This is a genomic window from Hydrocarboniphaga sp., from assembly GCF_028291725.1.
Lineage (GTDB): Bacteria > Pseudomonadota > Gammaproteobacteria > Nevskiales > Nevskiaceae > Hydrocarboniphaga.
Map to the genome: position 1 here is coordinate 1 of NZ_JAQGNT010000076.1, position 40,912 is coordinate 40,912.

The window sequence follows — 40,912 nt, forward strand, 5'->3', positions numbered from 1 at the left end:
TGGCGGTAGCAAGTACGGCGTCGCTCGATCCACATCCACAAACCGCTGCGCCATCGCTTCGTCCTAGGTCCGTTTCTATCGACATTGCTCAGGCAAAATTAAGGCCGATAATCCGACAGGCTCCTAGAAAACGAAGTCGGTGGCGACGCTGAATACGTTGACCGTCTGGCCGGGCTCAAAACCCGGCTGAATGTTCCCCAGCCGTCCGTTTGCGTCCGAGTCCAGTAACACACGCTCGTACTGAAGTTTGAGGCTCGCATTGGCCATGAAGTCCCAGCGTATGCCGACGGACAGGCTTTTTTGCGCAAACGCGAAGTATTTGATAACGCCGTTGAGGCCGCTGTTGAGTGCCGCCGCCGTTGCTGCCTGCTCGGCCGTCAGACCCTCGGTGGAAAGGCCGGGCTCGGAAATCGTCTCGGCCCGGAGTCGTGCCAGTGTCAGATACGGCGTGAACTTGCCGAAACGATAGCCGCCGCTCACATACCAGGCCCGGGTATCGGAAACGACGCCCGAACTTTGATTGGCGGCCCATTCGGCCATCAGCAGCCAGTCGCCGGGGTCGATGCTGAGGCTGAGACTGAGCACGGAATATGGAAAATCGCTCGGTTGATACCGGTCGCGAAGGGCGAGTGCCTGCGCGGTGCCGAAGTCCTCAAGACCGTCAAATACCGGATCGACAGAGGGACTGTGAAGGTCGACCTGAATCGACGAATAGCCGATCCTGAAAGTGCCCGGACCGATCTCCAGCGTGTTGCTCGCCTCGAAGAACTGTCGTGCATCGATCCCGCCGCCGCCCGGTAATTTCAAGTGGGTTCGACCGTAGGCCACATTCACCAAGTCCGTTCCCCTGGAAAACTGGAAACGGTAGCTGGCGCCGACCCCGTCCATGTTGGTGACGGGAAGCACGCCGTAGACTTCCTGCGGCGGCCGGATCCAGGGATAGGTGTAGCCGACCAGGCGGGCGTCGGACAACAGGAAGGGCCCGGCCACGGTGCGGCCCGCGCGGACGCTGAAATCCGGCGTGAACTGGTATTTGACGTTGGCCCATTCGATCTGCGGTGTATACGTGCCGTCGTAGCGATACTGGGAAACGAGCTGCACGACCGCGGACAGCTGATCGCCGTGGTGCGCGTCCAGTTGCACGCCGAGTTTGCTGTCGACGCCCGCTGCCCACGAGCCGCTGTAGCCGGCGCCGTCAGGCTGAAAAAAATTGCCGACGAAGTCGGCATCCTCGGCGTCGGAATGAACCAGGCCGAGCGTGCCGAAGCCGTGCAGCGAAAACATCGGCGCGTCGGCATCGCCGGCGCGAACGCCCGCAGCATGCAGCGCCGCTGCCAGCAGCGCGATGGAGGTCAGCTTGTGCGATGCGTTCGATGCTCTCATTGGGGCTCGGATCGGTCGTGGCTACGGCGAGAGCAACACTTTCACATTGCCGTCCACCAGGCTCGGCTCGATGTAGCCGATCGCATTGGGATTCTCGACGATGAGCTGTTTTACTGCGGAGCTGCCCGACAGTTCCCGCGGCGGCCGGCCTCTGCCGGTGAAGATGATCTTCGACCAATGTGCCTTGATCTGGGCCGGGGACTTGCCGGCGAACTTCAGATAGAACTCGTTGCGCGCCGCCGCGCCTTCGACTTGATCGATCGGCACCGCCAGGCTGCCGTCCGGGAAGCGGTTCGCCTTGCCCAGAAAAATATCGACGACCTGGTTTTTGCTGAGCGCGGTCACCGGGCTTCTGGCCGAGACCACCGCCACGACATCGGCCTCAGCCAACCCGGCGCTCAAAGCCAGCATCAGCCCGACGACGATCGGTCCGGTGCGGCTCGCACACTGGCAGCTTCGGGGCACGATCGATCTCATCGGAATACGAAATCAATGGTGAGGCTGAACACGTTGACGTCACCACCGATGCCGATCCTGCGCGAGCATGCATGCTACCAAGACCTGCTGGACATGGGTCGGGCGCAGCGGCGGGTGGCGGAGGCGGAGGCGGAGTGTCCGGGCGGTGAGATGGCCCGGACGGTGGGCTCTGCTGGCGCCGCTGCTGTGCGCTGCAAGCGGCGGGTCGCGACCCCAAGGGCACTACCTTAAAAGTGTGGAACAGTCGCCGTAGCCCGGGTGAAACCCGGGATGATGGCTGGCGGCACAAGCCCCGGGTTTCACCCGGGCTACGCATTCCGCGGGCTTTTTGCTACACGCTGCCAACTAGACAAGAACTATGGGGGCGGCCGGGATGAGCCTCAGCCGGTGACGGCTTGGCTATACTGCGCGCCCTGCCTCCCCTTGCGTCCTCGATGACCCTCGGCCACTTGCTGCGCGGTTCCAGCTTTGCCGTTCTGCTCCTGCTGTCGGCTTGCGGCAGCAGCGACAGCGGCGGCGGCCTGCTCGACAACGACCCCGGCACGACGACGCCGACACTGACCCTCACCGGCCCGGACAGCGTCGCCTCCGGCACCAGCCAGTCGTACACCGTCACCGCGCTCGATGCCGCCGGCGACCCGGTGACCGGCGTCAGCATCACGCTGTCGGCCAGCCTGGGCACGCTGTCGCGCACCACCACGGCCACCACGACCAATTCCCTGGGCCAGTTGTACTTCACGCTGTCGGCCACCACGACCAGCTCCAGCGGCACGGTCACCGCGGTCACCGGCACGTCTTCGGTCATCGCCTCCGGCACCGTCGGCGGCGAAGCCCTGTCGGCGACCAAGGCGGTGGCGATGACCCCGACGGTGTTCCAGTTCACGGCGCCGCTCGCGGCGGCCAAGCTCGCGGTCAACACCGTGCAGCCGCTGGTGCTGCAATGGGCCGCGGACGGCGTCGCGGTCAGCGCGCCGGTCACGTTCACTGCCACGCTCGGCACGCTGATCGATGCGGCCGGTAATGCCGGAAGTTCGCTGACGGTGACCACCGACAGCAGCGGCTTCGCGCGCCTGCAGATCACATCGAGCACCTCCGGAGCCGAGACCGTGACGGCGGTCAGTGACACCGCGGAGTTCAGCGCGACGCGGGCCTTTGCCTACGTCGGCGAGCCCGCCGCGTTCACGTTCGCGGTGTCCAGCCCGATCAGCGCCACCAGCGCCACCAGCGGCGCCAGCACGATTTCGGTCAAGGTTTCGGATGCCTCCACCAATACCGTGGCCGGCGCCACGGTGGCCTTCGCGATCTCCAGCGCGCCGTCCGCCGGCACGCTGTCGCCGAGCACCGCGACCACCAATGCCTCCGGCATCGCCACCGCGATCTACCGGGCCAACGGCGGCGCCGGCACGGCCTTGATCAACATTACGGTCGGCTCGCTGCCGGTGCAGACCGCCACCATCAAGATCAATCCATGACGGGTGCCGCGTGTCGACGGCCGTGAACATCTTCCTGGTAGGCCCGATGGGTGCCGGCAAGACCACGGTCGGTAAGCGCCTGGCCGAAACCCGCGGCATGGAGTTCATCGACAGCGACAACGAGATCGAGCTGCGTACCGGCGTCGACATTCCGTTGATTTTCGAAAAGGAAGGCGAGGAAGGTTTTCGCAAGCGCGAGAAGCAGGTGATCGCCGAACTCGCGCAGCGCAGCCACGTGGTGCTCGCGACGGGCGGCGGCGCGGTGCTCGACTCCGAAAATCGCCAGTGGCTGGCGGCGCGCGGCATGGTCGTCTACCTGTACGCCAGCGTCGACCAGCAGCTGCAGCGCACCGCGCGTACCGATCACCGGCCGCTGCTGCAGAACGTGCCGGATCGCCGGCAGACATTGCAGGCACTGTTCGACGTCCGCGATCCGCTGTACCGCGAGATTGCCGACCTGGTCATCCACACCGACGGCCGCAACGCGCGCGTGCTGGCGCGCGAAATCGAAGATCATATAGACCGCCCCGCAACCGCTCTCTAGGAAGGTCTGCCTAATCTACTGCGTTTGCTCGCTACGATTAACCAGACCTTCCTGTTCCCACCCGTCCCGATCGCTTGAACAACACCCGCATCCTCAAAGTCGAGCTTGGCGCTCGCAGCTATCCGATCCGCATCGGCAAGGGCATCGCCGCCGGCGAAGCCGCGTTCCCGGAAGCGCAGGGCCGGCAGCTGCGCGTGGTCACCGACAGCAACGTCGCGCCTATCCATCTGGATCCGCTGCTGGCTGCGCTGCACCTGGGCCGCGAGCAGGTGTTCGTGCTGCAGGCCGGCGAAACCCGGAAGACCTGGGATTCCGCCGGGGAGGTGCTCGACTGGCTGCTCGCATCGAAGCTGTCGCGCGACGGCTGCCTGATCGCGCTCGGCGGCGGTGTCGTCGGCGATCTGGCCGGCTTCTGCGCAGCGATCTATCAGCGCGGCATCGATTTCATCCAGGTGCCGACCACGCTGCTGGCCCAGGTGGATTCCTCGGTCGGCGGCAAGACCGGCGTCAATCACGCGCGCGGCAAGAATCTGATCGGCGCCTTCCACCAGCCGCTGGCGGTGATCGCCGACACTAACAGCCTGGCCACGCTGCCCAAGCGCGAGCTGCTGTCCGGCCTGGCCGAAGTGATCAAGTACGGCATGCTCGCCGACAGCCTGCTGTTCGAATGGCTGGAGAACAATCTCGACCGCATCCTGGCACTCGAGCCGAACGCGCTGGCCGAGATCATCGAGCGCTGCTGCGCGATCAAGGCGCGTATCGTTGGGCTGGACGAGCGCGAAACCGGCGGCGGCCCGCGCGCGCTGCTGAATCTCGGGCACACCTTCGGTCATGCGATCGAAACCCACACCGGCTACACCCAGTGGCTACATGGCGAGGCGATCGCAACCGGCTTGTGCCTGGCTGCGGAACTGTCGGCACGGCATGGCTGGATCACCGACACGGTGGTGGCGCGCTGCGTCGCGCTGATCGCCCGCGCCGGCTTGCCGACGCGGCCGCCGGCCGGCATGCTGCCCGCGGACTTCCGCAATCTGATGGGCCTGGACAAGAAGGTTCAGAACGGCAAGCTGCGCCTGATTCTGCTGCGCGGGCTTGGCGATGCGATCCTGACGTCGGACTTCGACGCCGAACTGCTGGCCGAGACGCTGAGCCAGGCCTGTGCGTAATGCGTAGGTTGGGGTGAGCGCAGCGAACCCCAACAGACTGCCGCGCCAATGTTGGGGTTCGCTGCGCTCACCCCAACCTACGCGCTACGACACTAGAATGCGTGCATGAACCTTGCGCCCTATGCCGCTCTGGAAGCTCATTCCCGCGGACGCCATCACGACGAGCCCGGCCCGAGCAATCGCAGCGCCTACATGCGCGATCGCGATCGCATCATTCATAGCGCCGCGTTCCGCCGGCTCGAATACAAGACCCAGGTTTTCGTCAATCATGAAGGCGATCTGTTCCGCACGCGGCTGACGCATAGCCTGGAAGTCGCGCAGCTGGCGCGGACCATGGCGCGCTCGCTGTCGCTGCACGAAGATCTATGCGAGGCGATTTCGCTGGCGCACGATCTCGGCCACACCCCGTTCGGGCATGCCGGCCAGGACGCGCTCAATGATTGCATGCGCCCCTACGGCGGCTTCGAACACAACGCCCAATCGCTCAGAGTGGTCGACGAACTTGAAGACAAGTACGCAAGTTTTCGCGGGCTGAACCTGAGTTTCGAAACGCGCGAAGGTATCCTCAAGCATTGCAGCCAAGCGCGTGCACGCGAACTCGGCGACGTCGGCCGGCGCTTCATCGAGCGCCAGCAGCCGAGCCTGGAGGCGCAGCTCGCCAATCTCGCCGACGAGATCGCCTACAACAATCACGATATCGATGACGGCCTGCGCGCCGGCCTGCTGACGATCGAGCAGTTGCGCGGCGTGCCGCTGTTCCGCCGTCATCACGAGCAGGTGCTGCAGACCTATGGCCCGCTGCGTTCCAAGCAGGAGCGCCACGAAACCATCCGCCGTGTGATGAGCACTTTCGTCGAGGATCTGACTTCGACCAGCCACGCGCGGATCGTCGCCGCCGGCGTCAGGCATATCGACGAAGTGCGTATGCAGAGCGCGCCGCTGATCAGTTACAGCGAGCAGCTCAGTGCCGAGAACCTGGAGCTGAAGCGTTTCCTGCGCGAGCAGCTGTATCACCATCACCAGGTTTACCGGGTGATGACCAAGGCCAAGCGCGTGGTGCGCGATCTGTTCATCGCGCTGTACGACGACGTGCGGCTGATGCCGCCGGAATTCTTCGACGCAGCCAGGACACTCGAACAGCAGCACGGCGATATCGGCCGCGCCCGCGCGGTCGCGGACTATGTGGCCGGCATGACCGACCGCTACGCGCTGGACGAGCACGAGCGCCTGTTCGACCCGCGCCGGCTGCGTTAAGAGGATTGACAGGGCGGATACGCCCGACTGGCGGCCTGAATCTTGAATGCCCAATCGGCGATACTGCGGCGCGGACATACGCAGAAAATCCGTACCGAGCGGTAACAAAACCGGCAGTGCGGATGGGCAGGGGACACCATGAGCTCGACGACGGACAACGATCCGATGCGCGCTCGGAACGCGGTCACAGGTCGACAAATATGAGCACGATGAATGAAAAGCGACTGACGCCTGAGCAGCTGCAAAGCCTGACCGGCTATCGCCCGCTCAGGACGGTATCCAAGATTCTGCTGTTCTTCGCGCTGCTCGCAGCGGTGACTGCGCTCGCCTGGCAATCGGAATCCGATATCACCGACTGGGCCGCCTACGCCGCGGCCGGCTATCTGTGGATGAGCATCGTCACCTTCATGCACGAGGCGACGCACAACACCTTGTTTGCGGCGAAGTGGCAGAACTGGGCGTTCGGCATCGTCACGATGATCCCGCTGATGGTGTCCTTCGTCGCGTTCAAGGAAGACCATCTCGAGCATCACCGCTACAACCGCTCGCCCAAAGATCCGGACGCGTTTACGATGGGTAAGCGCGGCGTGCTCGATTTCATCGCGTTTTACGCGTACATCGCGGTCGGTGGTCTGCTGACCTTCCTGCATTTCAACCTGATCTACCCGATCAAGTATTTCACCGCCAGACAGTGGGCGATCCATCTCGGCGAAGCGGTGCTGAAGATCGCCTGCGTCTGGGCGCTGGTGGCCTGGGCCAAACAGCACGACATGCTCGGCCCGGTGCTCGAAGTCTGGCTGGCGCCGGTGTTCGTCTTCTCGTTGCTGAACTCGATGCGCTTTATCGCCGAGCACTACGAGACACCCTGGGATCAGGGCAAGCTCGCCGGCACGCGTACCGTCACGTCGAACCGCGTGCACAGTTTTTTCTGGAACAACATCAACTGGCACATCGGCCATCACCTGTATCCGCGCGTGCCGGCCTACAACCTGGTGCAGCTGCACGCGATGATCGCGCCGGAGATCGCCGCTTCCGGCGCGATTGTCGACAAGAGCTATTCGAAAGTGTTTCTGAACGCGCTGCTGCGCGGCCCCGAGTCGAAAGAGCGGCTCGACCAGGCGCTGCTGCAGCGTAGCGAGCGGCTGGAACTCACCCAGCCGGTGTAGGTCGGCAAGCCCGTTGCCGACGGCTAGGGTCGATGCGTAATCGCTATCCCCGTCTGGAACGGTAGGAGCGGACCTTGTCCGCGATTGAGGCTGCACCGACACATTCGCGGACAAGGTCCGCTCCTACAGTTGGGTAGCCACCGCCGAGACGCATTGCTGTAACGCATCCGCGGCAGACTCTCATCGACGAGTTTGTATTCTCAGGGATAGAGGGAGCATTGCGATGGGACGTCTGCGCGCCTTGGTTTTGTTGTCGGTTCTGCTCATGGATGCGGCGCAGGCCGCGCCTCTTGGTGTCGTGATCTCCGAGTTCCGCACGCGAGGGCCCGGCGGCGCCAGCGACGAATTCGTCGAGTTGCACAACGTCGGCGCCAGTTCCGTCGATATCTCCGGATGGAAGCTCAACGGCTGCCAGAGCGGCACGCCGGGCACCGAGAGCACGCGCGTCACCATCGCCTCCGGCGTCAGCCTGCCGGCCGGTGGGCGTTATCTGCTCGCCAACAGCGCCAGCGCCTACAGCGCCGGCGTGCCCGGCGACCAGACCTATGGCACCGGCATCTCCGATTTCACGTCCACCGCCTACGCAGGCCTCGCGCTGCGCGATGCGGCCAACGGCCTGCAGGACGGTGTCGGCGCCCCGCTGAGCCCTTGCCGCGAAGGCAGCGCCGGCATCGTTACCTCGGCGACCACGCCGACCGATCAGCTGAGCCGCCACCGGCTCGCTGGCGAGTCGCAGGACAGCGGCGACAACGCCGCCGATTTCGGTCCCGACGCGGCCGCGACGCCGACTGCGCTCGGCAGCACGCCGCCGCCGGCCTGCACCAATGTCGGCATCGGCATCCCGGCTATCCAGGGTCGCGGCCACGTATCGGGCTACAACGGCCTGTGCGTCTCGCAGGTTCCCGGCGTGGTCACGCAGCGCAGCTCCAACGGCTTCTACCTGCAGGACCCGGTCGGCGATGGCGACGAGGCCACGTCCGACGGCATCTTCGTCTTTACCTCGTCCGCGCCGGCGGCGTCGATTACGGTCGGCTCGCAGGTACTGGTCGACGGCACGGTTTCGGAATTCCGCGCCGGCAGCACGTTCACCGCCACCAACTGCGCCTCGTCCTCGGCGGCCTGCAATCTGACCATCACCGAAATCACCGGGCCAACGGTTACCGCTACCAGCGGCCTGTTCGGCGGTGCGGCGGTCACGCCGGTGATTCTCGGCGCGGCTGGCCGCATGCCGCCGACGGAAGTCATCGACGACGACACCAGCGGCTCGGTCGAAGTGGCGGCGCAGACCACTTACGATCCGGCCGAGGACGGCATCGATTTCTATGAAAGTCTCGAAGGCATGCAGGTGCGCATCGACAATGCGCGCGCCAGCGGCCCGACCAGCTCCTTCGGTGAAGTCTGGGTGCTTGCCGACGGCGGCGCCGACGCGAGCGGCACCAATGCGCGCGGCGGCATCACGCTGGTGGAGCGCGCGGCCGGCGTCGACTACAACCCCGAGCGCATCCAGATCGATCTGAGCGGTCTGACCAGCGTCTATCCGCTGGTCAATGTCGGCGACACCGCGGCCAGCGTAACCGGCGCGATGTCCTATGGCTTCGGCGATCCGCGCGTGTTCCCGACCGAGCTGCCGAGCTTCGTCTCCGGCGGAATCGCCCGAGTGCCGGCGAGCTTGAGCAGTGGCACCGATCGCCTGCGCATCGCCTCGTACAACGTCGAGAACCTCGATCCGAACGACGCCGACACCTGCGACGGCGGGCCCGATCAAGATATCGCCAACGGCCGCTTCACGACCGAGGCACAGCAGATCGTCGACATGCTCGGCGCGCCCGACATCGTCGCCCTGGAGGAAATCCAGGACAACAGCGGCTGTGCCAACGACGGCACCGTCGACGCCGACGTGACCCTGCAGACCCTGGTCGATGCGATCACCGCCGCTGGCGGCCCGAGCTACCGCTACACCACGATTTCGCCGCAGGACGGCACCGACGGCGGCGTGCCCGGCGGCAACATCCGCCAGGGATTTTTGTATGACGCGACGCGGGTGACGCTGGTGCCTGGCACGGCCGGCGCCGGCGATGCGACGACCGCCACCGCGGCGAGCATCGGCGGCGACGGCAAGCTGCAGCTGAGCTTGTCGCCAGGCCGCGTCGACCCCACGAACACCGCCTGGGACAACAGCCGCAAGCCGCTGGCCGCGACGTTCGACTTCAACGGCGAGCGCGTGCTGGCGATCGTCAACCACTTCAATTCCAAGGGTGGCGACTATCCGCTGTTCGGCCGCTACCAGCCGCCGGTGCTGAGCAGCGAGACGCAGCGTCTGCAACAGGCGCAGGTGCTGCACGACTTCATCGCCGGCGTGCTCGCGCAGCAGCCGGCCGCTCGCGTGATCACGCTCGGCGACTTCAACGACTTCGAGTGGTCGGCGCCGATGCAGAAGCTCAGCGGTGCCGACATCGGCACACCGATCCTGACCGATCTGGCGACGCTGCTGCTGCCGGAGACCGAGCGTTACAGCTACGTGTTCGAAGGCAACTCGCAGGAGCTCGATCACATCTTTGTCAGCGAGGCGACGCTGACTGCCGCCGAGTTCCAGGCAGTGCACATCAATGCCGAGTTCGCCGACCAGGCCAGTGATCACGATCCGATCGCATCCTCGCTGCAGGTCAAGCCCGTGGCGGTCTGCGATGGCGGCAGCATCGGCTTCGTGTCGGCTGCGCCCATCGTCGTCGATGAGGGCGAGCGCACTTTGGTTGGCGTGACGCGGTCCGGTGCCGGCTGTGGCGCCGCATCGGCGAACTGGTCGCGCGTGCTCGGCAGCGCATCGGCGGACGACCTGATCGGCGCGGCCAGTGGCGTGCTGAGCTGGGCCGACGGCGATATCTCGACGCGCTACATCCTGGTCGCCGCGCGCCGCGATGCGCGGCGTGAAGGCGCCGAGACGCTGAACCTGCAGCTGTCGGTGCTGAGCGGCGCTCAGGCGGGCATCACGACGCGCCCGATCCTGATCGACGATCCGCGTTGAGACCTACGGGCACTCAGCGTGTAGGTTGGGGTGAGCGCAGCGAACCCCAACATTCATCCGCGCCGATGTTGGGGTTCGCTGCGCTCACCCCAACCTACCCCCAGCCTCGGCTGCGGGTTCATGGCCGGAACCAGTCGTCCAGCTTCAAGCCCTCGGCGCCATTCAGCGAAAACGGGCTGCGCACCACCAGCGTCAGCTCGCGGGTCGCGGCGATCGCGGCCTGCTCGCCGTCGAGCCGGGTCCAGGGCCGGGCGGATCGATCCCAGCGCGCTGCCTGCCGTGACAGCCAGATCGCGGACTCACGGTCCAGGCTCAGGATTGGCGGCCCGCTGTGCAGCAGCTCGGCAGTGAACGCGGCCAGCTGCTGCCGGCGCGGGCTCTCCGGCAGGCTGTCGAGCCCGCGCAGCCAGGCGTAGAGCGCGGACGCCGCCAGCGCGCAGCTGCCCTGGCGCTGCTGGAACAAGTTGAATACGCGGCGATTGCCGTCCGGCCGGGTCAGCTCGGCGAGCACCGCCAGGTCGAGCAGGTAAGCCGGCTTCGCCACTAGATTCCTTGCCTCATCAGCTCGTAGGGCGGGTCGTGACCCGCCGTTTTTGGGACCACAAGAAGCAAAATCAAAATCAGCTTGTAGGGCGGGTCGCGACCCGCCCTACGCCGGGACCTCGTTAGTAATCCGCCCAGCGATCCAGCTCTTCGCCGGTCACGCCCTCGAAGCCGCTGGCCTGGCGCGCACGCCAGCCCTGGCTCCAGGCGGCGAAGTCCGGCCGCGCGCTGCCCAGCAGGCGTTCGTACTCGGATTCCGACATCAGTACCGCTACCGCCTTGCCGCGCCGCGTAACCTGCACCGGACGGCCATCCTCTGCCTCGTAGAGCAGTTCGGTGAGGCGGTCCTTGGCCTGGGCGATGGAGACGGTTTTCATAGCGGCGCGCTCGTTCGCGGAACATGGCCATGCAGATGGCCATCTTAGTACAGGCTAATCCCTTGATTCAACGGGACTCGAGCCCGGGCGGCGTTCAGTTTCCAGCCCGGAATTTGCTTGTCTCCGGCAGGGAAATTACTTTCCTTACCCGCGCCCGCCAGCGAGCGCGCTGCACGCAATACCAGAAGGCCGCGCGATGCGGCCTTTTTTAGCCAGGAGCGTTCCGCATGTCCCAGCCAACCGATCTGTCCCTCGAGGGTTACGCTGCGCATGGCCTGTATCGGCCCGAGTTCGAAAAAGACTCCTGCGGCTTCGGCCTGATCGCCCACATGGACGACCAGCCCAGCCACAAGCTGATCCAAACCGCGATCACCGCGCTGCACCGGATGACGCACCGCGGCGCGGTGGCGGCCGACGGCAAGACCGGCGACGGCTGCGGCCTGCTGATGAAAAAGCCCGACTCTTTCCTGCGCCGCGAGGCTTCCATCCTCGGCTACGCGCTGGGCGACAACTACTGCGCCGGCAACGTGTTCCTGTCGCAGGACGAAAAGCGTCGCGAGCGCGCCAAGCAGGCGTTCGAGGAAGCCGCCGAACACCACGGCGTGAAGCTGCTCGGCTTCCGCATCGTGCCGACCGACGCTGCGGCGCTCGGTGACGAGGCGATGAAGGCGGTGCCGCGAGTCGAGCAGGTGTTCATCACCGCGCCGCGTGACATGCACAAATTCGCGTTCGAGTTGAAACTCTTCAAGCTGCGCCGGCGCGTCGAAAAGATTCTGGAAGCCGAAGGCGACGAGGATTTCTACGTCACCAGCCTGTCCTGCCGCGTACTGGTCTACAAGGGCCTGGTGATGCCGGAGTTCCTGCCGGACTTCTATCCGGACCTGGCCGATCCGGGACTCGAATCGTCGATGTGCGTGTTTCATCAGCGCTTCTCGACCAACACCTTGCCGAAGTGGCGGCTGTGCCACCCGTTCCGCTTCCTGGCGCACAACGGCGAGATCAACACGATCTCCGGCAACCGCATGTGGGCACAGGCACGCGCCAAGAAGTTCCAGTGCGCCGAGCTGCCCGACATCGAAGAACTGATGCCGCTGGTGACGATGAAAGGCTCGGACAGCCAGAGCATGGACAACATGCTCGAGCTGCTGCTGGCCGGTGGTATGGACGTGTTCCAGGCGATGCGCGCGCTGATCCCGCCGGCCTGGCAGAACGTCGAGGATCTGGACCCGGACATCCGCGCGTTCTACGAATACAACTCGGTCAACATGGAGCCCTGGGACGGCCCCGCCGGTGTGGTCATCATGGACGGCCGCTACGCCGCCTGCTGCCTGGACCGCAACGGCCTGCGCCCGGCGCGCTACGTGATCACCACCGACCGCCACATCGTGCTCGCGTCCGAAATCGGCGTTAACGATTTCAAGACTCAGGACGTGGTCGAGAAAGGCCGCCTGCGTCCGGGCGAAATCCTCGCGGTCGACACCGAGACCGGCTCGCTGCTGCGCCCGGAGGACATCGACAGGATGCTGGCCGCGCGCAAGCCGTACAAGGCCTGGATCAAGTCGAACATGAAGCGGCTGGAGGCCAGCCTCACGGACGATCCGAACTCGCTGGACGTGATGCCGCCGGACACGGTCGGCATTTATCACAAGATGTTCCAGCTGACGTTCGAGGAGCGCGACCAGGTGCTGCGCGTGCTCGCCGAGGCCGGACAAGAGGCCGTCGGCTCGATGGGCGACGACACGCCGTTCGCGGTGCTGAGCCAGCAGGCGCGGTCCTTGTACGACTACTTCCGCCAGATGTTCGCGCAGGTCACCAACCCGCCGATCGATCCGCTGCGCGAGCAGATCGTGATGTCGCTGGAATGCCAGCTCGGCGCCGAGAAAGGCATGTTCGAGGAGACCCCCGAACGCGCCGCGCGCCTGCTGATCGACTCGCCGGTGCTGAGCGAGGCCAAGTTCAAGGCGCTGCTGGCGATCGGCAATGACGACAGCAACTATGCGCACCAGGTCATCGATCTGAACTACGACCCGGCGATCGGCCTGAAGGCGGCCATCGACCACGTCTGCGACGAGGCCATCGCCGCGGTGCGTGCCGGCAAGGTCGTATTGGTGCTGTCCGACCGCGCGATCGAGCGCGGCAAGCTGCCGGTGCATGCGCTGCTGGCGACCGGCGCGGTCAACGCCGCGCTGGTCACGGCCGGCCTGCGCTGCGACTGCAACATCGTCGTCGAGACCGCGACCGCGCGCGACCCGCATCACTTCGCCTGCCTGATCGGCTACGGCGCCAGCGTGATCTATCCGTATCTGGCGTACGCCTCGCTGTACGAGATGGCGCGCAGCGGCCAGGTCAAGAACAAGGCGCCGGAGACGATGGCGCAGAGCTATCGCAAGGGCATCAACAAGGGCCTGTACAAGATCATCTCGAAGATGGGCATCAGCACGATCTCGTCTTATCGCGGCGCGCAGCTGTTCGAGGCGGTTGGCCTGCACGACGAGATCGTCGGCATGTGCTTCAACCACACCGTGTCGCGTATCCAGGGCGCCAAGTTCGTCGATCTGCAGGACGAGCAGGTCGAGGTCGCCGAGGCCGCGTGGAGCGCGCGCAAGCCGATCGAGCAGGGCGGCCTGTACAAGTACGTGCACGGCGGCGAGTACCACGCCTACAACCCCGACGTCGTCGCAATGCTGCAGAAGGCGGTCAAATCGGGCAGCTACGACGACTATCTGACCTATGCCGAGGTCGTCAACACGCGGCCGGTGTCGATGATCCGCGACCTGTTCAAGTTCAAGGACGCGACCGCGATTGCTATCGACGAAGTGGAGCCGATCGAAACCATCCTGAAGCGTTTCGACTCGGCCGGCATGTCGCTGGGTGCGTTGTCGCCGGAGGCGCACGAAGCGCTGGCGATCGCGATGAACCGCCTCGGCGGCCGCAGCAACTCCGGTGAAGGCGGCGAAGACCCGGCGCGTTACGGCACCGAGAAATCATCGAAGATCAAGCAGGTCGCATCGGGGCGTTTTGGCGTCACGCCGGAATACCTGGTGAATGCCGAAGTGCTGCAGATCAAGGTCGCGCAGGGCGCCAAGCCCGGCGAAGGCGGCCAGCTGCCCGGCGACAAGGTCAACGAACAGATCGCCAAGCTGCGTTATGCGCGGCCCGGTGTCGCACTGATCAGCCCACCGCCGCATCACGACATCTATTCAATCGAGGATCTGGCGCAGCTGATCTTCGACTTGAAGCAGGTCAACCCACAGGCGCTGGTCAGCGTGAAGCTGGTCAGCGGCCCTGGCGTCGGAACGATCGCGGCCGGCGTTGCCAAGGCCTATGCCGACCTGATCACGATCTCCGGCTACGACGGCGGCACCGGCGCCTCGCCGCTGACCAGCGTCAAGTACGCCGGCACGCCCTGGGAACTCGGCCTGTCGGAAACGCATCAGACGCTGCGCATGAACAATCTGCGCGACAAGGTTCGCGTGCAGACCGACGGCGGTTTGAAGACCGGGCTCGACGTGATCAAGGCCGCGATTCTCGGTGCCGAGAGCTTCGGCTTCGGCACCGCGCCGATGGTCGCGCTCGGCTGCAAGTATCTGCGCATCTGCCACCTCAACAATTGCGCAACTGGCGTGGCCACACAGAACACCGTGCTGCGCCAGAATTACTTTGTCGGCCTGCCCGAGATGGTCATGAACTACTTCAAGTTCGTGGCCCAGGAAACGCGCGAGCTGATGGCGAGCCTCGGCATCCGCACGATCAAGGAACTGATCGGCCGCACCGATCTGCTGATGATCGCGCAAGGCAGCACCAACAAGGCAAAGAACCTCGACCTGTCTCCGATTCTGGAATCGGCCGGCATGATGCTGCCGAGCGCGCAGTACTGCATGTTCAACAACGAGCCCTTCGACAAGGGCGAGCTGGCCGAGGCGATGCTGCAGGACTGCCTGCCGGCGATCGAGCACAAGACCGGCGGCATCTTCCACTACACGGTCAGCAATCGTCATCGCTCGATCGGCGCGCGCCTGTCCGGCGAGATCGCACGTCGCTGGGGCAATCTCGGCATGGGCGACCGGCCGATCACGATCAAGCTCAAGGGCGCGGCGGGCCAGAGCCTCGGCGTCTGGAATGCCGGCGGTCTCAATCTTGAAGTCGAAGGTGACGCCAACGACTACGTCGGCAAAGGCATGGTCGGCGGCCGCATCGTCGTCAAGCCGCCGAAGACCGCGAAGTACGAGTCGCGTGAGGCGGCGATCATCGGCAACACCTGTCTTTACGGCGCAACGGGCGGCGCGCTGTACGCGGCCGGCATGGCGGGCGAACGCTTTGCGGTGCGCAATTCCGGCGCGCATGCGGTGATCGAAGGCTGCGGCGATCACGCCTGCGAATACATGACCGGCGGCGTCGTCGTCGTGCTCGGCCATACCGGCGTCAACTTCGGCGCGGGCATGACCGGCGGCTTCGCCTACGTGCTCGACGAGAAGCGCAACTTCGTCGACCGCTACAACCATGAGCTGATCGACATCCATCGCGTGGTCTCCGAGTCGATGGAAGCGCACGAGAACTACCTGCGCCGGGTCATCGCCGAGTACGCCAAGGTCACCGGCAGCAAGTGGGCGCAGCAGATCATCAGCGACTGGGCCGATTACGTCGGCAAGTTCTGGCTGGTGAAACCCAAGGCGGCGGAGATCGGCTCGCTGATCGATTCGGTACGCGCAGCCGCGTAAAAGCGATTCCCTCCCCCGCGTGCGGGGGAGGGCCAGGGTGGGGGCGCTCGTCGCGGAGTTGCTCTATCCGTCTCGCCCCCATCCCGGCCTTCCCCCGCACGCGGGGGAAGGAGACAGGCCAAGATTAACGACACCAAGCAGTACGGAGCCGTACATGGGTTACAAGAACGCCAACCAGTTTCTCGACGTGCCGCGGCAGGACCCGAAGAAGGCGCCGGTCGAAGTGCGCGTGCACGACTTCCGCGAAATCTACGGCCAGTTCCCGGTCGAGCAGGCCAAGTCACAGTCGGCCCGCTGCCTGGGTTGCGGCAATCCCTATTGCGAGTGGAAGTGCCCGGTGCACAACTACATTCCAAACTGGTTGAAGCTGCTCGAGGAAGGCAATCTGTTCCAGGCCGCCGAGCTGTCGCATGCGACCAACTCGCTGCCGGAAATGTGCGGCCGCGTCTGCCCTCAGGATAGGCTGTGCGAAGGCGCCTGCACGCTCAACGAGGGCTTCGGCGCGGTCGCCATCGGATCGATCGAAAAGTACATCACCGACGAGGCCTTCAAGAAGGGCTGGCGTCCGGACATGTCCAAGGTCAAGTGGACTAAAAAGAAGGTGGCGATCATCGGCGCCGGCCCAGCCGGCCTCGGCTGCGCCGACATCCTGGTGCGCAACGGCGTCAAGCCGATCGTGTTCGACAAGTACAAGCAGATCGGCGGCCTGCTGACCTACGGCATCCCGCCGTTCAAGCTGGAGAAAGACGTGGTGCAGCTGCGCCGCGAAGTCTTCGAAGGCATGGGCATCGAGTTCCAGCTCAATACCGAGATCGGCAAGGACATCGCGTTCGAAGATCTGCTGAAGGACTACGACGCCGTGTTCCTCGGCATGGGCACCTACAACTTCATGAAGGGCGGTTTCCCCGGCGAAACCCTGCCCGGCGTGTTCGACGCGCTGCCGTACCTGATCGCCAACGTCAACCGCGTGCTGACGCCGAACAACATCGAGCCCGCCGACATGGCCTTCGACGTCAAGGGTCAGCGTGTCGTCGTGCTCGGTGGCGGCGACACTGCGATGGACTGCAATCGCACCGCGATCCGCCAGCAGGCCGAGAGCGTGCACTGCGCGTATCGCCGCGACGAGGCCAACATGCCGGGCTCGCGCCGCGAAGTTGCCAACGCCAAGGAAGAAGGCGTGGAGTTTTTGTGGAACCGCCAGCCGGTCGAGATCGTCGGCGACGGCAAGGTCGAAGGCGTCAAGCTGGTCACCACCAAGCTCGGCGCGCCGGATGCCAAGGGCCGCCGTCGTCCCGAAGTAGTCGAAGGCTCCGAGGAAATCATTCCGGCGGATCGCGTCATCATCGCCTTCGGCTTCCGCCCGAGTCCGTCGTCGTGGTTCGACACGCACACGATCGACACGCACGAAGACGGTCGCGTGATCGTGCACGAAGGCCTCGGCAAAACCGCATTGCCCGGCAAGCACAAGTTCCAGACTGCGAACGCCAAGGTCTTCGCTGGCGGCGACATGGTCCGCGGCTCGGATCTGGTCGTCACCGCAGTGTTCGAAGGCCGCGAGGCCGCCGAAGGCATCCTGGATTATCTCGGCGTTTAACTTGTCCCCGTAGGTTGGGGTGAGCAACGCGAACCCCAACGTCGGCGCTAACGAATGTTGGGGTTCGCGTTGCTCACCCCAACCTACGCATGCCGATAACGCTGCGGCTCAGACGGCGGCTTTCTGCCCGAAGCCCATCAGCTTGAGCATCGGCGCGGTCGACACCGTGGTGATGATCGCCATGACCACCATCAGCGCGAACAGCGGTGGCGGGATCACGCCCAGGCCGCGCGTAGTCATCAGCGCCCCGAGCACGCCGGACAATTCAACCGCAATGGCCCGTTTTGTCCCCGATCCGAATCATGTGGCCGTCGAGATCGGCCCGGGAGTTGGTCGAGGGGGCCGGATATCCCATAATCGGAGACATGAAGCCTTCCGAGCACCTCCGCCATCACCGTGGATGTGCTGACGCCCAGCTCTTTGCCGGAGCACTTCAGGCAACAAGTGCTTCGCGACGCCCGCGCTGTATGACGGCGCCAGAGCGAGTGCGCGATTACCTGTTCCATATCCTGGAAGCCATCGACCGCGTCGGCGAATAGACCTGCAAGCTCGACGAAGCCGGGTTCCTACAAAGCAGGCTGGTGCAGGATGCTGTCATTCGCAATATCGAAATCATTGGCGAAGCCTGCAACAACATTCGCAAGCGCGATCCGGCCTTTGCGGAAGCGCACGCCGACGTGCCCTCCTGGGGCTTCGCCATTGGCAGCGGCGTCAGCCTTTGGCAGACCTGAGAGGAGGGACCGGCCTGGGCCGTGGTTTGGCCGCCGCTGGTGCCGACGGAGGCAAGGACTGAGGAGATTCGGGGGCTTGCGCGGCTCGTGCGATTTTCAGCGCAGGGATGAGTGGAACAGGGGTGATGAGGCCGACCTCGATCCTCAGGACGTCAAGAATCGCCCATTCAGGGGGTTTCCTTGTCAGCGGCGCCCCCTTTTTCTCCTCGGAGAACCACCCCTGAATTGTATTGATCTGGAAATTGGTGCGCCGTGCGATGACTTCTTGTGCGTCGCGTCGCGAGAGGCCGCTGTCGATCAGCACCTGTAGGATTTCGAATATCGCATCCCGGCGCGCGGCAATTGACCAGCCTGCTGTTGTACTCATGGTCACGATTGTGCCGTCTTTTGCTGTACCGCGCTACAGTTGCCGACTCCTAGGCTTTACATGGCCACCCCCCAACGGAGATCGCGGATTGGCTGAAGGCGGCACAGCAGGCCGCGGGGACACGATCGTCTATGAGGAGCACATCTTGTCAACGCGGGCTGCAGCGACTGGAACCATCGATCGCATTCCTGCGGCATGCTCTTCACAAAGGAAAGGGTTGCGGTGCTCGCAGTGCTGATGCATCAGGCGGTTTGATCCCCGAACAAGAAAAGCCCCGCACTTGGCGGGGCAATCCCATCGACTACGACAGCTTCTTCCCTTTCGCGGCGAAGCTCTCCAACCATGATTGCTGGCAGGCAGTTATTCGGCGACCCGAAGCGATAAGCAACAAATATGCAGCAGGGTCTGGAACGAAAGGAACCGCCAAAAGCGACATCGAAGTTTCGGAGAGCAGCCTGTCATTTTTGGCTGTATTGCATGGTTTGCATGCCGTAGCAGCATTGGTCCATGACGTCTCGCCACCACGACTTTTCGGAATGACGTGGTCCATCGTAAGTTTCGATGCGGGGTAGCGTTCGCCACAGTACAGACATACGCCGTCTCGCTGAAACAAAGCGCGGTTGGTCAACGGCGGCGGGGCTCGCTTCATGTAGCGTCCCGACTTGTCGGGCACAGCGATGATTGACGAGATCGATACGCTCGAGCGAAGACCGTCACCACGCACCCCACCAGTAAACGTGAAGCGGGTATCTCCAGCCTCCCAACGGACTCGCTCACGCGAGTACAGCACAGCTGCAGTCTGCCAAGTGATCCAGCCCACAGGCAGGCCGGATATGTCGAGCTTCAATATGGTGGGTTGCATGGTGGTCATCTTTTCAGCGCATCGAAGCGGTCCTCCTCTGAGGTATGGATAGGTGAGACCTTTGGTTGTCTTGTCACGCAGCAGTGCCGCCGCAGCTACAACGTAATGGTGGTCCGTGATGGATTCGAACCATCGTGGCCTTCGCTCCAGATTTACAGGCTGGCGTCTTCATCCTCTCGACCAACGGACCGTAATCGTAAATATGGTGCTCTCGATCAGATTCGAACTGATGGCAATCGGCTTAGAAGGCCGAAACTCTATCCAGGCTGAGTTACGAGAGCTTAGGGGTGGTGGAAAATAAGGGATTCGAACCCTTGTGACTGCTTGCGCAATCCATCTGCTTTCGAAACAGCGCCGATTGTCCACTCTGGCAATTTTCCAAAATCATTGCTTTAAATCTGGCTTTCTCCCCAGGACTCGAACCCGGAATGTTTCCATACCTCGGGATCAAAGCCCGGTGCCCTACCATTAGGCGAAGAGAAAATTAAAACGTGATTGGAGCCCTCGACCAGACTTGAACTGGCAACCTGGCCCTTAGGACGAGCCTGCTCTATCGTTGAGCTACGAAGGCGATAAATAATGGTGCCCATGGCCGGCTTCGAACCGACAAAGCCTTGCGGCCGAGGGATTTTAAGTTCCTTGCGTCTACCAGTTTCACCACACGGGCATTGAGTTGGTGCCGAGAACGGGACTCGAACCCGCATGTCGTGAGACGTCTATGTTTGAAATAGGTGTGTATACCATTCCACCATCTCGGCGAATTTAGCCGGGTTCCTTCCCTGCCCCTTCTGTCGCGGGACAAGGAAAGCTCAGAGCCGGTGTGAGACCCAGACCTCTCAGCGCTGCCGGAGATCGACGCGGGCACGCTTGCACGCTACGCGCGGGCTTGCGGACAGACTGCAAACGACTGGTGCACCGAGAGGGGCTCGAACCCCCGACCAAGAAGTTAAAAGCTTCCTGCTCTTCCAGCTGAGCTACCGGTGCGATGATTGGTGGAATCGAAGGGAATCGAACCCTCTGCCTCCGTGGTGCGAGCACGGCGCTCTCCCAGATGAGCTACGACCCCGAACGGTGGTGGTGAAGGTGGGCATCGAACCCACGACCTCGAAGTTATGAGCCCCGCGCTCTAGCCAGCTGAGCTACGTCACCGAATAGAATTGGTCGGAGCGACAGGCGTTTGAATTGAATCCAGCAGTGCGCGCGATCGCGCTGAAGATGGCGGACAACGGAGGGCACGAACCCCTATCAGCTGCTAGGCCGATCCATCCGGTTTCAAACCGGTGCCCGCCCAGACTGGCGAGTTCATCATCCAAATTGGCGCCCGCATCCGGTCTCGAACCGAACGCCTGCTGCTTACGAAGCAGCCGCTCTACCAGATGAGCTATACGGGCAAATAGGTGGAAGCCAATCCGATACGCCGGCCCCGCAGCGTTTTCATTTATGCAGCTCAGACTCTCCCGGCTGACCAGGGAAAATTGACCCACATCTTCCGACATCGGACTGTCGGGTTGGAGAGACGCGCCGGCATCCCCGACTACGCTTCCTATCTGGAGCCGCCAGGGTGGAATCGAACCCCCGACCTCAACTTTACAAAGGTTGCGCTACTTCCAACTGAGCTATGGCGGCGATGAAGATGGTGCCTAGAAAGGGGGTCGAACCCTTGACCTCACCCTTACCAAGGGTGTGCTCTACCAGCTGAGCTATCTGGGCGAAACAATGATGGTGAACGAGACGGGGCACGATCCCGCAATGAGATTGCTCTCTCCAGGGTGAAGGCCTGGCCGCTTTGTCCGTATTTGCATACCCGTTCGGAGCTGATTGGCAGATCGTATGGGATTTGAACCCATGTCTCTTCATTGAGAATGAAGTGTCCTAAGCCGGCTAGACGAATGATCTACTGGTTAAATGGTAGCGCGGTGCCGAGTTCGAACAGCGCTTGACGCTCGGATTATGAGCCCGGCGTGGCAACCTACCTCCCCGCATAGAAATCGATACAACTCATTGGTGCGCTCGGAGGGGGTCGAACCCTCAATGCATTTCTGCTCCACCTCCTCAAGATGGCGCGTTTACCAGTTTCGCCACGAGCGCGTTGTGATGGTGGGCATGGTCAGATTCGAACTGACGGCATCCTGATTAAGAGTCAGGAACTCTACCAACTGAGTTACATACCCGATGAATGATGCAGCAATATTGGGGTGACCGACGGGGGTCGAACCCGCGTGGACAAGATTCACAATCTTGGACATAACCGTTCTGCCACGGCCACCATAGAAACTGTTTTACCAATTGGTGGTTCTGGGCGAACTCGGACCGCCGACCCTGCGCTTATCAAGCACACGCTCTACCACTGAGCTACAGAACCGAAACTTTCACATGCATTTGGCGCCTCATACGAGATTCGAACTCGTGACTTCTCGCTAGACAGGCGAGCACTCTGGCCGCTGAGTTAATGAGGCAATGGTGGTGCGTCTTACTCGGCTCGAACGAGTGACCTGTTCCATGTCATGGAACTGCTCTACCAACTGAGCTAGAGACGCGAAACTTGGAGGATTGTTAGGGATTCGAACCCTAGTGACTTCTTACGAAATCCATCTCGGTAGCAGTGAGCGCCAATAGTCCACTCTGGCAACAATCCATGACTTTGACTGGCGGATAGAACAGGGCTCGAACCTGTAAATCGTCTTGCGACGAACACCTCGTTTCCAACGAGAGCCTTTAACCATTTCGGGCATCTATCCGAATGAATGGTGGTCATTGCAAGGTTCGAACTTGCGACATCCGTCTTGTAAGGGCGGCGCTCTACCAGCCGAGCTAAACGACCGGTGCAGCTTGATTGGTGGAACCTATCGGCATCGAACCGATGACCTGATGCTTGCAAAGCACCCGCTCTTCCAAGTGAGCTAAGTCCCCAGTGAAACTTAAAGTTGGTCGGGGTGACAGGATTCGAACCTGCGGAACCTCCTGCTCCCGAAGCAGGCGCTCTACCAAGCTGAGCTACACCCCGATTTGATACTGAAATTGGTCAGCAGTGCAGGCTTCGAACCCGCGACCCCCGAGGCCCAGGCTCGGTGCTCTACCAGGCTGAGCTAATTGCTGATTGAAATTGATTGGTGCTCGCGGCAGGCCTCGAACCCGCATCGTCCGCTAATCTGGCGGCGCCCTTTCGGGGGGAGAATATAAGTCTCCGGCTCTACCAATTGAGCTACGCGAGCAATCGAAAATGGTGGCCGAGATTGGGATCGAACCAATGACGCTCGCGCCTTCAACGCGACGCTCTACCAACTGAGCTACAGGGCCGTAAATGGGTGGCGGGGGTGCAGGGAGTCGAACCCTGGCTTGCGGTTTTGGAGACCGCCGAACTACCGAAATTCTTCACCCCCACAGATTCGACTTTCGTCTAACAAACTCCGTTTTGCATGCATGTCCGCGGGCCGGTTGGTTTGTGCCCAGCGTTTAACGTCCGACCTTTCGTGGCCGATGCGGAGCATGTTTCCGTGCGTGGACATCAGCCACGCATCTGATGACTTCAATGTGGAGGTCGAACGCGGAATCGAACCGCGATAGAGCTGCTTTGCAGACAGCCGCATAACCACTCTGCCATTCGACCACTGCCTGGAGCAGGAAACGGGGATCGAACCCGCGACTTCGCCCTTGGCAAGGTCGCGCTCTACCGCTGAGCTATTCCTGCAAAACTTTGGATGAGGAGGCTGGGCTCGAACCAGCGACATTCAGATTCAGAATCTGACGATCTACCAACTGATCTACTCCTCAATTAAAGCTGGTGCCCTTGGCGCGGATCGAACGCGCGACCTGACGCTTCGGAGGCGTCCGCTCTATCCGCTGAGCTACAAAGGCTTGTTTGGTGCGCTCGGAGGGACTCGGACCCCCAACCTCCAGATTCGTAATCTGGAACTCTATCCAATTGAGCTACGAGCGCGATGTATCTGTGAAGCAATTGGTGCGAGGTGAGAGCATCGAACTCTCATGAGCTTTTTATCGCTCGTCACGCTCTGAACGTGATGTGTCTGCCAGTTTCACCAACCTCGCGTTTTAACCATTTGCAGCTTGAATATTGGCTCCGGCAGGTGGGTTCGAACCACCGACGATCTGATTAACAGTCAGGCACTCTACCAACTGAGCTATACCGGAACAGGAAACTAATTACCGTTATTGTTCTATAGCGGTTTTACGTTTTGGAGCGGGATATGGGGATCGAACCCATGTACGCAACTTGGAAGGATGCTGGCTAACCATTTGCCCAATCCCGCGTTGAAATGCCATTCGGAATGCATGGCGATTCGCTCGCATTCCGTATGACACTTGCAGACAACATCACCCCGTTCACGGCCCTTCATCCGTGTCGTCCCGGTTTTTGCAGAGGTCGCGACCTCACGCCGGGGTGCATTCGTTCGACAGACCTCCTTTAAAAGGACAGGCACCGGGTGCCCACCGAATACGGTCCGCTCGCCGAAGTCACTCGGATCACGATCTCTCGATCCCGCGACCTTTTACTGCGATCGCAGGGCGGTATTCGTCCGTCATGGCCCGGTTCGCACCGCGCCATCAAGACAACCAAATTGTTAATGAGCAGTTCGTGTGGCAACGAGTCCACATCGCGCGTCTTGTCTCGATCACATCGCATTTCAGCCAAGCACCTGGTTTTGGCCAAGCCGCTCCCTGGCCGACCTTTTCGGGGTCAGCGACGTCTGTGCGTAGTTTTCGCCGAGGTAAACAGAAAAACCCCCGGTAAACCTTTGCAGGCCTACCGGGGGTTCCGTGATCTGGAATCCCAGAACCTGTGTGGTTCGGTAGGTCTTTGCGACCCACCCCTCACAGGTGATGATCGCGAATTACGTTTTGAAGCTATCCCCTCTGAAGCTATTTCCTGGCTGCTTAGCCGTGCGCAAATAACCTGATTCAATCGGGGACCACGAGCACAGCACTGCCGTCCGGCTATCGCCGGTGGCTAGTGCTAATGTTTGATGCGATATACGCATTTCAGTGCTCACAGTTAGATGGGTACAGCTAAATTGGTTGGAGCCTTTGCCCCACTGAGCGAACTGTATCGCAATACAGCTGGAACAATCAAGGGCAAATGTGAAATGAATTTCAAGTACCTCTGCGCACACACATCAAGCATGATTTTTTAACGCTTCGACGCATGCCGAAGAGTGCATTGCGGCACGCGGATTTGTCTCGTCGGGAACATCGTGAGGCGGTGGTTCGCCTGCGCGCCAAACAAGGAGAAAAACCATGACGGTTTCTCTGGATACGATGCTGAATGAGTTTGACCCTGCGGCGCGGGCGCGCATCGCAGATCGCACGCGCGATTTGATCGCGGAGGAACTCACCCTGCGCGATCTGCGCCAGGCACACGAGTTGACGCAGGAACGCATGGCGGAGCTGCTGGGCGTCAAGCAGGAAAACGTCTCGCGCATGGAGCGCCGCACCGATTTGCTGCTATCCACGCTCGCCAGCTATGTCGAGGCGATGGGCGGCCACTTGAAGCTGATTGCGGAATTCCCCAACGGCAGCCCGTTGTCATCCGGGCGCTCGCCGACATCGACGGCGAGTCCGTACCGCCTACGCCGCGCCGGCCGATGAGCGCCGCGGTACGAGCAGCTTCAACCCAAGGAACGGATGGTGATGGTGGTGTTCGAAGGCCGTGAGACCGCCGAAGGCATTTTGGACTATTTGGGCGTCTGAGCAACGACTGTTGGGGTTCGCTGCGCTCACCCCAACCTCGGTACGGGTTATATCGCGGCTTTCTGCCCGAAGCCCATCAGCTTGAGCATCGGCGCGGTCGACACCGTGGTGATGATCGCCATCGCGACCATCAGCGCGAACAGCGGTGGCGGGATCACGCCCAGCTGCAGTCCGACGTTGAGCACGATCAGCTCGACCAGGCCGCGCGTATTCATCAACGCACCCAGCGCGCCGGAATCGCGTTTGCTCAGGCCGCTCATGCGCGCGGCGACATAGGTGCCGCCGAACTTGCCGACGGTCGCGACCAGCAGGATCACGCCCAGGCTCAGCCAGGATTCGTAGCCGCTCACCTGGTCGAAGCGCGTATTCATGCCGGTGAATGCGAAGAATGCCGGCAGCAGGAACACCGTGACCACCGGTTCGAGCTGGCGCATGAAGGTGCGCGCCAGCACGCTGTCGTGAGGCAGCACGGCGCCGAGCATGAACGCGCCGAACAGCGCATGGATGCCGATCGCCTCAGCGGCCAGCGCCGATATCGCCAGTGCCAGAAATACGAACGCGGTGGCGGCGCGAGGCAAGGGTTCGCTGTCCCAGAGTTTCACCAGCCGCCGCAGCAGTGGCCGCACCAGCGCCAGCATCACGGCGGCATAGACCAGCGTGCTGCCGATGACTTTGAGCCCGGCGCCGACCTGCGCCTGCACGATGCCGATGATGACGGCCAGCAGGCACCAGGCGGTGACGTCGTTGGCCGCCGCGCAGCCCAGCGCCAGCGTGCCGAGTTCGGTTTTCTCCAGGCCTCGGTCTTTGAGGATTCGCGCGAGCACCGGGAACGCGGTGATCGACACCGCGACACCCATGAACAGCGCGAAACTGGTGAACGGCACGCCGCTGGTGGCGAAGCGCGGATACAGATACAGCGCCAGCAGCGCGCCCATCACGAACGGCACGACGATGCTGGCCTGCGACACCGTCACCGCGGTGTGCACGCGCTCCTTCAGCAGGCCGCCGTTGAGTTCGAGCCCGATGATGAACATGTACAGGATCACGCCGATTTGAGCGACGATGTTCAACTGCGGCGCGATGGCCGGCGGCAGGATCAGAGCCGAGATTTCCGGACCGATCAGCGACGGCCCGAGCAGGATGCCGGCGATGACTTCGCCGATCACCGGCGGCTGGCCGATCGCGATGCAGACGCGGCCGAGCACTGCCCCGGTCAGCAGCACGGCGGCCAGCGCCAGCAGCACGCGGAACAGCACGTCCGAATGCGCCAGCGTGCCACCGGCCAGCACTGAGGCTCCCGGCAACGCCGGCAGCGTCTCGCCGTAAACGCGGATTGCCAGGAAAGCCAGCAGAGCGACGAGCAGCAGCAGGCCGTAGATCCCCAGTGTTCGCAGCGAGCGTTTCGCGCTCGCCGCGCGCGTGGCTGCGGCCGGTACCAGGCTGCGATCTTCGGCAGCCACGGCAGCGATTTCGCTCAAGGCCCTGGCTCCTGGCGGCGCTAGGCCGCGACGCTTTCGATCGGCGCCGCTGCCGCCGGTGCGCGCAGCTCCGGGAACGGATCGACCAGCTTGTTGATGCCGGTCGCGTCCTGCCCGCGCAGCAGCACAGCGCCCCAGTTCTTCAGGTCGAACTCTTCCTGCAGATAGAACACCTGGTGCTTCATTTCATCGTCGTAGATCTTCACTTCCGGCTGAATCGTGCGGAACGCCATGCCCCAGCGGCGGCGATCGGTGGTGGTGTTCGGCGGCGAGCCGTGGATACAGCGCTCGCTGAAGATGATGAACTGGCCGGCTTTCATCGGCATGTCGACGACGATGTCCGGCGTGATGTCGATGTCGAGCTTGATGCGCGCCTTGGCAAAGCCTTCGGCGTCCTTGCCGCCGATGCGCATCGTGTGCACGCGGCGATGTGTGCCTTTCAAAAACTGCATGCAGCCGTTGGCGATGTCGACATCGTCGAACGCGACCCAGGTGGTGAGCTGAAACAGCGGGTCGCGATTCTTCGGATACAGCGTCGCCTTGTAGCCTTCTTCCGACAGATAGGTGCTGGCCTGGTGCCAGGTGACTTCCGGTGCGCCCGGATTCTTCAGGAACAGCTGCGAACGCCATAGCAGGAGATTGGGGCCCAACAGTTGGGCAAGGCGCTCGGTCCATTCCGGGCGCTGCAGCAGTTTCCACACGGTCGGGCAATCCAGATGGCGATCGCGGCCGGTCAGGAAGCCATAGGTTTTCGACGGTTGATCGAGTTCTTTCCACACGCTTTCACGCAGCACTGCCATTTCTTCCGGCGAGCACAGCGTAAAGGGGCCGAGGAAGCCGTTGTCGTAAAAACTCTTGATCTGCGCCTCGCTGAGCTTCCAGCGGCCGTCGACATCGGTCAGCGGCTTGAAACTCGGTGGATTGGGCATATGGCAGGGCTGGTCCATGTAGGCGCGGCCGCCGAACGACAGCAGGTAGACGCGCAGCATTTCCCAGTCCCAGGACGCGGCAAACTTGCGCATCGCGCCGGGCACGATCGGCGCCAAAAACGGCAGCGCCTTGACTACCGCCACCGCCAGCATCAGCAGCCAGGTCAGCGAGCGCCTGAGGAACGCGCTGGCGCGTATCCATTCGCGCATATTGGCGCGCTGGCGCATGCGGATGACGCTCAGATTTTCAGCAATCGCGGTCATGATCCATCTCCCTGGCAGAGTGTGGCGGCCACGAGCCGCTGTTCGACTCGCGGCCCATACAAAAAAGCAAACAAATAAAGATTTAACGGTCGGGTTGTGCGAGCGCGAGGCCCGGTTTCTGTTTCGGCGGCTCGGGCTTGAGCCCGGCGGCGATCAGCAAGCTGATCATCAGCACGCCGCTCGGCACTGCCGCCGCCCAGGCCGAGGCCCAGTACGAATAGCCGCATAGCCAGCCGAGTGGTCCGCCGAGCAGCAAGCCGGCCAGCACGCCGGCGGCGCTGCCCTGCATCAGGCTGATCGGCAGAATCAGCGGAAGGTCCTTCCACAGACGAGCCTGCGAACCCGAGCTGTTCGGGTGATCGATGGTTTCCACGCTTGCCCCCTTTTTCCGGCATCTTGAATGCCGGCAGCGTTTCCCTGCGGAAACGATTTCCCTGATCGGATTCCCTGCTCGGAGCATCGCAAAAAAGATGCCCGGGTGCCACCGAGGCCTGCGGCGCCGGCAAAAAGAGGTGACTCGCACCTCGGCTTGGGCCAGCTGCGCCGTTCGACGGCGCTTCATGCCCGACTGTCGCCGATGCGCTCGGCTTCGCTCGAGTACGGCCGCTATCCCCGTTGCAGCCTGAATCACCCGCATTCCGGGCGCACAGATCAGGCAGTGGCCGCAAGACGAGGTCGAACATGGGTACGCCGGAACACCAGGGGCGCTACAAAAGCCGGCAAGGGCGCTGCGGCCGTAGCGGTCACCGGAGCCGCGGTTTCACGCTGGTGGAGCTGATGGTGACCGTGGTCATCATCACGATCCTGGCATCGCTGGCGCTGTCGAGCTACGCCGCTTACGCCACTCGCGGGCGTATCCCCGAGGCCACCGCCAACCTGGCGGTCAAGCAGGTGCAGCTGGAGCAGTTCTACCAGGACAACCGGATCTATACCGGGGCGCCCGCCTGCGACAACGACAGTGCCACCAGCAAGTACTTCACCTTCAGCTGCTCGGTGCTGACCGACACCGCCTACACCCTGCTGGCGACCGGCCGCGGGCCGATGCTGGGCTTTAGCTACACCGTCACCCAGGACAGCAGCCGCGCCACTGCCGCGGTACCCAGCGGATGGTCGCTGCCTTCGCCGAACAGCTGCTGGGTTACCCGGCAGGGTGGCGTATGTTGAGTCCGCCAATGCTGAGCCCGATATCCCAGCTGGGCCTGACCCTGCTCGAACTGATGATCGCGCTGGCGATCGCCGCATTTCTGATGGCGATGGCCGTCCCGAGTTTCAGCGACTGGATCGCCGCCGCCCGCATCCGTACCTCGGCCGAGGCCTTGCTGGCGGGCGCCCAGCTGGCGCGCGCGGAGGCGGTCAAGCGCAATGCCCTGGTCCGTTTCCAGCTCACCTCCACCGCCGACGCCAGCTGCGCCTTGTCGGCGTCCGGCAACAACTGGGTGATCAGCCTGGACGATCCCTCGGCGGCCTGCGGCGCGACGCCGTCCAGCACCGCGGCGCCGAGAATCATCCAGGCCCGGTCCGGCAACGAAGGCACGTCGAACGTCACCGTGGCGGGGCTCGCCGGCACATCGGCTGCCAGCCTGGTGCGCTTCAACGGCCTGGGGCAGCTGGTCGCCCCGGCGAACGGCTTCAGCGTGCAGGTGAGCCTGCCCGCGTCCGGCAGCTGCCGTGCGGCGGGCGGCGATCTGCGCTGCCTGCAGGTGCGGGTCAGCGCGTCCGGCCAGGTGAAGATGTGCGACCCGGCGCTGTCGGTCAGCGATCCGGAAGGCTGCTGAGCATGCGCGGCGGAAGAAAGGGCGGGCGGCATGCGGCGGGCTTTTCGCTGCTGGAATGCCTGTTCTCGCTGCTGATCTTCAGCGTCGGCATTCTCGCGCTGGTGCAGCTGCAGGCGCGGGCGATGTCGCAGTCGCGCGAGGCCAGGTACCGGGTCGACGCGAGCACGCTGGCCAGCCAGATGCTCGGTGAGATGTGGGTGTCCGACCGCAGCGCCTCGGCGTTGAACGCGCGCTTCGGCAGTGCCGCTTCCGGTAGCGGCTATGCGGCCTGGCTGACGTCGGTGTCCTCGACCCTGCCCGGCGTGACGTCGTATCCGCCGACCGTGACCGTGGCCAGCGGCGGCGCGCTGGCCGGCAGCACGGTCACGATCCAGATCTACTGGAAAGCGCCGACCGAGAAGGCCGCGGCCGCGGCGCATCGCTACACCGTCACCACGCAGATCATCTAGGCGTTCATGCACCCGCCCCGCATCAGCGATTCGCGCCAGCATGTAGGTTGGGGTGAGCGCAGCGAACCCCAACAGGTGTCCGCGCCGATGTTGGGGTTCGCTGCGCTCACCCCAACCTACTCAGCTCGCCACTCCGGCTTCAGCATCGTCGAGGTGCTGATCGGCCTCGCCATCGGCATGATTTCGCTGCTGATGATCGTGCGTATCGTGCTCGGCTCCGAGGGTGATCGCCGTACCACCACCGGCTCCGCCGACGCGCAGAACAACGGGGCGCTGGCGCTGTACCTGCTGCAGCGGGACATCCGCCAGGCCGGTTACGGCATCAGCAGCACGCGCCTGCTGGCCTGCAGCCTGACGCTGCGCAGCGGCGTGAGCCTGGCCGCGCTGGCGCCGGTGATCGTCAATCCTGCGGGAGTGCCGGCAGGCGATGCCAATACCGATACCGTGCTGATCGTGTTCGGCAGCGCGGCCGGCTCGCCCGAAGGCACCAGCGTGATCCAGCAGCCGGCTCAGACCCAATACACCGTCACCACGCCGACCGTATTCAGGGTCAACGACCGCGTCGTCGCGGCGCTGCCGACCCGCCCCGCGAGCTGCAGCCTGAGCCTGGACAGCGTCACCGCGGCGACTTCGAGCCCGCCGGTGGTCACGGTGGCCACCGGGCTCGCGGCGATGAGCTCGGGTACGGTCTTCAACCTCGGCGCGTCGCCGGTGGTGCGCGCCTATGCGGTGCGCGGCGCGACGCTGACCAGCTGCGACCTGATGCTGAGCGACTGCCTGAATGCCGCGAACGTCGCCGACCGCAGTATCTGGGTACCGATCGCGGACGACATCGTCAGCCTGCGCGCGCAGTACGGCCGCGACACCAGCACGCCGATGGACGCGATCGTCGACGCCTACGACCAGGCTTCGCCGACCACCGCCTGCGGCTGGGCGCGCACGCTGGCGGCGCGTTTCGCGCTGGTGGCACGCAGCCCGCAGCGCGAAAAGACGCAGGTGACCGGCACTGCGCCGGCCTGGGTCGGCAGCACGGCTGCCGCGATCAACCTGAGCGCCGCTGCGGATTGGCAGCACTATCGCTACCAGGTGTTCCAGACCACGACGCCGGCGCGGAACATGAGCTGGCTGGGAGTACAGCCCGGATGCTGACGCGGCCCGCCAGTATCGCGCCGCCGCGGCTGCCGTCGTCGCAGGCCGGCATGGTGCTGTTCTTCGCGCTGGTGGTGCTGGTGCTGATGATGCTGGCCGCGATCGCGCTGATGCGCTCGACGCTGACCACCAACCTGGTGGCCGGCAACCTGGTGCTGCAGCAGGCGGCGACGGTGTCGGCGGACCGCGGCGTCGAGACCGCAGTCAGCTGGCTGGAGAGCAACAACGCCGGCACCGCGCTGCATACCAGCAAGATCGCGGCGACCGATCCGGTGCGCTATGCCGCGCTGCGCCAGGACCCGGGGGCAGCGCAGTCCTGGGACGACTTCTGGACTGCGGCTCTGGTCCCCGCCGGGCTGGTCAACAGCCTGGCGGCGGATGCGGCCGGCATCAGTGTCTCGTATGTGATACAGCGGCTGTGCAATGCCCAGGGCGACCCCGCCGCCGGCAGCGGCTGCGAGCTGTCGCCGAGCAGCGTGTCCGCGTCCAACAGCAGCAAGGGCGCCGGCGTCGTCGGCCTGTCGGCGAGCGGCCAAGTCTATTACCGCATCACGGCCCGAGCCACCGGGCCGCGCAACACGGTCAGCTTCGTCCAGACCATCGTGGCGATGTAGCAGGCGAGCACGACATGGATATCCCCAACGGCAGGATCGCAAGGCTGCTGCCGATACTCGGCCTGCTGCTGTGCACGAGCGCGCCGCGCGCGGCGCCCACCGACATCAGCTCATCGCCGCTGGTCACGTCCTCGACCGCTGCGGTCCTGCCGAACCTGCAGTTCATTCTCGACGACTCCGGCAGCATGCTGTTCGACTACCTGCCGGACTACGTCAGCGACTACAACCTCTACACCGGCGACGCCAGCGGCAGCACGCAGAACATGTGCCGCGCCAGCGACGGCGGCTACGACGTCAACTGCTGCCGCAACTCCAACGGCGATCAGCGCGGCGTCAGCGCCTGTTTCTACGACCAGGACAGCGAGTCCACCAGCAGCAGCCCGTTCGGCAGCTGGCGTGCGCATCCGCCGTTCATGAGCAACGAATTCAACGCCGTCTACTACAACCCGGCGATCCTCTATACGCCGCCGAAGAAAGCCGACGGCAGCAGCTACGCCAGCCAGACCGACCCGGCCGCGGTGAAGCAGGACGCCTACGGCATCCAGGGCACGCGCACCATCAATCTGAACACGCAGTTCCCGGACATCGCCTGGTGCGCCGGCTTCGATTGCAGCACCGACTGCCTGCGCAACGGCAACTACAACCTGCCGGGCGTGGTCAACGGCAAGGCCTACACACGCTTCTGCCCGGTCACCGCCAGTGGCAGCGGCAAGCGGGTCGACGGGCCGCTGGATAGCCCCGTGATCAGCACCGTGAACTTCGGGCCCTACTACTACCGCATCGAAGCGGGCGAATACTGCACGACCGCCGACCTGCAGAGCTGCAGTGTGCAGACCGTGGCCAGCACCAGCTATCCGTACGCGGCACCGGTGCGCTGGTGCAACTCCGCGGCCAACGCCGCCGCGGCGGTGCCCGCCAGCGGCAGTTGCGAGGCGGTCTACACCAGCAGCTACCGATACGCGCGTTATCCGGGCAAGTTCTACGTGCCGGGCAGCGCGGCGATTCCGGGCGTTGCGGCGCAGGCCGCGGTGCCCGCCACGGCCAGCTTTACGCTGACGCTGACCAATTGCTCCAGCATCAAGGGACGTGCGCGCATCACCGCGATCCAGGTCAACGGCGGCGCCAATCTGCTGACCGCGGCGACGCCCTACGAGACCGCTGCAACCACGCTGGCCGCCGACGTGATCAACCTGTTCCAGTCCAGTGCCTACATTGCTGGCCGCAGCAGCGCGACGGTCACGCTGACCCAGACGGTCGCCAGCAACCAGACCGATATCGTCACCGTCACGCGCAACACCGCCGCCGGCTCCAGCAGCAACCAGTGCACGATCTCGCTGACACCGGCGACGCCGCGCTTCAGCGGCTACGTCGCGGCGGTGGCCGCGGTGGCCCCGGTGCCGGCCGTCGCCGCGCTGTATCCCGGCCGATTCGTGCGTACCGACATCATCGCCTCGGTCAGCAGCTATCTCAAGGCGGCGACGCGTACTGACTGCGCCGGCACGACCTGCAGCTACAGCGAGGAGATCAGCAATTTCTCCAACTGGTGGACGTATTACCGCACGCGCATGCAGATGGCAAAATCATCCGCCAGCCTGGCGTTCTCACCGATCGACGACAAATACCGCGTCGGCTACGCGCAGCTCAACAGCGACCCGGCGGCGCTGAATGTCGCGACCTATAACTCCACGCAGAAAACCGCGTGGTACGCCAAGCTGCTGGCCGCCAGTCCCAGCGGCGGAACGCCGTTGCAGAGGGCGCTGTCGCGTGCCGGCCGCACGTTTGCCGGCAAGCGCGGCAGCGTCGTCGGCGGCGCCGACCCGGTGCAGTATTCCTGCCAGCAGAACTTCGCGATCCTGACCACCGATGGCTACTGGAACGGCACGCCCGAAGCCAAGAAGATCGACGGCACCACCGACGTCGGCGACGCCGACGGCAGCCTGTCGCCGCCGATGCTGGGCAGCGGTACCTCCAACACGCTGGCCGACATCGCCGCCTATTACTACAACACCGATATCCGCAGCAGCGACTACGCCAACTGCAGCGGCGCGCTGGGCGCGGGCGTCGACGTCTGCCCGAACATCGTGCCGGTCACTGCCCAGGACGCCGCCAGCAACCAGCACATGACGACTTTCACCGTCGGCCTGGGTATCCCCGGCTTCATGCAGTACACGGCCGACTACGAGGCCGCCACCAGCGGCGACTACTACAGCGTGAAGAACCAGACGGCCGCCAATCCGGCCGCCGGCGTCTGCTCCTGGCAGAGCACCGGCGCCTGCATCTGGCCGACGCCGAGCGCCGACTCGCAGGCCAACATCGACGATCTCTGGCATGCCGCGGTCAATGGCCATGGCCGCTACTACAGCGCCGGCAATCCGGCGGCGCTGCGCTCCGGCCTGGCCGATGCGCTGTCCGGCATCGCGGTGCGCACCGGCGCTTCCGCCGCCGCGACCGCAAGCAATCCCAACGTCGTCTCCGGCGACAACTTCATCTTCAGCTCCACCTTCGAGTCGGTGAACTGGACCGGCGAGCTGACGCGCCAGACCATCGACATCGGCACCGGCGCGGTGTCCAGCAGCTTCGACTGGCATGCCCGGGACGCGCTGGACAGCAACAGCGCGCGCACGATCTATCTGTTCGACGGCTCGGCATCGGCGGCCGCCAGCAAGCTGCGGAGTTTCAGCTGGAGCCTGCTAGGCGCCACCGAGCAGGCGTATTTCCTGTCGCCGGCGATCGACAGCCTGACCCAGCTCTGCACCAGCGGCAGCAACTGCCTGTCCGGCAGCGTGCGCACCGCGGCCGGCGGCAGCAATCTGGTGGAGTATCTGCGCGGTGATCGCAGCCTCGAAGGCGACATCTTCGACGGCAGCATGCCGTTCCGGAGCCGCGAGCACCTGCTCGGCGACATCGTCGATTCCGAGCCGGTCTACGTGAAGAAGCCGATCTTCAGCTACGCCGACGCCGGTTACGACAGCTTCAAGTCCGGTAATGCAGCGCGCACCGCCACCGTCTATGTCGCCGCCAACGACGGCATGCTGCACGCGTTCAGCGCCGACACCGGCACCGAGCTGTGGGCCTACATTCCGACCGCGCTGCTGCCCCGGCTGTACAAGCTCGCCGACAAGAACTACTCGACGCGCCACGAGTATTTCGCCGACGGAACACCGATCGTCGGCGACGTGTATTTCGGCGGTGCCTGGCACACCATCCTGGTGGCGGGGCTCAATGCCGGCGGCCGCAGCTATTACGCGCTGGACATCACCGACCCGGCCAGCCCGAAAGCGCTGTGGGAATTCACCGACACCAATCTCGGCCTGAGCTTCGGCAAGCCCGAGATCACCAAGCTCAAGGACGGCAGCTGGGTGGTGCTCGCCACCTCGGGCTACAACAACCTCAGCCCCGGCGACGGCAAGGGTTATCTGTTCGTGCTCAACGCGGCGACCGGCGCCAAGATCCGCGAGATCGGCACCGGCGTCGGTACCACCACTACGCCCAGCGGCCTGGCCCAGATCCGCGCCTGGTCCGACAACGGCGAGTACGACAACACTTCGCAGCGCGTTTACGGCGGCGATCTCTACGGCAAGCTGTGGCGCTTCGATATCAACGGCGATGTCGGCGCCAGCGGCTACGACGCGCAGCTGCTGGCCACGCTGAGCAAGGACGCGGTTGCGCAGCCGATCACCTCGCGGCCGCAGCTGGGCAATGTCGGCGGCTATGCGATGGTCTACATCGGCACCGGCAGTTATCTGGGTGCAAGCGACCTGAGCAACGTTTCGGTCCAATCGCTCTATGCGATCAAGGACACGCTGGGCAGCACCAGCTACGCCAGTACCCGCGACGCCAACTTCGTGCAGCAGACCCTGGTCAGCGGCAGCTGCCCGAGCGGATCGGCGATCTGCAGCGCCGGCCAGCCGATCCGCACCAACAGCGACCTCAGCGTGAACCTGGCGATCAAGAACGGCTGGTACATCGACCTGCCGGCCAGCGGCGAGCGCTCGACCACCGATGCCGACCTGCAGCTCGGCACGCTGGCGCTGACCACCAACATCCCCAACTCGGATGCCTGCAGCGTCGGCGGCAGCAGTTACATCAACTTCTTCGACTATCGCAACGGCGGCTCGGTCACCACCGCCGGCGGCGTCAGCAGCGTGCAGATCGGCAGCGCGATCTCGACGCGGCCGGTGCTGGTCAAACTGCCCAACAACAAAGTGCTGAGCCTGGTGCGACTGTCCGACGGCACCACGGTGGTGGCGCCGACGCCGGTTGCGAGCATCGCCGGCACGACCCGGCGGCTGTCGTGGCGGCAGCTGGGTACGCAATAGCGGCAGTGTGAGTCGGGCTTTAGCCCGACATTCCCCTTGGACGCGGTTGCTGTTGGCCGGCGCCGCCGCGTGCACTTATGTCTTCCGGCACAGGGATGCGCCCAGCGGCAGCGGATAGACTGGGCGGCAGCCCGGTATGCCGGAACCGCTTTGAAGGGGAAGAACATGGTGCTACCAGGGATGGTGGCGGCTGCGCGCCGCGATATCGGCTGTGCCGCGATGGCTCTGAGCTTGCTGATGCTGGCCGCCTGCGGCTCCTCCTCGCCCGACGGCGACATCAGTGGCGGCAATGAACCCGCCGCCGAAACCGGCCGGCATTTCTTCATCAAGCCCGGCGCAAGCGCCACCAGCGACATGATCGCGGCGATGATTCAGGCCGCACCCGGCGATCTGATCGAGTTCGACTGCGGCTACTTCGAGCTGACGTCGTCGCTGCAGCTCAGCCACACCGAAGACGTGCGCATCAAGGGATGCGGCCGTGAGAAGACCGTGCTCAGTTTCAAGACCAACAACGCGCCCGAGGGCATCCTCGCGGTCAGCGTGCGCGGCATCACCATCGAAGACCTGAGCGTGGTCGACACCGCCGGCAACGGCATCGAGCTGCGCGGTGTCGACCACGCGACGCTGAGCCGCGTGCGCGCGATGTGGTCCTCGGGCGGCGGCCGCGCCAGCGCTGATCCGATCAACGCCAGCAACTACGCGGCCAAGCTCACGGTGCCCTGCACCGACCCGGCGACCGCCAATCCCGACGCGCCGGAGAACAAGCTGCTCGGCGTGCTGGCCGACACCCGCTCGCCGGATTACACCGTCAGCAAGCTGTCCGGCCGCTACGGCATCTACCCGGTGTCCAGCCAGAACGTGCTGATCGAGGACAGTGAATCCATCGGCGCGTCCGACGCTGGCATCTACGTTGGCCAGACCAACACCGCGATCATCCGTCGCAGCCGCAGTGCCTACAACGTATTCGGCTTCGAGATCGAGAACGTGCAGGGCGGCGAATACGCCGACAACCTCGCCGAGTGCAACACCGGCGGCTTCCTGATCTACGACACCGACGGTCTGCGCCAGTACGGCGGCCGTTCGCGCATGCACGGCAATACCGCGCGCATGAACAACACCTACAACTTCACCTCGGGCGGCATCGTCGGCAACGTGCCCGCGGGCAGCGGCATGCTCACACTGGCCTACGACCAGATCGATATTTTCGACAACGAATTCCGTGATAACGACACCGGCGGCATCATCCACATCAGCTACGAGATTTTCCCCGAGGGTGCGGACCGGCCGGCCGAGCACCGCATCGACTGGTACACCGAGGGCCTGCACATCTGGCACAACCGCTTCGTCAACAACGGCAATCATCTGCCGCTGCCGACGGTGCAGAACCTGATCGCGCAGGACGTCGCCAAGTTTCTGCCGGCGATCGTCGGGCTGAAGAACCAGACCGCGTGCCTGCTGCCGGCCAATTTGGCGCAGTGCCTGTCGGCCGGCGCGGTCAATTTTCGCGGTGCGCACATCCTCTGGGACGGCCTGCTCGACCGCTATGCGAAAGACTGCGCGTATCCGCTCGACGCCAACGGCGAGCCGGTGCCGATGGACGCGCGCGGCAAGCCGGTGCTGACCAATGAAGTGCCGGACCCGAGCTGCCACTACAACGCCTACAAGTTCGACACCATGGCCATGGATGCACCGCGCAAGCTGCCGGACTGGTATTCGTGCATCGACGAGGACAACGACTTCAGCAGCGACAGCCTCACGTTCTCCAACTTCCACGGCACCAAGGGCCTGGAGCTGATCGTCGAGAGCAGGCTCGATCTGACCACGCTCGCACAGTTCCCGGCCAGCCTCGACCTCACGCCGCATCGCTGCAAGGCGCAGTACGGACGCAATCTCGATCCGTTGCCGGCCGTGGTGATTCCGCCGTTCGTGCGCAGCGGCGACTACGACCCGGCACCGACAGCGGAGCAGGTCGAGCAGCTGTGCAAGGCCAAGATCGCCGACGGCGCGGTCAACTTCGACGCGGCCAAGGTCAACTGTCCGACGCTCGATCAATATCATCTGTTCGACGACGAGCAGGACCCGACCAGCACGCCGCGCGGCGGCGGCCTGCCCTATGCGCTGAACACGAAATTGTTCAGCGACTACGCGGTGAAATACCGCGTCGCCTACCTGCCGCCGGGTACTACCGCGGTGTATCGCGACTCGTCCGGCAACGGCATCAACGCCGCGCTGACTTTCCCCGCCGGCACCATCATCGCCAAGACTTTCGCGTTCGCCGACGAAGCCGCCGGCACCGAGACGCCGGTGGAAACGCGGCTGCTGATCAAGCGCGTGTCGAGCAAGGGCGTCGCGCGCTGGGACGGCCTGCCTTATGTGTGGTCCACCGATGCGAGCACCGGCAAGCGCGCCGCCAAGCTGACGCTGGGCGGCGCGGTCACGTCGGCGCACTGGGATCACACCGACATCGATTCCGGCATCCGTCATGCCGGCTCGACCAGCGCGTACCTGGTGCCGCATGCCAACCAGTGCCTGAGCTGTCACTCGAACGAGGACAACGAGCCCGGCGCGGCGCCGATCGGCCCGAAAGTGCGCTTCATGAACCGGCCCTATGCGTCGGAGAGCAAGCGCGTTACCGGCCAGAGCCGCCACGAGGTCGCCGGCAAGAACCAGCTCGCGTACTGGTGCGGCCATGGGTTGATCGCCGGCTGCCCGGCCGATCTCGGTGTCGATGACATGCGCCAGGTCGCGGCCAAGCTCGAACGCATTCCGACGTTCAACAAGCCCGGCGATTCCGGCTTTGCGGCGAACTCGCCGCAGGATATCGAGGCGCGTGCGCGCGCCTGGCTCGAAGTCAACTGCCAGCACTGCCACAACGTGAGCGGCTTCGCCGCGAGCACCGGTTTTTATCTGGACTCGCTGCGCAAGGTCGACACCACTTACGGCATCTGCAAGAGCCCGACCGCGAGCGGCCAGGAAGGCAGCGGCGGCCGCACTTACGACATCCATCCGGCCCAGGTCGCCGACTCGGTGCTCGCGTTCCGTATCGGGCCGGAGGCGACCACGCCGGCTGCGCGCATGCCGCCGCTGGCGCGCAGCGTCGTCGACGAGGAGGGCCGTGCGCTGATCGAGCAGTGGATCGGCAGCGTAATCACAGCCGACGAGGCGAAATATCCGGGCTCGACCAGCTGTGAGAATTGATTCCGCACCGGTAGGAGCGGGTCATACCCGCGACTGAGGCCTTCAAGAGCACGGTCGCGGATATGACCCGCTCCTACGGTCGATGCGATGACCTGAGGCCGCGCAAAGCGTTAGCATTCGCGCCCGCGTTTTCGATGAGTGTGCGTTCCATGTCCGATTTGCTGCTGAGCCTCAACGAGGCCCGCGTGCTGGCCTCGCTTTTCGAAAAGTCCGTGATCACGCCGCAGTACTACCCGATGACGCAGAACGCGACGATGCTGGCGGCGAACCAGAAGAACTCGCGCAGCCCGGTGATGAGCCTCACCGAAGGCGACACCGGCGCCGCGCTGATCGCGCTGGAAATGCAGCGGCTGGTCAAGCGCGACGAGAGCAGCCCGCGCGCGGTGAAATGGCGCCAGCAGTTCCAGCACCAGATGCTGCTCAAGCCCGCCGGCGTCGCCGTGCTGGCGACGCTGATGCTGCGCGGCCCGCAGACCTTGGCCGAGCTGCGCGCCAATGCGAGCGTGCTCAACGGCCCTGCCGACATCGACGGCGTGCAGGCCGCGCTGGACGATCTGGCCGACCGTGCGCAGCCGCTGGTCAAGCTGCTGCCGCGCGCCAGCGGACAGTCGACAGTGCGGTATGCGCACCTGCTTTGCGGTGAGGCTGCGATTCCGGTGATGGCGGATGCGCCGGCCGCGTCTTCATCCTCTAGCGGCGGCTCGTCGAACGCGACCCTGATCGCTCAGCTGGTCGAGCGAATCGAGGCGCTGGAGGCGCGTGTGGTCGAGTTGGAGAAGCTGGTTTCCTAGCGCGCCGCGCAGTGGCCTAGAAGCTACCTAACGGGGTAACTACTGAGCTAGTGGCCACCGAAGACGTGGCCGAGCAGAGCAGCAGCTCGCTGAAGCAGGCGACCGCATTGCCGAAAATGGTGCTGAGCGCCACCGAGGCGGTATCCAGCACCAGCAAACCGGTGTCGGCCGCCAGGCTCAGCGGCAGATCGAGCACCGGATGCTCCGGGGGCTTCATCCCGTAATACTCGTAGCGATCGAGCGAGTCTTCGTTGCCGGTCAGCGAAGCCAGGTTGAGCTGGGTGCCGGCATAGGCAACCGGCGCCTTGCTGCGATCGTGCGTGACAACTTGCCCGGTTGCGCAGGCCGTCGAGGCCAGGCACATCAGTACGGTGGCAAACGGCGTGCGGCTCATGTCGTGCTCCCAGAGATGCTGGCGCGATCATAACGCGGTACCACGTAGGTTAACGTGAAAGAGACCTGATTTAGGGCGCAGAGGTCCCTGGCCTTTTGAGGCCATGGGAAGCGGGGTGGAGATCAGGGTGCTGCGGGGATCAGGCCGTACTGAGTGAGGGCCTTGATCCA

At 64.0% G+C, this 40,912-nt stretch carries 28 protein-coding genes, 37 tRNA genes and 1 pseudogene; 18 read left to right on the forward strand and 48 right to left on the reverse strand.

Translation table 11 applies throughout. The features are described 5' to 3' along the window. Positions 1 to 123: 123 nt before the first annotated feature. Both JWQ90_RS20475 and JWQ90_RS20480 read right to left on the reverse strand, forming a co-directional pair. On the reverse strand, positions 124 to 1,284 hold the full coding sequence (locus JWQ90_RS20475) for a hypothetical protein (RefSeq protein ID WP_299696881.1): 1,161 nt from the start codon (positions 1,282 to 1,284) through the stop codon (positions 124 to 126). A gap of 120 nt (positions 1,285 to 1,404) precedes the next feature. Further along, positions 1,405 to 1,848 carry a hypothetical protein gene (locus JWQ90_RS20480; protein ID WP_299696882.1) on the reverse strand — a complete coding sequence of 148 codons (444 nt, stop codon included), beginning with the start codon at positions 1,846 to 1,848 and terminating at the stop codon, positions 1,405 to 1,407. A 446-nt stretch (positions 1,849 to 2,294) separates the two neighbouring features. On the opposite strand from JWQ90_RS20480, the gene JWQ90_RS20485 reads away from it, so the two are divergent. The 6 genes from JWQ90_RS20485 (at position 2,295) to JWQ90_RS20510 (ending at position 10,484) form a co-directional block, all read left to right on the forward strand. Continuing rightward, positions 2,295 to 3,332, forward strand: a complete 1,038-nt coding sequence (locus tag JWQ90_RS20485; protein WP_299696883.1) for an invasin domain 3-containing protein — start codon at positions 2,295 to 2,297, stop codon at positions 3,330 to 3,332. A gap of 10 nt (positions 3,333 to 3,342) precedes the next feature. Then, on the forward strand, positions 3,343 to 3,876 hold the full coding sequence (aroK, locus tag JWQ90_RS20490) for a shikimate kinase AroK (RefSeq protein WP_299696884.1): 534 nt from the start codon (positions 3,343 to 3,345) through the stop codon (positions 3,874 to 3,876). 74 nt (positions 3,877 to 3,950) lie between these two features. After that, on the forward strand, positions 3,951 to 5,042 hold the full coding sequence (gene aroB, locus JWQ90_RS20495) for a 3-dehydroquinate synthase (RefSeq protein WP_299696885.1): 1,092 nt from the start codon (positions 3,951 to 3,953) through the stop codon (positions 5,040 to 5,042). 105 nt (positions 5,043 to 5,147) lie between these two features. Next, complete coding sequence (locus JWQ90_RS20500; protein WP_299696886.1) at positions 5,148 to 6,296, forward strand: deoxyguanosinetriphosphate triphosphohydrolase; 1,149 nt, start codon at positions 5,148 to 5,150, stop codon at positions 6,294 to 6,296. A 209-nt stretch (positions 6,297 to 6,505) separates the two neighbouring features. Continuing rightward, entirely contained in the window at positions 6,506 to 7,462 is a 957-nt protein-coding gene (locus tag JWQ90_RS20505) for a fatty acid desaturase (protein ID WP_299696887.1), read from the forward strand. A 223-nt stretch (positions 7,463 to 7,685) separates the two neighbouring features. Then, a complete protein-coding gene (locus tag JWQ90_RS20510) occupies positions 7,686 to 10,484 on the forward strand; it encodes a lamin tail domain-containing protein (RefSeq protein WP_299696888.1) in 2,799 nt (932 codons plus the stop codon). Positions 10,485 to 10,602: 118 nt separating this feature from the next. On the opposite strand, the gene JWQ90_RS20515 is transcribed toward JWQ90_RS20510, so the two are convergent. Next, positions 10,603 to 11,028, reverse strand: coding sequence for a hypothetical protein (locus tag JWQ90_RS20515; protein WP_299696889.1), 426 nt, complete (start codon positions 11,026 to 11,028; stop codon positions 10,603 to 10,605). A gap of 121 nt (positions 11,029 to 11,149) precedes the next feature. Further along, the gene (locus JWQ90_RS20520) at positions 11,150 to 11,404 is read right to left on the reverse strand and encodes a type II toxin-antitoxin system Phd/YefM family antitoxin (RefSeq protein WP_299696891.1); all 255 of its coding nucleotides are present in this window, start codon (positions 11,402 to 11,404) and stop codon (positions 11,150 to 11,152) included. Positions 11,405 to 11,631: 227 nt separating this feature from the next. On the opposite strand from JWQ90_RS20520, the gene gltB reads away from it, so the two are divergent. Beyond that, positions 11,632 to 16,122, forward strand: a complete 4,491-nt coding sequence (gltB, locus tag JWQ90_RS20525) for a glutamate synthase large subunit (protein WP_299696892.1) — start codon at positions 11,632 to 11,634, stop codon at positions 16,120 to 16,122. A 154-nt stretch (positions 16,123 to 16,276) separates the two neighbouring features. Next, a complete protein-coding gene (locus JWQ90_RS20530) occupies positions 16,277 to 17,716 on the forward strand; it encodes an FAD-dependent oxidoreductase (protein ID WP_299696893.1) in 1,440 nt (479 codons plus the stop codon). A 108-nt stretch (positions 17,717 to 17,824) separates the two neighbouring features. Here JWQ90_RS20530 and JWQ90_RS20535 read toward each other — a convergent pair whose 3' ends face one another. After that, positions 17,825 to 17,956 (reverse strand): hypothetical protein, encoded by a 132-nt coding sequence (locus JWQ90_RS20535; protein ID WP_299696894.1) that lies wholly within the window; start codon positions 17,954 to 17,956, stop codon positions 17,825 to 17,827. 320 nt (positions 17,957 to 18,276) lie between these two features. Between JWQ90_RS20535 and JWQ90_RS20540 the strand changes: the two are divergent. Then, positions 18,277 to 18,447 (forward strand): annotated as a pseudogene (locus JWQ90_RS20540) (HepT-like ribonuclease domain-containing protein); the annotation flags it as partial. Here JWQ90_RS20540 and JWQ90_RS20545 read toward each other — a convergent pair. The 39 genes from JWQ90_RS20545 to JWQ90_RS20735 form a co-directional block, all read right to left on the reverse strand. Then, a complete protein-coding gene (locus JWQ90_RS20545) occupies positions 18,428 to 18,814 on the reverse strand; it encodes a hypothetical protein (protein ID WP_299696895.1) in 387 nt (128 codons plus the stop codon). The pseudogene JWQ90_RS20540 and the gene JWQ90_RS20545 overlap by 20 nt on opposite strands. 301 nt (positions 18,815 to 19,115) lie before the next feature. After that, entirely contained in the window at positions 19,116 to 19,685 is a 570-nt protein-coding gene (locus JWQ90_RS20550) for an HNH endonuclease (RefSeq protein ID WP_299696896.1), read from the reverse strand. A gap of 97 nt (positions 19,686 to 19,782) precedes the next feature. After that, positions 19,783 to 19,866, reverse strand: a tRNA-Tyr gene (locus JWQ90_RS20555). 13 nt (positions 19,867 to 19,879) lie between these two features. After that, positions 19,880 to 19,957, reverse strand: a tRNA-Arg gene (locus JWQ90_RS20560). A 7-nt stretch (positions 19,958 to 19,964) separates the two neighbouring features. Then, positions 19,965 to 20,056, reverse strand: a tRNA-Ser gene (locus JWQ90_RS20565). A gap of 19 nt (positions 20,057 to 20,075) precedes the next feature. Beyond that, a tRNA-Gln gene (locus JWQ90_RS20570) sits at positions 20,076 to 20,159 on the reverse strand. Positions 20,160 to 20,172: 13 nt separating this feature from the next. Next, a tRNA-Arg gene (locus JWQ90_RS20575) sits at positions 20,173 to 20,247 on the reverse strand. A 9-nt stretch (positions 20,248 to 20,256) separates the two neighbouring features. After that, positions 20,257 to 20,343: transfer RNA gene (locus tag JWQ90_RS20580), tRNA-Leu, on the reverse strand. 7 nt (positions 20,344 to 20,350) lie between these two features. After that, a tRNA-Leu gene (locus tag JWQ90_RS20585) sits at positions 20,351 to 20,434 on the reverse strand. 150 nt (positions 20,435 to 20,584) lie between these two features. Continuing rightward, positions 20,585 to 20,660 (reverse strand) — tRNA-Lys (locus JWQ90_RS20590). A gap of 6 nt (positions 20,661 to 20,666) precedes the next feature. Further along, positions 20,667 to 20,742, reverse strand: a tRNA-Ala gene (locus JWQ90_RS20595). 6 nt (positions 20,743 to 20,748) lie between these two features. Further along, a tRNA-Met gene (locus JWQ90_RS20600) sits at positions 20,749 to 20,825 on the reverse strand. Between the two features lie 166 nt (positions 20,826 to 20,991). Then, positions 20,992 to 21,067: transfer RNA gene (locus tag JWQ90_RS20605), tRNA-Thr, on the reverse strand. A gap of 157 nt (positions 21,068 to 21,224) precedes the next feature. Continuing rightward, positions 21,225 to 21,302: transfer RNA gene (locus tag JWQ90_RS20610), tRNA-Thr, on the reverse strand. An 8-nt stretch (positions 21,303 to 21,310) separates the two neighbouring features. Continuing rightward, a tRNA-Thr gene (locus tag JWQ90_RS20615) sits at positions 21,311 to 21,386 on the reverse strand. 109 nt (positions 21,387 to 21,495) lie between these two features. After that, positions 21,496 to 21,572, reverse strand: a tRNA-Glu gene (locus JWQ90_RS20620). 106 nt (positions 21,573 to 21,678) lie between these two features. After that, positions 21,679 to 21,764: transfer RNA gene (locus JWQ90_RS20625), tRNA-Leu, on the reverse strand. A 7-nt stretch (positions 21,765 to 21,771) separates the two neighbouring features. Next, a tRNA-Lys gene (locus JWQ90_RS20630) sits at positions 21,772 to 21,847 on the reverse strand. Between the two features lie 20 nt (positions 21,848 to 21,867). Then, positions 21,868 to 21,942 (reverse strand) — tRNA-His (locus tag JWQ90_RS20635). Positions 21,943 to 21,963: 21 nt separating this feature from the next. Further along, positions 21,964 to 22,038: transfer RNA gene (locus JWQ90_RS20640), tRNA-Ile, on the reverse strand. Positions 22,039 to 22,056: 18 nt separating this feature from the next. Further along, a tRNA-Asp gene (locus JWQ90_RS20645) sits at positions 22,057 to 22,132 on the reverse strand. A gap of 5 nt (positions 22,133 to 22,137) precedes the next feature. Continuing rightward, positions 22,138 to 22,213 (reverse strand) — tRNA-Val (locus tag JWQ90_RS20650). Between the two features lie 6 nt (positions 22,214 to 22,219). Next, positions 22,220 to 22,311, reverse strand: a tRNA-Ser gene (locus tag JWQ90_RS20655). 11 nt (positions 22,312 to 22,322) lie between these two features. Next, positions 22,323 to 22,414: transfer RNA gene (locus JWQ90_RS20660), tRNA-Ser, on the reverse strand. A gap of 7 nt (positions 22,415 to 22,421) precedes the next feature. Beyond that, positions 22,422 to 22,497: transfer RNA gene (locus JWQ90_RS20665), tRNA-Val, on the reverse strand. A gap of 13 nt (positions 22,498 to 22,510) precedes the next feature. Then, positions 22,511 to 22,585 (reverse strand) — tRNA-Ala (locus JWQ90_RS20670). Between the two features lie 16 nt (positions 22,586 to 22,601). Further along, positions 22,602 to 22,680: transfer RNA gene (locus JWQ90_RS20675), tRNA-Pro, on the reverse strand. Positions 22,681 to 22,695: 15 nt separating this feature from the next. Continuing rightward, positions 22,696 to 22,772 (reverse strand) — tRNA-Pro (locus JWQ90_RS20680). Positions 22,773 to 22,784: 12 nt separating this feature from the next. Further along, positions 22,785 to 22,888 (reverse strand) — tRNA-Ile (locus JWQ90_RS20685). Positions 22,889 to 22,897: 9 nt separating this feature from the next. Continuing rightward, positions 22,898 to 22,973: transfer RNA gene (locus JWQ90_RS20690), tRNA-Phe, on the reverse strand. 9 nt (positions 22,974 to 22,982) lie between these two features. After that, positions 22,983 to 23,056: transfer RNA gene (locus JWQ90_RS20695), tRNA-Trp, on the reverse strand. A gap of 152 nt (positions 23,057 to 23,208) precedes the next feature. After that, positions 23,209 to 23,283, reverse strand: a tRNA-Cys gene (locus JWQ90_RS20700). 6 nt (positions 23,284 to 23,289) lie between these two features. Continuing rightward, positions 23,290 to 23,364 (reverse strand) — tRNA-Gly (locus JWQ90_RS20705). Between the two features lie 7 nt (positions 23,365 to 23,371). Further along, a tRNA-Gln gene (locus tag JWQ90_RS20710) sits at positions 23,372 to 23,447 on the reverse strand. An 8-nt stretch (positions 23,448 to 23,455) separates the two neighbouring features. Beyond that, positions 23,456 to 23,531, reverse strand: a tRNA-Arg gene (locus JWQ90_RS20715). Between the two features lie 5 nt (positions 23,532 to 23,536). Further along, positions 23,537 to 23,613, reverse strand: a tRNA-Arg gene (locus tag JWQ90_RS20720). 19 nt (positions 23,614 to 23,632) lie between these two features. Beyond that, positions 23,633 to 23,723, reverse strand: a tRNA-Leu gene (locus JWQ90_RS20725). A gap of 26 nt (positions 23,724 to 23,749) precedes the next feature. Then, a tRNA-Asn gene (locus JWQ90_RS20730) sits at positions 23,750 to 23,825 on the reverse strand. 45 nt (positions 23,826 to 23,870) lie between these two features. Further along, a tRNA-Gly gene (locus tag JWQ90_RS20735) sits at positions 23,871 to 23,944 on the reverse strand. Positions 23,945 to 24,929: 985 nt separating this feature from the next. Here JWQ90_RS20735 and JWQ90_RS20740 point away from each other — a divergent pair. Beyond that, positions 24,930 to 25,280 carry a helix-turn-helix domain-containing protein gene (locus JWQ90_RS20740; protein ID WP_299696897.1) on the forward strand — a complete coding sequence of 117 codons (351 nt, stop codon included), beginning with the start codon at positions 24,930 to 24,932 and terminating at the stop codon, positions 25,278 to 25,280. 149 nt (positions 25,281 to 25,429) lie between these two features. Here the strand turns inward: JWQ90_RS20740 and JWQ90_RS20745 are convergent, their stop codons facing one another. From JWQ90_RS20745 to JWQ90_RS20755, 3 genes are all read right to left on the reverse strand, one after another. Further along, entirely contained in the window at positions 25,430 to 26,860 is a 1,431-nt protein-coding gene (locus JWQ90_RS20745; protein ID WP_299696898.1) for a cation:proton antiporter, read from the reverse strand. Between the two features lie 20 nt (positions 26,861 to 26,880). Continuing rightward, the gene (locus JWQ90_RS20750) at positions 26,881 to 28,053 is read right to left on the reverse strand and encodes a phytanoyl-CoA dioxygenase family protein (protein ID WP_299696899.1); all 1,173 of its coding nucleotides are present in this window, start codon (positions 28,051 to 28,053) and stop codon (positions 26,881 to 26,883) included. 82 nt (positions 28,054 to 28,135) lie between these two features. Beyond that, positions 28,136 to 28,426, reverse strand: coding sequence for a hypothetical protein (locus JWQ90_RS20755; RefSeq protein ID WP_299696900.1), 291 nt, complete (start codon positions 28,424 to 28,426; stop codon positions 28,136 to 28,138). 308 nt (positions 28,427 to 28,734) lie between these two features. Between JWQ90_RS20755 and JWQ90_RS20760 the strand changes: the two genes are divergently transcribed. The 8 genes from JWQ90_RS20760 to JWQ90_RS20795 all read left to right on the forward strand — a co-directional run bounded on the left by JWQ90_RS20760 (position 28,735) and on the right by JWQ90_RS20795 (position 40,348). Further along, positions 28,735 to 29,217, forward strand: coding sequence for a type IV pilin protein (locus JWQ90_RS20760; RefSeq protein ID WP_299696901.1), 483 nt, complete (start codon positions 28,735 to 28,737; stop codon positions 29,215 to 29,217). 8 nt (positions 29,218 to 29,225) lie between these two features. After that, positions 29,226 to 29,828 (forward strand): GspH/FimT family pseudopilin, encoded by a 603-nt coding sequence (locus JWQ90_RS20765; protein WP_299696902.1) that lies wholly within the window; start codon positions 29,226 to 29,228, stop codon positions 29,826 to 29,828. Between the two features lie 2 nt (positions 29,829 to 29,830). Next, positions 29,831 to 30,277, forward strand: a complete 447-nt coding sequence (gene pilV / locus JWQ90_RS20770) for a type IV pilus modification protein PilV (RefSeq protein ID WP_299696903.1) — start codon at positions 29,831 to 29,833, stop codon at positions 30,275 to 30,277. A gap of 87 nt (positions 30,278 to 30,364) precedes the next feature. Next, positions 30,365 to 31,426: a PilW family protein gene (locus JWQ90_RS20775; protein WP_299696904.1), complete on the forward strand. Its 1,062-nt coding sequence runs from the start codon at positions 30,365 to 30,367 to the stop codon at positions 31,424 to 31,426. Beyond that, on the forward strand, positions 31,420 to 32,040 hold the full coding sequence (locus tag JWQ90_RS20780; protein WP_299696905.1) for a hypothetical protein: 621 nt from the start codon (positions 31,420 to 31,422) through the stop codon (positions 32,038 to 32,040). The genes JWQ90_RS20775 and JWQ90_RS20780 overlap by 7 nt, the downstream gene beginning before the upstream one ends. A 14-nt stretch (positions 32,041 to 32,054) precedes the next feature. After that, on the forward strand, positions 32,055 to 36,359 hold the full coding sequence (locus JWQ90_RS20785) for a PilC/PilY family type IV pilus protein (protein ID WP_299696906.1): 4,305 nt from the start codon (positions 32,055 to 32,057) through the stop codon (positions 36,357 to 36,359). A gap of 165 nt (positions 36,360 to 36,524) precedes the next feature. Continuing rightward, a complete protein-coding gene (locus tag JWQ90_RS20790; protein WP_299696907.1) occupies positions 36,525 to 39,557 on the forward strand; it encodes a parallel beta-helix domain-containing protein in 3,033 nt (1,010 codons plus the stop codon). A gap of 149 nt (positions 39,558 to 39,706) precedes the next feature. Beyond that, a complete protein-coding gene (locus tag JWQ90_RS20795; RefSeq protein WP_299696908.1) occupies positions 39,707 to 40,348 on the forward strand; it encodes a DUF480 domain-containing protein in 642 nt (213 codons plus the stop codon). A 16-nt stretch (positions 40,349 to 40,364) separates the two neighbouring features. On the opposite strand, the gene JWQ90_RS20800 is transcribed toward JWQ90_RS20795, so the two are convergent. Further along, positions 40,365 to 40,742 (reverse strand): YceK/YidQ family lipoprotein, encoded by a 378-nt coding sequence (locus JWQ90_RS20800; RefSeq protein WP_299696909.1) that lies wholly within the window; start codon positions 40,740 to 40,742, stop codon positions 40,365 to 40,367. Positions 40,743 to 40,912 lie beyond the last annotated feature (170 nt).

Coding starts and splice junctions, on each gene's coding strand:
- JWQ90_RS20475 (WP_299696881.1), bottom strand. CDS start 1,284: ATGTTTTCGCTGCACGGCTTCGGCACGCTCGGCCTGGTTCATTCCGAC.
- JWQ90_RS20485 (WP_299696883.1), top strand. CDS start 2,295: ATGACCCTCGGCCACTTGCTGCGCGGTTCCAGCTTTGCCGTTCTGCTC.
- JWQ90_RS20500 (WP_299696886.1), top strand. CDS start 5,148: ATGAACCTTGCGCCCTATGCCGCTCTGGAAGCTCATTCCCGCGGACGC.
- JWQ90_RS20505 (WP_299696887.1), top strand. CDS start 6,506: ATGAATGAAAAGCGACTGACGCCTGAGCAGCTGCAAAGCCTGACCGGC.
- JWQ90_RS20510 (WP_299696888.1), top strand. CDS start 7,686: ATGGGACGTCTGCGCGCCTTGGTTTTGTTGTCGGTTCTGCTCATGGAT.
- JWQ90_RS20520 (WP_299696891.1), bottom strand. CDS start 11,404: ATGAAAACCGTCTCCATCGCCCAGGCCAAGGACCGCCTCACCGAACTG.
- gltB (WP_299696892.1), top strand. CDS start 11,632: ATGTCCCAGCCAACCGATCTGTCCCTCGAGGGTTACGCTGCGCATGGC.
- JWQ90_RS20530 (WP_299696893.1), top strand. CDS start 16,277: ATGGGTTACAAGAACGCCAACCAGTTTCTCGACGTGCCGCGGCAGGAC.
- JWQ90_RS20535 (WP_299696894.1), bottom strand. CDS start 17,956: ATGACTACGCGCGGCCTGGGCGTGATCCCGCCACCGCTGTTCGCGCTG.
- JWQ90_RS20545 (WP_299696895.1), bottom strand. CDS start 18,814: ATGAGTACAACAGCAGGCTGGTCAATTGCCGCGCGCCGGGATGCGATA.
- JWQ90_RS20550 (WP_299696896.1), bottom strand. CDS start 19,685: ATGACCACCATGCAACCCACCATATTGAAGCTCGACATATCCGGCCTG.
- JWQ90_RS20740 (WP_299696897.1), top strand. CDS start 24,930: ATGACGGTTTCTCTGGATACGATGCTGAATGAGTTTGACCCTGCGGCG.
- JWQ90_RS20750 (WP_299696899.1), bottom strand. CDS start 28,053: ATGACCGCGATTGCTGAAAATCTGAGCGTCATCCGCATGCGCCAGCGC.
- JWQ90_RS20760 (WP_299696901.1), top strand. CDS start 28,735: ATGGGTACGCCGGAACACCAGGGGCGCTACAAAAGCCGGCAAGGGCGC.
- JWQ90_RS20765 (WP_299696902.1), top strand. CDS start 29,226: ATGCTGAGCCCGATATCCCAGCTGGGCCTGACCCTGCTCGAACTGATG.
- pilV (WP_299696903.1), top strand. CDS start 29,831: ATGCGCGGCGGAAGAAAGGGCGGGCGGCATGCGGCGGGCTTTTCGCTG.
- JWQ90_RS20775 (WP_299696904.1), top strand. CDS start 30,365: ATGTTGGGGTTCGCTGCGCTCACCCCAACCTACTCAGCTCGCCACTCC.
- JWQ90_RS20780 (WP_299696905.1), top strand. CDS start 31,420: ATGCTGACGCGGCCCGCCAGTATCGCGCCGCCGCGGCTGCCGTCGTCG.
- JWQ90_RS20785 (WP_299696906.1), top strand. CDS start 32,055: ATGGATATCCCCAACGGCAGGATCGCAAGGCTGCTGCCGATACTCGGC.
- JWQ90_RS20790 (WP_299696907.1), top strand. CDS start 36,525: ATGGTGCTACCAGGGATGGTGGCGGCTGCGCGCCGCGATATCGGCTGT.
- JWQ90_RS20795 (WP_299696908.1), top strand. CDS start 39,707: ATGTCCGATTTGCTGCTGAGCCTCAACGAGGCCCGCGTGCTGGCCTCG.
- JWQ90_RS20800 (WP_299696909.1), bottom strand. CDS start 40,742: ATGAGCCGCACGCCGTTTGCCACCGTACTGATGTGCCTGGCCTCGACG.